At 39.7% G+C, this 57,671-nt stretch carries 42 protein-coding genes (2 of these 42 cut by a window edge); 7 read left to right on the top strand and 35 right to left on the bottom strand.

Going from position 1 to position 57,671, the window contains the following annotated elements; all coding sequences use genetic code 11:
• Positions 1-5,112, bottom strand: partial view of an alpha-2-macroglobulin gene (locus ACYQ28_RS15385; protein ID WP_460051546.1) — the 5' portion only. 636 nt of this gene lie to the left of the window's left edge; 5,112 of the gene's 5,748 nt are visible here — the first part of the coding sequence; its start codon is at positions 5,110-5,112; its stop codon lies off the left edge, out of view.
• 802 nt (positions 5,113-5,914) lie between these two features.
• On the opposite strand from ACYQ28_RS15385, the gene ACYQ28_RS15380 reads away from it, so the two are divergent.
• Positions 5,915-7,270: a diguanylate cyclase domain-containing protein gene (locus ACYQ28_RS15380; RefSeq protein ID WP_460051544.1), complete on the top strand. Its 1,356-nt coding sequence runs from the start codon at positions 5,915-5,917 to the stop codon at positions 7,268-7,270.
• A 302-nt stretch (positions 7,271-7,572) separates the two neighbouring features.
• Here the strand turns inward: ACYQ28_RS15380 and ACYQ28_RS15375 are convergent, their stop codons facing one another.
• Complete coding sequence (locus ACYQ28_RS15375; RefSeq protein ID WP_460051543.1) at positions 7,573-8,574, bottom strand: YhdH/YhfP family quinone oxidoreductase; 1,002 nt, start codon at positions 8,572-8,574, stop codon at positions 7,573-7,575.
• Between the two features lie 276 nt (positions 8,575-8,850).
• Here ACYQ28_RS15375 and ACYQ28_RS15370 point away from each other — a divergent pair, with 276 nt between their 5' ends.
• The gene (locus ACYQ28_RS15370) at positions 8,851-9,219 is read left to right on the top strand and encodes a winged helix-turn-helix transcriptional regulator (RefSeq protein ID WP_460051541.1); all 369 of its coding nucleotides are present in this window, start codon (positions 8,851-8,853) and stop codon (positions 9,217-9,219) included.
• 102 nt (positions 9,220-9,321) lie between these two features.
• Here ACYQ28_RS15370 and ACYQ28_RS15365 read toward each other — a convergent pair whose 3' ends face one another.
• The gene (locus tag ACYQ28_RS15365) at positions 9,322-9,876 is read right to left on the bottom strand and encodes a TetR/AcrR family transcriptional regulator (RefSeq protein WP_460051540.1); all 555 of its coding nucleotides are present in this window, start codon (positions 9,874-9,876) and stop codon (positions 9,322-9,324) included.
• Positions 9,877-10,031: 155 nt separating this feature from the next.
• Between ACYQ28_RS15365 and ACYQ28_RS15360 the strand changes: the two genes are divergently transcribed.
• On the top strand, positions 10,032-10,673 hold the full coding sequence (locus tag ACYQ28_RS15360; protein ID WP_460051538.1) for a glutathione S-transferase family protein: 642 nt from the start codon (positions 10,032-10,034) through the stop codon (positions 10,671-10,673).
• 129 nt (positions 10,674-10,802) lie between these two features.
• Here the strand turns inward: ACYQ28_RS15360 and ACYQ28_RS15355 are convergent, their stop codons facing one another.
• From ACYQ28_RS15355 to ACYQ28_RS15330, 6 genes are all read right to left on the bottom strand, one after another.
• The gene (locus ACYQ28_RS15355; RefSeq protein ID WP_460051537.1) at positions 10,803-13,721 is read right to left on the bottom strand and encodes a leucine-rich repeat domain-containing protein; all 2,919 of its coding nucleotides are present in this window, start codon (positions 13,719-13,721) and stop codon (positions 10,803-10,805) included.
• Positions 13,722-13,964: 243 nt separating this feature from the next.
• Positions 13,965-14,495 carry a hypothetical protein gene (locus ACYQ28_RS15350; RefSeq protein WP_460051536.1) on the bottom strand — a complete coding sequence of 177 codons (531 nt, stop codon included), beginning with the start codon at positions 14,493-14,495 and terminating at the stop codon, positions 13,965-13,967.
• Positions 14,496-14,840: 345 nt separating this feature from the next.
• Positions 14,841-15,014: an entericidin A/B family lipoprotein gene (locus tag ACYQ28_RS15345; RefSeq protein ID WP_460051535.1), complete on the bottom strand. Its 174-nt coding sequence runs from the start codon at positions 15,012-15,014 to the stop codon at positions 14,841-14,843.
• 63 nt (positions 15,015-15,077) lie between these two features.
• Complete coding sequence (locus tag ACYQ28_RS15340) at positions 15,078-15,272, bottom strand: CsbD family protein (protein ID WP_460051533.1); 195 nt, start codon at positions 15,270-15,272, stop codon at positions 15,078-15,080.
• A 528-nt stretch (positions 15,273-15,800) separates the two neighbouring features.
• A complete protein-coding gene (locus ACYQ28_RS15335) occupies positions 15,801-18,647 on the bottom strand; it encodes an FAD-binding and (Fe-S)-binding domain-containing protein (protein WP_460051532.1) in 2,847 nt (948 codons plus the stop codon).
• Between the two features lie 13 nt (positions 18,648-18,660).
• Positions 18,661-20,367 (bottom strand): L-lactate permease, encoded by a 1,707-nt coding sequence (locus ACYQ28_RS15330; protein WP_460051531.1) that lies wholly within the window; start codon positions 20,365-20,367, stop codon positions 18,661-18,663.
• 184 nt (positions 20,368-20,551) lie between these two features.
• Between ACYQ28_RS15330 and ACYQ28_RS15325 the strand changes: the two genes are divergently transcribed.
• Entirely contained in the window at positions 20,552-21,475 is a 924-nt protein-coding gene (locus ACYQ28_RS15325; protein WP_460051529.1) for a LysR family transcriptional regulator, read from the top strand.
• A 370-nt stretch (positions 21,476-21,845) separates the two neighbouring features.
• Here ACYQ28_RS15325 and ACYQ28_RS15320 read toward each other — a convergent pair whose 3' ends face one another.
• Positions 21,846-22,982 carry a DcaP family trimeric outer membrane transporter gene (locus tag ACYQ28_RS15320; protein WP_460051528.1) on the bottom strand — a complete coding sequence of 379 codons (1,137 nt, stop codon included), beginning with the start codon at positions 22,980-22,982 and terminating at the stop codon, positions 21,846-21,848.
• A 732-nt stretch (positions 22,983-23,714) separates the two neighbouring features.
• Positions 23,715-25,769: a sulfatase-like hydrolase/transferase gene (locus tag ACYQ28_RS15315; protein WP_460051526.1), complete on the bottom strand. Its 2,055-nt coding sequence runs from the start codon at positions 25,767-25,769 to the stop codon at positions 23,715-23,717.
• Between the two features lie 944 nt (positions 25,770-26,713).
• Between ACYQ28_RS15315 and ACYQ28_RS15310 the strand changes: the two genes are divergently transcribed.
• A complete protein-coding gene (locus ACYQ28_RS15310) occupies positions 26,714-27,112 on the top strand; it encodes a hypothetical protein (protein WP_460051524.1) in 399 nt (132 codons plus the stop codon).
• A gap of 165 nt (positions 27,113-27,277) precedes the next feature.
• On the opposite strand, the gene rtcR is transcribed toward ACYQ28_RS15310, so the two are convergent.
• The gene (rtcR, locus tag ACYQ28_RS15305; RefSeq protein WP_460051522.1) at positions 27,278-28,885 is read right to left on the bottom strand and encodes an RNA repair transcriptional activator RtcR; all 1,608 of its coding nucleotides are present in this window, start codon (positions 28,883-28,885) and stop codon (positions 27,278-27,280) included.
• Between the two features lie 335 nt (positions 28,886-29,220).
• Between rtcR and ACYQ28_RS15300 the strand changes: the two genes are divergently transcribed.
• Both ACYQ28_RS15300 and rtcA read left to right on the top strand, forming a co-directional pair.
• The gene (locus tag ACYQ28_RS15300; RefSeq protein WP_460051521.1) at positions 29,221-30,450 is read left to right on the top strand and encodes an RtcB family protein; all 1,230 of its coding nucleotides are present in this window, start codon (positions 29,221-29,223) and stop codon (positions 30,448-30,450) included.
• A 97-nt stretch (positions 30,451-30,547) separates the two neighbouring features.
• Positions 30,548-31,585, top strand: a complete 1,038-nt coding sequence (gene rtcA, locus ACYQ28_RS15295; protein ID WP_460051519.1) for an RNA 3'-terminal phosphate cyclase — start codon at positions 30,548-30,550, stop codon at positions 31,583-31,585.
• Positions 31,586-31,810: 225 nt separating this feature from the next.
• On the opposite strand, the gene ACYQ28_RS15290 is transcribed toward rtcA, so the two are convergent.
• The 23 genes from ACYQ28_RS15290 to flgK form a co-directional block, all read right to left on the bottom strand.
• The gene (locus ACYQ28_RS15290; RefSeq protein WP_460051518.1) at positions 31,811-32,395 is read right to left on the bottom strand and encodes a carboxymuconolactone decarboxylase family protein; all 585 of its coding nucleotides are present in this window, start codon (positions 32,393-32,395) and stop codon (positions 31,811-31,813) included.
• 286 nt (positions 32,396-32,681) lie between these two features.
• Positions 32,682-33,176: a GNAT family N-acetyltransferase gene (locus ACYQ28_RS15285; protein WP_460051517.1), complete on the bottom strand. Its 495-nt coding sequence runs from the start codon at positions 33,174-33,176 to the stop codon at positions 32,682-32,684.
• Positions 33,177-33,466: 290 nt separating this feature from the next.
• Positions 33,467-34,144, bottom strand: coding sequence for a glutathione S-transferase family protein (locus ACYQ28_RS15280; protein ID WP_460051515.1), 678 nt, complete (start codon positions 34,142-34,144; stop codon positions 33,467-33,469).
• 221 nt (positions 34,145-34,365) lie between these two features.
• Positions 34,366-35,220, bottom strand: coding sequence for a glutathione-dependent disulfide-bond oxidoreductase (gene yghU, locus ACYQ28_RS15275; RefSeq protein WP_460051513.1), 855 nt, complete (start codon positions 35,218-35,220; stop codon positions 34,366-34,368).
• A gap of 909 nt (positions 35,221-36,129) precedes the next feature.
• Positions 36,130-36,837 carry a hypothetical protein gene (locus tag ACYQ28_RS15270; RefSeq protein ID WP_460051511.1) on the bottom strand — a complete coding sequence of 236 codons (708 nt, stop codon included), beginning with the start codon at positions 36,835-36,837 and terminating at the stop codon, positions 36,130-36,132.
• Positions 36,821-37,615: an FTR1 family protein gene (locus ACYQ28_RS15265; RefSeq protein ID WP_460051510.1), complete on the bottom strand. Its 795-nt coding sequence runs from the start codon at positions 37,613-37,615 to the stop codon at positions 36,821-36,823. The genes ACYQ28_RS15270 and ACYQ28_RS15265 overlap by 17 nt, the downstream gene beginning before the upstream one ends.
• 3 nt (positions 37,616-37,618) lie before the next feature.
• A complete protein-coding gene (locus ACYQ28_RS15260; RefSeq protein ID WP_460051508.1) occupies positions 37,619-37,984 on the bottom strand; it encodes a cupredoxin domain-containing protein in 366 nt (121 codons plus the stop codon).
• The gene (locus ACYQ28_RS15255; RefSeq protein ID WP_460051507.1) at positions 37,977-39,503 is read right to left on the bottom strand and encodes an ATP-binding protein; all 1,527 of its coding nucleotides are present in this window, start codon (positions 39,501-39,503) and stop codon (positions 37,977-37,979) included. Before ACYQ28_RS15255 ends, ACYQ28_RS15260 begins: the two co-directional genes overlap by 8 nt.
• Positions 39,504-39,565: 62 nt before the next feature.
• Positions 39,566-40,234, bottom strand: a complete 669-nt coding sequence (locus ACYQ28_RS15250) for a response regulator (protein ID WP_460051505.1) — start codon at positions 40,232-40,234, stop codon at positions 39,566-39,568.
• 14 nt (positions 40,235-40,248) lie between these two features.
• The gene (locus ACYQ28_RS15245) at positions 40,249-40,941 is read right to left on the bottom strand and encodes a tetratricopeptide repeat protein (RefSeq protein WP_460051503.1); all 693 of its coding nucleotides are present in this window, start codon (positions 40,939-40,941) and stop codon (positions 40,249-40,251) included.
• Positions 40,938-41,750 (bottom strand): SDR family oxidoreductase, encoded by an 813-nt coding sequence (locus tag ACYQ28_RS15240; protein ID WP_460051502.1) that lies wholly within the window; start codon positions 41,748-41,750, stop codon positions 40,938-40,940. Before ACYQ28_RS15240 ends, ACYQ28_RS15245 begins: the two co-directional genes overlap by 4 nt.
• A 22-nt stretch (positions 41,751-41,772) precedes the next feature.
• Complete coding sequence (locus ACYQ28_RS15235; RefSeq protein ID WP_460051500.1) at positions 41,773-42,444, bottom strand: TenA family transcriptional regulator; 672 nt, start codon at positions 42,442-42,444, stop codon at positions 41,773-41,775.
• Positions 42,441-43,958, bottom strand: a complete 1,518-nt coding sequence (locus ACYQ28_RS15230) for an AMP-binding protein (RefSeq protein WP_460051498.1) — start codon at positions 43,956-43,958, stop codon at positions 42,441-42,443. The genes ACYQ28_RS15235 and ACYQ28_RS15230 overlap by 4 nt, the downstream gene beginning before the upstream one ends.
• Positions 43,959-43,963: 5 nt before the next feature.
• Positions 43,964-44,656 (bottom strand): thermostable hemolysin, encoded by a 693-nt coding sequence (locus ACYQ28_RS15225; RefSeq protein ID WP_460051496.1) that lies wholly within the window; start codon positions 44,654-44,656, stop codon positions 43,964-43,966.
• Positions 44,657-45,329: 673 nt separating this feature from the next.
• On the bottom strand, positions 45,330-45,629 hold the full coding sequence (locus tag ACYQ28_RS15220) for a hypothetical protein (protein WP_460051495.1): 300 nt from the start codon (positions 45,627-45,629) through the stop codon (positions 45,330-45,332).
• A gap of 15 nt (positions 45,630-45,644) precedes the next feature.
• A complete protein-coding gene (locus tag ACYQ28_RS15215) occupies positions 45,645-46,832 on the bottom strand; it encodes a Gfo/Idh/MocA family protein (protein WP_460051494.1) in 1,188 nt (395 codons plus the stop codon).
• Between the two features lie 193 nt (positions 46,833-47,025).
• Positions 47,026-48,702: a class I adenylate-forming enzyme family protein gene (locus ACYQ28_RS15210; RefSeq protein WP_460051493.1), complete on the bottom strand. Its 1,677-nt coding sequence runs from the start codon at positions 48,700-48,702 to the stop codon at positions 47,026-47,028.
• Positions 48,703-48,749: 47 nt separating this feature from the next.
• Positions 48,750-49,445: an acetyltransferase gene (locus ACYQ28_RS15205; RefSeq protein ID WP_460051492.1), complete on the bottom strand. Its 696-nt coding sequence runs from the start codon at positions 49,443-49,445 to the stop codon at positions 48,750-48,752.
• A 27-nt stretch (positions 49,446-49,472) separates the two neighbouring features.
• The gene (locus ACYQ28_RS15200; RefSeq protein ID WP_460051491.1) at positions 49,473-50,558 is read right to left on the bottom strand and encodes an FkbM family methyltransferase; all 1,086 of its coding nucleotides are present in this window, start codon (positions 50,556-50,558) and stop codon (positions 49,473-49,475) included.
• Between the two features lie 10 nt (positions 50,559-50,568).
• Complete coding sequence (locus ACYQ28_RS15195) at positions 50,569-52,506, bottom strand: hypothetical protein (RefSeq protein ID WP_460051490.1); 1,938 nt, start codon at positions 52,504-52,506, stop codon at positions 50,569-50,571.
• A 314-nt stretch (positions 52,507-52,820) separates the two neighbouring features.
• The gene (locus tag ACYQ28_RS15190; protein WP_460051488.1) at positions 52,821-53,972 is read right to left on the bottom strand and encodes a DegT/DnrJ/EryC1/StrS family aminotransferase; all 1,152 of its coding nucleotides are present in this window, start codon (positions 53,970-53,972) and stop codon (positions 52,821-52,823) included.
• Positions 53,973-54,664: 692 nt separating this feature from the next.
• Positions 54,665-56,032: a flagellar hook-associated protein FlgL gene (gene flgL / locus ACYQ28_RS15185; RefSeq protein ID WP_460051486.1), complete on the bottom strand. Its 1,368-nt coding sequence runs from the start codon at positions 56,030-56,032 to the stop codon at positions 54,665-54,667.
• Between the two features lie 16 nt (positions 56,033-56,048).
• Positions 56,049-57,671, bottom strand: the 3' portion of a protein-coding gene (gene flgK, locus ACYQ28_RS15180; RefSeq protein ID WP_460051485.1) for a flagellar hook-associated protein FlgK. It continues 375 nt past the right edge of the window; the window shows 1,623 of its 1,998 coding nt (coding positions 376-1,998); the start codon falls outside the window, past its right edge; the stop codon is at positions 56,049-56,051.

Raw genomic sequence — 57,671 nt, 5'->3', positions numbered from 1 at the left:
GCTTGCGTAAGCACTTAACGCCAATACCGAATAAGACGCGGCGATAGTGTTATAGCGGCCTTCAAAAATAGGTTTAATAAATTCCGAAATCACCGAGTAATTTAATGACTTCGCTTGTGATTCAAAATGACGAGCCAGTAAATAAATATATTGTGCATTTTGCGTTAACGCAGAATCAAAATCACCGTAGATATTGTTATTACTCGCGGCCACAACATAGCCATCAATTAACTGCTCGGCTTGATCATTTTGTTTTAACAGCAGATAAGTAGCAGCCATGTAGCTCGCGGTTAAATCTTTTCGCCAAGTTTTGGCGTAATTTTTTTCGAGGTACTCTTGCAGCTCAACCAAGTAATTAGTGGTAACCTTACCCATGCGAGTCAGCAAATAAATCGCATTGGCGCGTACTCGTGCCTGCTCTAAATCACGACTTTGTTGACCAACATAAAACGTTAAATAACTTTCTAGGCGCTCTAAAATATCATTAGGCACCGCAAAACCAAGTTCTTTAGCCTCTAATAAAAAGTGCGCGGCGTAAACCGTTGGGTATTCAGCAACCGAACTATTACCTGGCCAAAAACTAAAACCACCCTCACTTAATTGACGCTGACGCAGTTTTAACAAAACTTGGTCAAAATGCTCCTGCAATTGAGCTTGTTGGTCTTGCCAGCCGATATGGCTCATTAAACCAATTCGCGGAAACACCTGACTAACAACTTGTTCGGTACAGCCGTGTGGATAATTTTCCAAATAATCGTGCAGACCATCAACCAATACCAGCGGACTTGTCGATGCAGAAATATGCTGTGACGCTAAGGGTTCAAACAGTTGGCGAGACAATTCTACAGTAACATCGCCATTTTTATTAAAACCTGCGCTAAAGTCACTGCGATAAGTCGTTACTGGTCGTACACTCAGACTGGCACTGCGCGATGCATCAATTCCATTATGCTCCGCCGAAAAGACAATATTTGCCGCCCCCAATTTAGGCAGTGTTTTAAATTTGAAGCGCAATGCCGCTTCGCCACCTTCATCGATCGCAATGGTTTGAGTGGATTCAGACAGCAGCTCTAGATGTTCAGAAGTTTCTACACTGACTTTCACCTGTGCAGCAACCCCAGAACCTTCAATGATATTGGCAATACCAATAGTTGCCTCAAACTCATCACCCGGTGCGGTTTGTAAAAGTACGTTGGGTGTTAATACAAACGGCCCGCGAACAATGGTACTGCTGCTAGTTGCACCCATGGCTTCGTCGGATACCGCCACGGCCATTACCCGTAATGCACCCGCGAATGTATCGGGAACATTAAACTGTACCGTTTGCACATCACTGGTTGATTCAATAATTCCCGACCAATAAACCGCAGGAGTATCGGTTTTACGTGTAAAAGGATTTAAATTTGCTGCCAGAAGTTCATCAGCATCTGCGAAAGCACCACCACCGGCGGCGGATAAACTTTTCCAGAGATTAAATTCTGGCAAAATTAAATCCATCATTTGCATGGTGGTAACACCCAGCGCACGCTTTTGTAAAAAGTGATTTAACGGCTGAGGCGTTTGATAATTTTCAACCTGCAAAATGCCTTCATCAACGGCAAAGACAACAATTTTGGCGGGTTTTTCGGTTGAATAACGAATGTCCATGGTTTTACCCGGACGAACAATTCGATCTATCTCTAAATTTACCGCCAAGTCACGTTTGGAGCGATCCACACTGAAAGGTTGCACCGCGTAACTTAAAGGACTGGTGTAGATTTCTTCGCTCGAAATATCGCGCACAAACGCCACATTAACGTAAGCTGTGCCTTCTAGATTATCGGGCACGCGAATGGTTTGCAGCGTACTTTGAGTAGTGGTTTTAAACCATTTATAAATATGCACACGATCGGATTCGATAGTAATTAAGCCCGCACCTTGGTACGGAGCCTGAATACTCATCTCAATCGTTTCGCCGGGCTTGTAATCGTTTTTATTAAGCGACAATTGTAGCTCGGCGTTTTTATCAATTTTGCCGGATAAATTACCCACACCGACAACGGTGAAATCGATTCTCGACAAACGATGATTGGCGTTGTCGTAAATCTCGTAAGCGTAACGGCCCGGTTGCGAGCTGTCGATAGCCAATGACGTATTATCGTCAACAACAAACGCTTTATTGGAAAGAATATTTTCTTTGGTAATGGTTTGATATTGATAAGTACCGTTGGGTTGTTTTACCAATGTTGAAACATCTTGTAACTCAATGGTACGCAAGGTTAAATCTTGTTGTTGCACTGTATTTAATTGTGCGTCTAAGGCAATCCATTCGATGCTGCGTTGGCTGTTTTGATTAATATAATCCAAACGACCATTGGTTTTGTAACCTAAGACAAAATCTAATGGCGATAAAAGCACACTACTATTGGTCGTAACACTACGCCCACCGGCTTGATCAAACCCTTCGATGCTTAAATTAACGCGATAGGTACCGCTGCTAAAACGACTCAAATCAATATCGTATAGTGCTTCACCGTCGTTATTAGTTGCAATCGATGGCAGAGTCTCGCTGATATTTAGCGGTTCCTTATCACTGGTTATGGTCGAAAAGGTGTAGTCTTTAAACTGACTGAAATAAAAACTGGCAGGATAAACGTGTAAATACGCTTCCGTTCTGCGGTTTTGTGCAGGTACATCAAACAAGTTCTTAAGCGTTGCTTTTGCGGTAATAGAAGATTGCGTTGTCCAGCGAGCCTTATCCAAACCTTCTAATTCGCTGGTAATCTTCATGGTATCGGGCTGGAATTCTTCAACCGTAAAGGTCACATTACCCAGTTCTTCGCCACGTCGATTATTGTTACGCAACACGTACACTTGTGCGGTATAAAGACCGGTATTAAAGGTTTCTTTGGTATCAAAGTTAAACTCAAAGAAACCGCTTTTGGGTACCGTTATCTTTTGTTTGGTTAACGATCGATATTGCGAATCTAGAATTTGTACTTCTACCGGAATACCTTCAACGTTTTGCAAATTATTGCGTTTAACAATAAAGCCTAAATGCACTGATTCGCCGGGGCGATAAATACCGCGATCGGTAAATACAAAAGCGTTTAGCTGCTCACTTTTTTGATAACGTGGATTAATGCCACCAACGTCAAAACGGGAGTTATTAATTTGTCGTGAATAGCGATCAAAGGGAATAAACGAAGAGTCATTACCGTGGGTTACAAAATACACAACCGATTGTTTTTCGTTACTTAAGCCTTCGGTAGAGGCTAATTGAGTATGACCCGAATCATTGGTGGTGCCTTCTACTACTGGCAATCCGTTTTTACCCAACAATTGTACTTTTGCATTGGCAACGGGTTTGCCATCAACAATAGATTGCACAAAAACATCTTGGGTATTGTTAATATTGGATTTAACAATAATCCCCAAATCAGTGACCAAAATAAGTCGGTGATCTTCTATACCGTAGATTGTATTTTTTCTTCGTTCATCATAACCGTGGACTTTTACGTAAAATAAACCATAGCTCTGACCACTGTCTTTTAAATAGCTGCTTAGGTCTAAAGATGCATAGCTCAAGGTTTTAGGATGAGCATTGTTTAAACGAACAATTTTCTCGTTTATTTTAGCAATGTTATTTTCGTCGAAATACCAATTGTTAAAATCTGGCGAACGTATATCGCCACTGGTTTGGCTGATTAAGTGTGTTAACTGACCATCAATAATTTGCCCAATAGAAAACTTAAGCGCTTGTACACCACGGGCAGAAACCGAAAGTTTATGTTCACCTGAATAGGTTAAAATAGAACCCTCACCAAAGAATTGCACCTCTTGCGGATAACGATTGACCGTGACAACGTGATCGTAAGCAACCGTGGTTTTAAAACCGTTACGCGATATTAGGCCTTTATGAATACGCGCGTAAATCTGGCGATTTTCAGGAACATCAAACACAAAACTGTAAGTTGCAGAATAAGACCGAGGATTTTCTAGCCATTTGGGTGAAAGCTTTTCGCTTTGTTCAAGAATAGCGTCGTTAATTTCGCCACCGTTATTCCAATGGGCGTTGCGATTATTCCAACGATCGGGCAATAAATAAAACTCGAGTTTTTCAGCTAAATTTTCTTGTTCTATATCGTCGGTTAATTCTATAAATACGGCCTGCTCGGGTTCGTCTTGGTCATTACGAACAATATCAAAAAATATTTCTGATATTTTTAAATAGCTCGCAACGTCGGGAATTAACACACGATTATCAACCACAGAATCGGTTGGTGCACCACCCAATTTAGAAACAATGCCCTTGTCCAGATTTAATGTCATGTAGTTAGCAACATCGGGTAAATCAATAGGCTCAGAGACAACATAAGCGGTGCGAAAAGTTTCGCTGTAATTGACCTCAAACGAAAAGGCTTTGGGTTTTACCTCAATTCCGGCACCGGAAGGTCGCATCAGCAATTTTGCATGTTGCTCAAAACTTTTGGGATCAACGGGATGAGTAAAATTAAGATCGGCGGTTACACGGCGAATAGAACTGTTGGTGGGATCTTGATAAAAGCTGATGTCATCAATCGACACCTGCATAGCCGGGGTTGTAAAGCTTATTTGAGTTGTTTTTAGCTGAGTTTCTTCACTAAAAATTGCCGGATCAAGGTCAATAGTGTATTCCGTACCCGGCGCCCAGTCGCCTTCTGGTGAAAAATACAGCACCTGATCTTGCCCCCACTGCCATTGACCTTCTATGACTGGAGCAATCGTCACGCCTTGGGTTAACTCTTCACCGATTAAATCTAACCTTGCAATAGAAGGCGATTGTTCGGGTAGAATTTGCCCTTCTTTAAGCTCTGAATAATCAAACTCAAAATAAACCTGAAGGCCACTGGCAGATGCGCCTTGATAATCTTCTGTTAAGAATGGTGGCTCAACATTGGCTTTAACAAAAACCTGACCTGGAAGCGATTTAAGATAAAAAAAGTAGCCAATAACAGCAACTAGTAAGATCAGCAACAGTGCTAATAACCAAGGTTTAGATCTGGCCTGCCTATTAAAGTACACCAACCAAATTGGCGCCTGCCACTGAATTGATCCAAACACAAACTTAAATAACATCAAAGGCGTTTTCATTCATTCTTCCCAGTCTGAACCTGCGCACTTCATTCGGCCCGTTTTTAGGCTGTAAATGCGGCGCAATAATTGCGGCTAGAGTAACAATAAACCTTGGCAATTTCATATTTTAAATATGACGAATTATGGCAGATACACCGATCATTATTTAATCGATTTCTGATTTTGGCGTATTCTAGAAAAATACAACGATATTTACAGACAATAAATATTAGCCACTATTTGCACAAAAAATACAAGAAACTCTGATTAACAGAGTTTCTTGTGACACAAGGATGTGTCGCCAATTTCAAGAACGGTAAGTAATTGAAATTGCGAAGAAATTGGAAATCGCATTTTCAATTTCTGTCCTCTGATTAAATCATGGATGAGTTAATCAGAGGTTTTTAGAGTTAGATGAACAATTTTGTTACCCCAAAATACTTGGCTCTATTCAAATGAATTCGTCAAAGTCTATTTTATAAAATCCAGTTATCGCAAATTTGTAACAGTTTTCAAAATTCTAATTAATATCGTGATAACGCCAAAAGCTTCTATCAAGGTTAACACCTAAAAACACTCATATAATTATTCACTCATAAATCAACAAAGAAAAACCCCAAGCACACTTACTAGAATAAAAAAATACAATCACTTTCTTTATTAGGAATAGCATATAAACATTCATAGTAAAAACATGAATAACATCTAACCAAACAACATAGCCAAAAAAATAATATTTAAAAACTAGAACAATTACTCGATTTATAAACATGATTTTGTTAAAAATATTAACTTCACCAAAACATCAAAAGAATAAATCGTGAATATAAATACCGCGCTGCTCACCAGTATTCTTGATAAATCACCCTCTCATATCGCTGTTGTTGACTCAACCGGCGAAATAGTTTATGTGAATAAATCGTGGATTAATTTTGGGCGCGAAAACGGCAAAAATAATAATCAGTGGATTGGTTTAAATTATTTAAATATCAGTCAACAGTCGGCACAAATCGGTGATGCATTGGCGGCTAAAGCGCACCTTGGGTTATCACAAGTCATCAGTGGCGAATGCGATGAATTCACCCTCGATTACCCTTGCCACAGTGACACGGTTAAACGCTGGTTTTTAATGAGAGCACAAGCCCATGAGGTTCACGGTCTTCGTTTAGTTATTATTTATCACGATCAACACGTCGCCGGCTCAGAACTTGAAGCCATAAAAGAACGTTTAATGCTGGCGACAGATGTTGCCCAAATGGGCATATGGGAATGGCGACCGAGTGATAACTCCCTTATTTGGGATCACTGGATGTACGAAATCTTTGAAATACAACCCACAGATACAAGCGGTTATTTATGGGATTGGATCAACCAAATAGATACAGACGATAAGGCAAGAGTTAAACTTAGTTTAATAGACGCTTCTAACCGAAAGATAATTTTTAACACCGAATATAAAATACACACAGAATCTGGCGTTAAAATTCTACAAAGCCGAGCCTGCACTATAGAAGATAAAGAAAATCACTCGATAAAAGTCGTTGGCGTCACACAAGATATAACCCACCATCGACTGGCCGAACAAAAAATTCAAATTCTGGCTTATCACGATCAACTCACCCAATTACCCAACAGACGCTTACTCAACGACAGACTCAATCAAGCACTCGCTGCCTATCAACGTAACCATTTAATGGGCGCGTTAGTATTTATCGACTTGGATAACTTTAAAACCATTAATGATAGTTACGGGCATAAAATTGGCGATTTAGCACTGACTAAAATTTCAGAAACTATTCGCCAATATTTACGAAGCAAAGATACTTTGGCTCGATTTGGGGGCGACGAATTTGTACTATTAATTCCTGAGCTTTCTAACAATACCAAAGACGCAAAAATTGCCGTCGAAGCACTTTTAAAACGACTGATTTCACAATTAGAAAAACCCATTTTTCTGGCCGACATTTCGGTTACGGTTACAGCTAGCTTTGGTATTACCTTTTATTATGCAGGCAATCAAGATCATACCGAGCTATTAAAACAAGCCGACGAAGCCATGTACCAAATAAAACGCCAAGGTAAAAGCAGTTACGCCTTTTATCATCAATCGCCACACAATCGCAAACTCATCAACAGCACTAAGATCAAACTATTAAATACGGTCAAGCAAAAATAAATTTTACGTGTAGAAACATCTGATTAACTCATCCATGATTTAATTAGAGGGCAGAAATTGAAAATGTGATTTCCAATTTCTTCACAATTTCAATCACTTACCGTTCATGAAATTGGCGACACATCCTTGTGTCGCGAGAAACTCTGGGTTAATCAGAGTTTCCTATATATTTATAACACTTGTAGAGCCGTCGAATTAGGTATTCCCTTAAGCGGAAAATTAATCATTAATACGTACGATTAATTTACCATTTAATTAAGCTGTTCCAAATTAACCCATCTGTAAGTTAACCTGTCTTTAAATTAATCCGTCTTTAAATTTACGAGGGTTCTACCAACCACTTTACCGGCTAAAATATCGTTAATTTTCTGATCCAATGCATCAAGGCTACATTCGGTCACAAAGTCTTCTAGGTTATCGAGCTTCCATTCGCTCGCCAATTTCGCCCACAGTTTTAATCGTGGTGCCATTGGGCACTCCACCGAATCAATACCCAGTAAAGAAACGCCGCGTAAAATGAACGGAAAAACATTCAGCGATAAATCCGCAGAAGCCGTTAATCCACAGCAGGTTACATTGCCGCCATAACGGGTTGATTTAATTGCCGCTGCCAAATAATCACCGCCAACGCAATCCACCACACCAGCCCAGCGTTCACGCATCATGGGTTTTTCAGCGCCTTCGAGCAGTGATTCGCGGGTAACCACTTCACTGGCACCTAGGGATTTTAAAAATTCGGCCTGCTCCGCTTTGCCGGTTACGGCTACCACTTCAAAGCCACTTTTAGCCAACAAGGCAATCGCCACAGAACCCACACCACCTGTGCTACCGGTCACAAGAATTTGGCCGTGTTCGGGCCTTGTACCGCCATCAAGCAGCGCCTGTACACTCATCGCTGCCGTAAAACCCGCGGTGCCAATAATCATGGCTTCGCGCGTTGTTAGGTTCTCTGGCAGTTTTACCGCCCACGACTTGGGTATGCGAATATACTCACCAAAGCCACCGGCGGTGTTCATACCCAGATCAAAACCGGTAACCAGCACCTTATCGCCAACGGCGAAGTCATCGGAATTACTCTCAACAATGGTACCGGCGGCATCAATACCAGGAGTGTGTGGGAAGTTGCGACTAACCGCCGGGTTACCCATAGCCGATAACGCATCTTTGTAATTGAGCGATGAATAATCCACTTTGATTAAAAGATCACCGGCCGGTAGATTGTCGATAGAACGATGGGTAACAGAACGCGAAAATTGTTTATTTTCAGACTTCTCAACCAATAAACATCGGTATTGTGTGCTCACGCGAGCCTCCTTGATCATTATTGTTATTACGTAAAAGCCCTGAACTTACCGAGCGTGCAGCGATTACCATCAGAACTTACTGATTATCAGCTCAGAACAGACTGCATAAAGACTCAGAGATTTATTAAGGTACAGTTTTGTTGATATACTACTATTAATCAAGTATGCACTTTTTAGTTTGCTAGTTACCAAAAAGATACCAACTAAATAACCCAACACTTTGCGCAGCACCTTAGCGAAATTGAATTAACAGCATCAATTTATTCGAGCACGACAATGACAAAAACGGTAGAGACACTCACCGAAGACAACGAAACCACGTATATTTGTGGTGTATCTGTCACCTTAGATTTAATTGGCGGAAAATGGAAAGGCGTAATTTTATGGCATTTATCCCATAAAACATTGCGTTTTAGTCAGCTAAAAAGACGCTTGCCTAAAGTTACGCAAAAAATGCTAACCCAACAATTGCGCGAACTAGAACGCGATCAATTAATCCATCGCGAAGTGTTTGCGGAAGTACCACCCAAAGTGGAATATTCACTCACAGAATTAGGTGAAAGTTTAAAACCTATTTTAAACGCAATGTGCAACTGGGGTAGCGAATATTATCGAGACAATAGTAATAACAAGTCACAACAATAGTCACAACAAGGCATAAATTAAAATGCATCGTTATGACTTGTTAATTTTCGCTATTAATAGGGATTTTATGTACAACAAACTCTGATTTAGCTCCGTTATAAATTAATCAGAAATACCAGCATTAACACCCTCACGACAGGCTTTTAATAATTTTTCGACCAATTCATCGTCGTTAATGGCCTGCGCAATTGCCATGCCACCCACCATTAATACGGTTTTTTTAATGGCTTCTAGCTCGTCTTCGGTATCGCCAGTAAGCTCTTGTATACGTGTCACGAATTTTTTAAAAACCTCCGTGTAAGTTGAGCGAACCTTGCTTTCGCGTTGACGCATATCGGTTGCCAAAAATGCCAGCGGGCAAGCAAATTCGCCCTCTCTATGTTGTTCGCTTAAGTACAGCTCAATAATATCAGACGGTTTTAAATTAGCGTTTTCTAACGCGTAGTTTTTGGCACGTTGCGCAGCATCTACCACGGCTTCTGCGTACAAATCGCTCTTCGATTGAAAGTGATTGTAAAAGGCACCGCGTGTTAACCCAGCGTGTTCCATTACGTCGTTGATTGTGACATTATCAAACCCGCGTTTGGTAAATAATTCCGCCGCGCTGGCGGTAATTTTTTGGCGGCTTTGGTCTTTGTGCTCTGTTTTCCAACCCATAACTCAGCTCTTTTCAAGGTTTCGGTAATCGTTAATACGCTGCATTAATTCGGCGATGATTTCGTTAATTATTTCATCTTACAAGAATATGATCTTGAACATATTGTTAATTTGAATACATTAACCCCGCAATTAACAATAATCAGGACTGAGCCATGAGCACCCCAATTACTATTTACGGCCCTACTTTCAGCACCTTTGTACGCAGTGTAATGATGGCCTGCGAGCTTAAAGATATTCCCTACCAAGTAACCACCGAAATTAACGGTGAAAAAATCGAGTTCAGAAGCGCGCAGCACAAAGCTTTGCACCCTTACACTAAATTCCCGGTGTTAATGACCGAAAAAGGCCCAATTGGCGAAACCGTAGCCATTTTGCACTACCTAGAAAACACCTTTGGTGGCAAAAAGCTCTACCCAACCGACCCCTTTGAACAAGCGCAGGTTGAGCTGTGGAGCGGCATTAGCGGTATTTACGTAGATACCGATATTGTGCGCAAAGTATTGTTAGAATATATTTTTCCGAAAGGTGAAAACGGCACCGTACGCGCCGATGTGGTAGAAGCCGCAATGCCGGGCGTAGAAAACGCACTGAGCGTAATAGCAGAGAAACTAGGCGATAATACCTATATTTGTGGCGATGAAATTACCGCAGCCGATTTAATTTTAATTCCTATTATCGACTACATTGAACAACTCGAAGTAGGCAAACCTAAAGTTGCCGCCCACAAAAACCTCGTAGAATATATTGAAAACGTGCGCAAACAAGACTTTGCAAAACGTGTATTGACCAGCTAATTCGCTAAATAAATTTGCTGTAAAAGAATTAGTTAAAAAACCAAAAGAACTCCGAGCATTCGGAGTTCTTTTAGATGGGCATTGGGTTAAAAATCTGCGACAACTATTTTTTAGTTAAAAAACACGCCGTTAATCTTTAAAACCGTATTCTACAAAATCTTGCCATTCTCTTGGTTGTACACGGTCAGTAATTTCAGCCAAAACATCACCTACGGTATCGGCAAACTTTTTAATGGCTCGATAACGTTCCATATCTTTTGCACTTAAACTTTGCACGCCGTACTTACTAATAGCACTTTCTAAACTTTCTCGTTTACTGTTCCAAAAAGCGGCGTATTCAAGCCGATTTTCTATTTCCCAAATTTTGGCATCGTCTAAGGTAAATATACGAACAATATCTGATAATTTGTCACCATCTTGCTGTGACCACATCCATATTTGGTGAAGTTCGTACATGCAATTAGGTGATTTTAAATATTTATCGCTTAAAAATATAAATACCCGCTCACCTTTGCCAATGCGTTGCATAAATTTGGTTATGCTATCGCCAAATTGCAGGGTGTTTTTATCGCGGATGATTTTAATACCAAGATTTTCTTCTGCATCATCACATAACTGATCTACTTTTTCTTCACGCTTTTTACCAACATCAGTTTTATCGTCGTTCCAAGCGTAAGAAACAGAGTATTCTTTTTGCTGGGGTTTTTCTTGGGCGTAATCAGGCTCAAATTTCGGTGCTTTCATATCAGAATTATCTACAAATTCGTGTTGGGATTTTGTGTTATCTAAAGAGCTTTCTTTTTGTATTGCGTTAATACCAATTCTTTGCTCAACACGCTCTAACTGTTTAATCAGTGATCTAAGTAATCGTTCCGCGCCCGCTCCTTGGGTTTGTATACAAATCTCTCCTTGCCAACTACCGGTTTTGGTTTGGGTAATTAAGGCCCGGCTTTGGGTGGTGCGTTCGGGCACAAAAAATCCATTGCGCCAGTAATCTCCTGCTAAACCCGCGCTTTTACCAATTTCGGCCATAAAGTTACGGAGTAATACCGACGGCAACAATTCGTAGCTAAATACGGCTTTTTCTATGGGCAAGTTTGGGTTCCATTTTTCCGTTAAACCCTCGGGTGGTAGTTCCGGCAATAAATCCGGGGCGAGATATTCGTATTTTTCCTCTAAAAGTTCTTTTTGCCAGTGTTTTTTCAAGCCAAAACAGATATTGCAAGATTCCATTAAATTTAAAAATAAAACTTGTTCCTGCTCAGAAAACCCCAGCTCATCCCATAAAAGTATCGCTAACAAATCGCGATCAAACTTGCCATGCATTTTTTCTTTTAAAATTTTATAGCAATTATCGCGGTTAAATACCGCGTAAATGGCTTCTAGCGCCCAGGCTTGGTCAAGAATAATTTGGTTATTAAATAAACCTTGTTGATAAAATACATAACCGCAGTTGTGCAAAAAATCTAAAAATAATTCTGTGCTAGAAATACCACCGGTATTTTCGCACAAGGTTACAAAATCATTGTATTGAATGGTTCGGTGTTGGCGCTGCTTAACGGGCCTTTTAGAATCGTCATCGATCCATTGTTGCAGTTGATCAATAACCCGTTGCCTGCCTTCACCAATAAGCGGTTGATCTATTTGTTGATAGGCTTCGGTGAGCGCTTCATCTAAGGCCGCACGGCCGCGATTATTTAACGCGCTGTAATCCAGTGTTTTCCAGTATTTAAACTCCCCAAGCATTGCATAAACTTCACCTGGTAAGGTTTGCGCTTGGCTTGGCTCATCACAATGGGTTTGTACAATAATCACCGAGCAATCGGTACCACCAAACTGTTTAATGTAATTTAGCCAATAGAGTAGCGGATAATTACGAAACTTCATACCACCGTAGGAATGAGTCTCGGACGCTTCCATTTCAGGCATCCAAGCCAATAAAAACACTGCGCGGCTGCGCATAAATAAGGCGTGGGTGCCGTGGTAAATATCTTGTCCACCAAAATCCCACAAATTAAATCGCGCAGTTTTATGGTTAGGCACAGCGGTAGAAGAAATGGTAATACCGTGGGTAGAATCCGAATTTTTCTCAAATTCTAAATCGGATAACTGCCTGCAAATCTGGGTTTTGCCCACCCGACCATTGCCAATAATCATTAACTTAGCATCTTGCTGTTGGTTTTGGCTCTCGGCTAAGTCTGTAAGGTGTGCTCTTAATCTTAGTAGGCAATTCTCATGCTCATGTTTTGACAAAATTTCATTGGGTAATCCAGCAATTTTACTGCCACCTAAACGTAATGATTTTAGCCTTTTAGAAAAAACCAGCTCCAAGGGTATTACTGTAACTGGGCAAGCATAAACGTTTAACCAATCCAACAAACCCAAAGCAATCAACGGGCTTAGGTCAGTGATTTGATTGTCCCAACAAATAAGCCTCTGCAAGTTAATTAAGCCACTCAACGGGCTTAGGTCAGTGACTTGAGTACCCTGACAATCAAGCTCTTGCAGGTTATCTAAGCCACTCAACGGCCTTAGGTCAATGACTTGAGTCTCATGAAAATCAAGCTTTTGCAGGTTACTTAGGCCACTCAACGGGTTTAAGTCAGTGACTTGAGTATTATAGCAACGAAGCACTTGCAGGTTACTTAAGCCACGCAACGGGTTTAGGTCTTTGACTTGAGTACTACCACAATAAAGCTCTTGCAGGTTACATAAGTTACTCAACGGCCTTAGGTCAGTGACTAGAGTAATACTAAAATAAAGTATTTGCAGGTTACTTAGGCCACTCAATGGGCTTAGATTATTGATTTTAGTACTAAAACAATAAAGTTGTTGCAGGTTACTTAAACGACTCAATAGGCTTAAATCGCTAATCTTAGTCTCAGAAATACTAAGAACCTGAAGTTCTTTTAACTTAGCAATACTCTCCGGTATTTCTTCTAACCCTTGCAAATACGATAAATTCAACGCCTTACCCGGTTGCCAATTTTTAATTAGCCGTTCAGCCTCGGCATAATTATCTGCTGGAGTTCTGTTGCGCCAATCCATTTCCGTCCCTTGCTTTCAATCAATAGCATTTAAGTAACTATCGCACGTTGCGGATTTACTGGGAATATGGATTTATTGACATGCTGGCGCCGATAGAACATCTAAACATAAATTAAGTGTTTAACACGTCAAAGCGAGATATTTAAAGAGTTAGAATTAGATTCTAAAAAGAATAGTTGAGGATATTTGTAAAATGGCAGGCAGGTAAATTAAGCAAATAATATTGCGATTATGAATAAATAACTAATCGCTGCTGGTACAAAAAAACCAGTGTTTATTAGTGGTTTTTTCGCATAAGTGATAAAACTCTGCTTTGGTTTTTAAAGCGTCGTTAATAGACTCTACTTGGGTTTCTTCTGTGTAGCCGTTTTCGCTGTATTGGTAATACCAGCTGGCGCCTAGGCTAAAGCTATTTACTATTAACCTTGCTCGCGCAGCACTAGGTTCTGTTACGTACAAAACTCGGCTTAGGTTGTATTGGTTCATTACTGTTAAGATAAATTGTTTACTGTTTAGCTGCGCGTTGTTTTCTAGAAGGTTTTTATCAGAGTCGCTTTGCTTAGCATTCAATTCTTCGGTGAGTTCTTTGCGATAAAACTCAATAAAATTGGCGTTGTTTAAAGTAGCAATGTTATCGAGTTGTTGAATAATTTCTTGCGAGTTTGTATCTAGCGTGCGAGGTATTTGCGTATTGTTTACGTAAAAAAATAACAATGCCGAGCCAAGCATCATTATGCATAGAGCTACGATTGTTTTGGTTTTATTTATAGACATCGGCGCAGTTGTGCGGTATTTTTGAGCCTTCTCTAATGGGGTATGGAACCCCTGCAATGGCTTCCATTAAGGCCGTGGCATCTAAGCTATTTGGGTTTGGGTAAGTTTTAAATAAATTTATGCCTGATGCAACCGATAAGCTGTCGGTGTATTGTCAAATTTACGTAAATCAGCGCAAACCGAGGGTGGCTGATTGTTATACATATAAAATTACGAATATTTTTAATTTTACAGTTGCTTAAAATAAATACACTGCACTTATCATCAAACAAGTATTTATAACCAAGCAAACATTTATAACCAAGCAAGAATTGGTCATTCAAGATTTATGGGTTTAATTTTGAATTAATCTGCCGCACGCTCGATGGATTCACCCGCCGACTGCACGTCTTTACCAAAACCCTCAACGGTTTGACAACCGGCAAACGACACCGCAACTAAACACGCAAAACCTAAAATTAATTGACGTTTGTTACCGTATTGTTTAAAGACATTTTTTATTTTTAACGGATTATTCATTAGGCTCTCCAAGAAGTTTTTGCACAAAAAAAGCAAGTGGTTGTTAACCACTTGCTTTCGCTATTAATGCTTAGTAAGTTTTTCCCACGCTTCGCGAGCTTCTTCTTTTGATTTGCCGTAGTGCTTTTGCATAGAACCTTCAAATTTTTCTTGCGAACCGGCCATTTGCTCTACTTCGTCGTCGGAAATTTTGGCCCAAGTTTTACGAATTTCACCTTTAACTTCTTTCCATTTACCTTCTGCCATATCTTTATTCATAACGAACTCCGATTATTTTTTCTAAATGAATTTTAAATACGCCAGAGATAATGCATAGGCTATTCCAATTTCTGTTAACCTATAAGTATCAACAACTTATAGGTATTTTTTAATTTTGAGGCATTATTTTTAATGAGATTTTGTAAATATTTTAAAAATAATTTCAAAACAATAACGAATGACATTCATTTTTCTAAAATGAATTGATTGTATTTATTTGGATGGTGATATTTTGCACATTTGAAGTGATACAGGCTTATAGATTTAAATACGGTTTACGACTTTACGTTTTAAGGAAACTCTGATTAACCTAGAGTTTCTCGCGACACAAAGATGTGTCGCCAATTTCAAGAACGGTAAGTGATTGAAATTTAACAAATCAGAAAACATGTCGGCTTTTACAATAAAAAAAGCCAGGCTAAAAAGCCTGGCAAAAGGGTTTGCAAAGAGACCATTCACAAGCCCAGAAGAGAGTTTTTAACAATTGGTTATTTGGTCTTAAATAACCTTTGTATAACCAATAAAGACTTAATTTGCATTTTCTTCGGTTTTTTCAGAGGTTACCGAATCTAACAAATACATCAGTGACTTGTAAGGAATACCGGCGTGATGCGATAGACCAATCTCACAAGTACGACTGTTACTGTAGCCTTGTGTGCAGTTTTCTGGCAGTTGCCGTTTTAATGGTTTTAATGCTTGTTGATTTAACTCTGGCACAAACATGCCCTTATCACCGGCAAAACCACAGCATTCAATATGTTCGGGTTCTATTACGTTATTTGAACACGCCTTAGCAATTTTGCGCAGATAATGTTCGCCACCCATCTTTCGGGTACTACAGGTAACGTGCAAGGCAACTGGGTCTGTTGTGGGTTCAAATTGTAGTTCGTCTAATAAAAACTCGGCGATAAATTCAAAGGTTTCGTAAATTTTTAATTTGCCAGCCAATTCTGCAATTTGAAAACGACAAGGACTGGTATCAAATACAATAGGTAATTCACCATCTTGGCTAACGATTTTAAGTTGCTTAATTAACTCATTGGCTTTTTGTTGTGCTAAATCGGGTAAACCTTTGCTGGAAAACGGCGTTCCGCAGCATAAATTGCTCAATTCATCGGGCACAATGAGTTTGTATCCAGCTTTGGCAAATACCGATTTGGCCACCTGAAATTGACTGCGTTGGTCTTTGTCGCTCGCTGCCGGGCCCATGGTTCGGCTGGCACAACTCGGAAAATACACCAGAGTTTTTTCTTCGTCATCGATACGATTCGATGCATAAATGGTCTCGGCTTTGGTTGGCCATTCTGGGTACCAAAGCGGTACTTTACCACTCACACCGTGTAATTTTTTACCAATGTTGTTTGTGGTATCGGCACCTAACAAGCGCGTTGCCGCACCCGAAACAGCAAGACCTACGCCGGTAATTTTGGCTACCGCCGAGAAGTTTTCTGCACTCCATTTAGCAATTAACCGCGAATTTTTACCCAGGTTTTGTGCTCGAATATCACGAATTAAATCGCCGGTATTAATGCCTACTGGGCAACGTTGTGCACAGAGTCCGGTAGCTGCACAGGTATCGACACCGTGGTATTGATAAGCGTGTTTTAATTCAGATAACTCTTGTTGCTCTTGCTCGCTTAACGATGGTTGAGTATTGAGCTTTTGAATTCTACGCCACAAACTAATACGTTGACGCGGTGTTAAGGTTAAGTCTCGCGACGGACAAACCGGTTCACAAAAACCACATTCAATGCATTTATCAACAATATCATTAGCGGCAGGTAGTTCTTTTAAATCGCTAATATGTGCCTGCGGATTTTTATTTAAAATAACGCCGGGGTTTAAAATTAATTCTGGATCAATAATGGTTTTTAGCTTTTGCATCACCAGATAGGCCTTAGCGCCCCACTCTAGCTCTACAAATGGCGCCATGTTGCGGCCTGTACCGTGTTCTGCTTTTAACGAACCTTTTAAATCAATGGCAACCAGTTGCGCTACGTCTTGCATAAATTGGTCGTAGCGTTCGATTTCTGCTTGCGTTTCAAACGATTGCGTAAATACAAAATGCAAATTACCCGCAAGCGCGTGACCAAATATAATGGCTTCGCTGTAACCGTATTTATCAAACAGTTTTTGCAGTTGTGCTAGGCCTTCGTCCATTTTATCAATGGGGAATGCAACGTCTTCAATAATAACCGTGGTGCCGGTTTTACGCACCGCCCCCACGGCGGGGAACGTAGCTTTACGAATGGCCCATAATTTATCGTTTTGAACCGTGTCTGTGCTAAAGGAAATGGTTTGTGTGGGTTTAAAACTGTCGATAACGCTATTTAAACGCTGAATATTGTCTTGCAATAAATTAGCATTGGCAGCGCGAGTTTCTATTAATAATGCCGTCGATGAATCGGGATTATCGCAAAAAGAATCTGGTAAGCCGGGCTTGCCTTTTACGGAATTTAACGCACGTTGGTCTAACAGTTCTACAGCATCAACGGGTAGACGGCTAAGTTCGGCAACTAATTTACAGGCATCTTGGGCGGTGGCGAATAAAAATAAACCACTGGCTTTATGTTCGTGTTCAACAACAGTTTTGTAAACCACGTCGGCCACAAAGCCGAGCGTGCCTTCTGAACCCACCATGAGGTGTTTTAAAATATCTAACGGATCATCAAAATCAACTAATGAATTTATGGCGTATCCGGTGGTATTTTTTAGGCGATATTTATGGCGAATTAAATCGGCTAATTCGGTGTCGGCTTTTACTTCGTCGCCAAGAGCTTTTAATTGCGACAAAAGCTCGGCGTGAGAAGTGGTAAATTCGGCAACACTTTGCGCGTCGCTGGTATCTACACGACTACCATCGGCCAAGATAATGGTCATGTCTTGCATGGTGTAGTAAGTATTTTGACTAACACCACAACACATGCCCGAAGCATTATTGGCAACAATACCGCCAATTTTGCAGGCGTTAATCGATGCTGGATCGGGGCCAATTTTACGCTTAAAAGTTTTTAAATAGCGATTAGCATCGGCACCCACTACACCTGGCTGCAATCGAATTCTTTCACCGTCATCCCGTATTTCGTGGCCGCGCCATTGATCGCTTAATACAATCAATACCGAATCGGTAACGGCCTGCCCCGATAAACTGGTGCCTGCCGCACGAAAGGTAACCGCCACACCGTAGTGATGACACAGGCGTAATACTTGCTGAACCTGTGTTTGAGTGTCGAGCTTTAATACCAGCTCGGGAATGAGCTGGTAAAAACTGGCATCGGTTGCAAGCGCGCGCCGACGCGTAATATCTTCAATGATTTGTTCGGATTTTAAGATTGTTTTTATTTCAGAATAAAATCCGCTATCCAACTGAGTCATGCCTGTGTTCCTGTTAGTTCGCCAACAGTGGGTCTGTAACCCCAAGAATATAGGTTGCAATTAAACCGAGTAAGCCCGCAAAAACTACGTAGTAAACAGTAGGAATGATGGTTTTACGCAGGGTTGCACCTTCTCGACCCACAAGGCCCACGGTTGCAGAAGCTGCAACAACGTTATGAATTGCGATCATATTTCCGGCGGCAGCACCCACCGCTTGGGTAGCGACTAATAATGCGGTTGAAATACCTAAGGTTTGCGCAGCTTCAAACTGGAACTGACTAAACATCATATTAGATACCGTATTCGAACCGGCAATAAAAGCACCCAAAGCACCAATGGTTGGGCTGATAAACGGGAATAGCTGGCCAAAAATATCGGCAAATAATTGCGCACTGGCCACTGGCATACTCGCCAAGTCACCCACGTTAACGCCGGAGTTAATCACAATTCTAACCATGGGTATGGTGAATAATAAAACGAATCCCGCACCTAATAATGTTTTGCTCGACTCTTTGGCAGCATAACCTAAAGATTTAAAAGAATTACTGCCGCGACAATGAAGGAATGCTGCCACCAACGCAGAAATTACCAATAAGCCACCGGGCAGATACAAAGGTGCAATACCCGCGTTAATACCGGCTTCACCTAGAATGCTTTTTGCAGTCCAAGAAATGCTGTTTGATAACGCTTTAATATCTGGGAATACACGAGTTGCCACCAATAAAAGCGCAACCAATAAATAAGGAACCCAAGCAATGACTGCATGCATTTTGGGATTGTAGCCGGTGTCTTCTTCTTTAATGGTTAGGGTACCAAACCACTCTTTTGGCCAAAGATTGGTCGCTTCAAAATCCCATGTATTTTTAGGAATTAAGAATCCATGTTTTGCCGCGGTAACCACAATCGCCATACTTACCATGCCGCCAATCAACGATGGGAATTCTGGTCCAAGTAATAAACCGGTGATCATATATGGAAGTGTAAAGGCTATTCCGGCAAACAACGCGAAAGGGATTATTTCTACAACATGCTTCCAACTTTTATCTTTGCCAAAAAAGCGCGTCAACATAAACACCATAAAAATCGGCATAAAGGTACCGATAATGGCATGAACTATGGCAACTTCGCTGGTGATTACCTGAAGAAACTGCGCCCAACTTGACCCTTGCGATTCAAGCGTAGCACCAATAGCAGCGCTGTCTAATCCATTGGTTACACCAATAACAATCGGTGTACCTACCGCGCCAAACGAAACCGGAGTACTTTGAATCATCATACCCATAAGCACGGCCGCTAATGCCGGAAAACCAATGGCCACCATTAAGGGTGCGGCAATGGCTGCGGGTGTACCAAAGCCAGAAGCACCTTCTATAAAGGTGCCAAAACACCAAGCAATAATAATGGCTTGTACTCGGCGATCGGGTGAAACGTGGGTGAAGCCATGGCGAATAACGCTAATAGCACCGGTACGTTGCAAGGTATTAAGTAAGAAAATAGCCCCAAAAATAATCCAAAGAACAGAAACAGTGACTATCACACCTTGTAATACCGAAGCCATTACCCGGGTTAAAGTCATCTGCCAAATAAATAATGCAATTGCTATGGTTGCCGCCAATGCCACCGGCATCGCTTTTTTGGCAGGCCACTGTAATCCTAAAAGTAATACGCCGCACAATGCGATGGGTGATAAGGCAACCAGCCCATAAATCCAGTCTGACATGGGTACATCTCCGTTTTTTTAATTTATTGTTTTATTGTGGTTATCTGGTTATGGTTTCCGTTACCGAAAGCTTTCACGTATATCAACGTAGAAGGCAAGGTTTAACGAGAAGCAGGACAGTACCAATCTGATCCCTGCTGATATATGATCAAATGGAAACAACATTTTTTCTTTTTTTTATATAATGACAAATCATAAGCACGGTGCCAAAGCCGATGACATATTGCTTTTTGCTTATGTTGTAGAGGCAGGATCATTTTCTCGGGTTGCTGAGCAGCTAGAACTGAGTAATTCAGTGGTTAGTAAGCGAATAGCCCGCCTAGAGCAGGCGCTTAATGCGCAACTGCTGTATCGCAGCACCCGCAAATTGAGTCTTACCGACGCGGGCATTGTGCTTTATCAAAAATCTCGGCTGGCTAAACTTGCCATTCAAGAAGCCGAAGATGCCGTAACCGGCTACGGTAACGAGATTCGCGGTAACATTAAAATCACCATGCCGGTGGTTTCTGCGCGTTTTGTCCTCAATAACGCCATTGCCAAGTTTTGCGCCATCTATCCAGAGATATCGGTAGAAATTACACCAGATAACCGCTGTTTTGATCTTATAAAAGAAGGCTTTGATCTCGCCATTCGTACGGCACACCTCGAAGACTCTAGCCTTATCGCGCGCAGACTTATCGATTCGCAATGGATTATTTGTGCAAGCCCGACCTACATAACGCGCAACGGCAAACCGGAGCAACCCGAAGATTTATCTGACCATAACTGTATGATTTATAAATACGAAGGTGCCGGACTCGATCACTGGGCGTTAAAGCGTGATAACGAAGATATTCAAGTGCATGTGCGCGGTAGCTTAAACGCCAACGACTTAGAAGCGCTAAGACAGGCTGCCTTAACGGGGCTTGGCATTGCGTATTTGCCACGTGTACTGGTGCACGAAGATTTACTGGCGGGAAGATTAGTCTCGATAATGGCCGAACACGTTGGTAAACGTTTGGGTATTTACGCGGTTTACCCAAGAACTCGCCTGCCAGACCTTAGAATTAAACTGCTGGTAGAGCACTTACGGCAAGCTTATTTAGACAAGAAAGAATATTTTTATTAAGAAAGATTTGGAAAATTAGCAAGGATACTGCTCAACGGAACGTGCTCAGGTAAAAATCAGCTGCAAAGCGTTTTTTTTACCAAAAATACCTTCAAGACTAAACAGCAATACTGAGCTTTAACCGATTTTTAGAAGAACTTTTAGAGAGCCTTTAAAGAGTTTTTAGAAGACGGTAGAAGTAACAGAATACAGGCAGGAAAATAATTTAAAAGAATGTTTTATTAAATCAAATATAACCATCAGTTGAAGTAGTCTTAAATGGCTACTATTTAAAAATAGCAACACCTACTCTTAATGAATCTCTGGTTAATCTAAAACACGTCCCTGTGTTTAAGAAACCCGAGCAAAACCGAGTTTTTAACAAGATTTCTTAGAAATCAAACTTAGCAGAAAACTGTAAGTAATCCGAATCGATTCCGTCGATACCTTCATCATCAATAGAATAATTACCCAATTCCGCACCAACACTTAATTTAGGCGTTAAATTAGTAATGTAGTTTACCGCCCAGTGCGCGCGCTCACGACCTAACACATCGGTTTCAGCTTGGCCGTAATAAACGGTTGAACGTGCAATATCGGTCCAAAAATGACGATAAGCAACCGCAAACGCATCGGTAGATTCAACTTCGTTGCGACCAGTATCGGGATCAACAACAACATCCGGCGTTAAACCCGCACCAACATAACGACCTGGATCACCCGTGGTAATTTGGAAACGGAAATCGTCTTTACCAAAGGTTTTAATTTTACCGGCAACGTTTAAGGCAACCGCAAAATCATCTAAACCACCCTGATCAACCTGACGCAACAACGTACTGGCCGAGAAAGTACCCCAAGAATTGTTGTAATTATAACGCGCTACAACATCTGGATTCGCTTCATCTGGATCAGCTTCATCGCCGCTTAAACCAACTGCACTGGCCGGAGTACCAACATCACCGTCGCCATTGGTCTCTGGGTTTTCAATGGCAAACTGCCAAGGGCCTGTGGTATAGCGAACTTGCACCTGACGAACAAACGCTTCACCCACATGCGGACCACCAAAATCTAAAGATTCTGGTAATGCTTGTAAAGGCATAAACGTAGTCCAAGTTTGACCCGCTAACCAATTTTTGTACGTTAAATAAAAATGTCGCAAACGAGGATTTGAAGAGTTGCTCACAACTTCGTTACCGCCGCCACCGTATAAATCGAATTCTACGAATGCAGAGACATCTGGATGTTCTACTTTAAAATTAATGCGTGATTCACGAACGTTAAAACCCGTACGCGAAGTTTCACGAGGTGCACCACCCGGAAAATTGGCAACCCAATAATCTTGATAAGCAATATCACCGTTAACGTGGCGAACATCTACTTTGGTATAGCCACCAAAACTTACTTTTGCAGTACCCGCAGAGGTTTCTACACTCACCAACTCAACAGCAGCTTGGGCAGAATTTAGAACGGCTGAACAACTAAAAAGAATGGCCGGAAGACAAAGCCAAGTACGATTGGAAAAAGACATATCATTCCCTCTGTTTGTTTTTATTGTTTGATTACTGAGAATCCAGAAGGAATATAGAAATAAAGAATAAGTCGATAAACAAAGTTTAATACGAGAACTTTTTCCAAAAATTAGCAAATGGAAAAATTGGCGAAAAAATAAGAAATATTTAAGAGGTGTAGACTAAAGTATAACAGGCAACATTTTTCAATTTAAATACAGAATTAGTCATAATTTTAGAAAAGAACGCAAATTACAATAACGTTCATTCTAGCGCATGTTATTTAACTAGCGTTCTATCAAAAACAACCACGTCACTTAGAGCAAACATGTTTAAAAAGTTCATAAACATAAATACAAATTTTTGTTAGACAATAGAAACTCTAAGAACCACTCATTAACTCTTCCATGATTTAATGAGTGAATAAAAATCAGCGGACAAAATCAAAAAGATACTTACTGAGTTCTTCACAATTACAGTCACCTACCGTTCTTGTAATTGATGACACATCCATGTGTCGCTATAAATTCAAAATTAATCAGAAAATTCAAAGTTATTCAGAATTTCTTACATTTAAACAATAGGAACCTCTGATTAACTCATCCATGATTTAATCAGAGGGCAGAAATTGAAAATGCGATTTCCAATTTCTTCACAATTTCAATCACTTACCGTTCTTGAAATTGGCGACACATCCTTGTGTCGCGAGAAACTCTAGGTTAATCAGAGTTTCCAATAAATTAACCGCCAAATTACGGTAATTTCTCTGTTACGTAAGCTTGTCCTAATTGATTCACTTCTAACGTTTTTAACTGCGCTAACAAACTAATGGCTTTATCGATTATTTCTGCATCAGAATAATTAGCGTTTGCCACCGGCGTTGGAAATACTGCGTTGTACTGCAATAAATTGGTGATTTCGTTGGGATCAGAGTTCAAATCGTATAATTCATACTGAGCCGGTAAATTAATGTCTACACTGTCAAAATAACGTACTAGCTTCCACCCGGTTTCTTCAATAATTGCATGAACATTGTTCGGGTGAGCTACCGGGCCTTCGGTTAACTTTGTCAGTTCACTCGAATTACCGGATGTTTTTGCATCAGTAATTAATTTATGAACCAAGGCATTGAATACACGAAAATTAGTTAGTTCGTGTGAGTCATCCTCAAAAGTTGAAGCCTGAGACCGGCCGGGCGGCGGTAAAGGTTCAGTAATTGTATCGTGGGTTATAAATAAAACACTTTTACGAGCATTATTAACAGATTTTTTATGATTTTGTATTAAATCACTGAGATTTTCACCAACAGGCATCGGAGCAACTTCGTACCCTTCTGCCAGGAGTTTATTTTGCAAATTGGGCATATCCTCTGTGGTAATGCCGGCTAAACCTAAAATTGTCGGTAAAATATCTATGTGGCTGGTAATCTTATCGATTTGTTGCAAACCATTGGGAACCGAATGCATTGATGTTGGATATTTAACAACAACCGGTACATGAATTACCTCTTCATAAGCCGAATGCCATTTTTCCATTAAAGTACCATGTGAAGCACCGTATTCGCCATGATCGGGACAAAATATAATAATGGTATTTTCGGCCTGTCCAGAATCTTCAAGTGCTTTCAAGGTTGCACTGATATGCTCATCGACCTCACTGATTAAATAACCGTAATACTGCATAAATGCACGGCTTGCTAACTCGGGATCTTGCGTAAGAGAAAATGGCAAACCAACATCGTTCGTATTTAAACTGTAGGCTACAGCAGCAGGCAGTTGTTCTTTACGAGTAATTTTACCGTTATCTAGTGCCTGTTGCGAAACCATGCGCCCGCTTTTGGCAACCAAAGATAAACCCATTTTATATTTGTATTCGAACTGACAAAAAGGCTTATTATTGTTTATTAAGTCTTCATTCCAGTTTGGAGCTACCTCAGCGTTATTCTGCGGAAAAGATTTTTTATTTAAAGTAATTGCAGTGGTTCCACCAAGCGGAATATTTGCCTTAGTACCCGCCTTAGGCACTGCTAAAGTATAAGATGCATCCGCTAATGATTGGTCACACACGTATCCGGGCAATCCGGGATAAGATGCAATGTCATGTGGATTAGTAAAAGAAGCAGCCGCAAACCATGGCGTAGGAGTATCGCTGGGCGATGGCGGATTTACGTTTGGCTTACCTTCAGCTTCTGCAACATTTGCCCTCGCATTTGCAATGCTGTAAGGAATACCCAAACCTTGACGTTTTAAAAACGCACACACATTATCTGCAAATTGATAATCACGATAATGTCCCAGATTATTCGGTAAAGCGCCGTGAGGATCAGGATAACTCAACTCCCAATCACTAAAACCGTAATCAACTAAGCTGCTGGTTTCCTCTCCCGAAATGTGCCATTTACCAAAATAATGTGAAGTATAACCGGCGGATTTCATGTACGAACCAATGGTTGGAAAACTTTTTTTAGGCAACCAAGGAAAGTTCTCATCGGCACCATCTTTAAATAAACCATCGGTCTGTAGCACGCCGGTTTTGGTACCATACTGCCCAGTAAATAACGCAGCCCGACTGGGAACACAAGCACTAGATGCAATGCGATGGTTTCTTAATACAACAGAATTCTCCCGCAATTGCCAAAGGCCAGGAAAATACTGTTTATATTCGTTAGCATCATTGTTGTTGCCCTGAAAACCAATGATCTTTTTCATAGGTTCAACAAAGCCGTGATTATCGCCAAATGCAAATCGTGGAAATCGCATTTGATCTACCATAATCATAAGAATATTGGGACGTTTAGAGGAAGTCATAGATCGGAATCCTTTTAAAAGACGGTCATGAAATAATTATTTTTTGTGTCTTATAAATTCAACATTAAGTACGGCATGTAAGAATAATGATTAACCGAGAAATTTCTATCAAAGAAGCTCTTATTTAACAGACTCTCATTAAAAAAGACTCTCACTAAAGCACTAAAGAAACTACTACTAAACAAGACCTCATTAAGTAGAAGACGCCAATTAGCACATGTTCGTTTTTTAAAGAAAATCGGTAAAAATACAATTTTTATTTTTATACAATTTAAATTATTTATAGATATGAGAATTAGTAACGCTTCTATCTGCCATAAAACGTTTTAGGTTAATCAAGGTTTTTTTATTTTGAGCATTGAAACAATCTTTTACGGAAATCATCACGATCACTCATGCTCAATAAATTTAGGTGAAAACAGCTTCTGCAACACCCAGAAAAACATACAAAATAAAAGCAACATTTAAATTGATTAAATCAAACCAAACAATAACTGTCCCAACTTATCAATCCGTAACTTAACATCTCAAACATAAGCAATGAACAAACATTAAAAATCATTTCACAAACAAAAATCAACGACTTTATTAAATTATTAACGACCAATACCCAATTGAGATATCGCAAATTTAAATATCAAAAAATAAATATTTAAAATCATAAATATTCATATCAATCTATTACATTCAATTACACACTAATGACAGACATATAACAGATTACCAATTTAATAGCAGAAAAATTATATCAGCAGAAACTGTAATATCATTTAATAATCCTAAAATTAAATACATATTAAAAAAGTCGCATGACTTTCTATTGTGGCGCCCATTTATATTATCGACTTAGAAAATTTAGTTTAAAGTGTTTTCGGCTTCTAGCAAGCTATAAAACCCCTGTAGAAATTCAGAAAGAAAAAACCCTTTAAATAACTGGAAAAATTATGAAGATCACCAAATATATTTTAGGACTTATTTTTATCACAAGTTTCTCGAACTTATCCCTTGCAGATGTGGTAACCATAGTGGAGTTCGAAAATATAAAAAATAGAGACCAACAATTGATAAACGGAACTAATGTTTCTGGTTCAATATATCCTGCCATTCCATCAGTACTCATATCTAATGATCCTCCGTCAATACATGAATCAAGAACACCAGGAGATTTAGTAGACTCAGGAATTATTACATTTCAATCCTGCAGATTTAATTGGTCAACAATAAGAATGGGTGGTATTTATACATTTTCACGCGGAGCCGAACCATCATCAAGTTGCAGCCTTTTAGTAATTACACAAAATCCTTTTACCGGAGAACATCGATTAAGATTTCAAATAAATTAACTTTTCAAATTGCAAAAAATTTATAAAGTATTTAGGCATCCTTGAAGACTTTTATTCCATTAAAAAGTCTGCCGAAAAAAACAATCTAACCAGTTTTTAAGTTAATATTTAAGATAAAACCTTCGATTACATTATGGATGACTAAATTGAAGGTTTTATAATTTTTCACTTATTTTTTATTTGTGCAAACGTTAAATCATACTTTGCTAGCAACTGCTTAACGCGGTGCGAATCGTTACTCGATGCCTTGGTCTCTCTGCTTTTATTAAACAGTATCCTGCCTGCTTCGGCCATATTGCTGCTGCTTCGGCAGACGTCTACAACAATACACAATTTGGCTTGTTCAAAATAATCCAGCTCTTCAAAGGCAGAATCACCTATAAGTTGTTTAAGATCCTCTAGTTGTGTTTTTTGGTGATTAACCGTATTTGAGTTAGGCTGCCATTTCTTCTGTAGACGAGCAATTTCTTCGGTTACGACCTGTTCGTTAATACGCCCGCCGCTGCTTAAGGTAGCCATGCGAATAATACTGGCGTTAAGGTCACGAAAGTTACCTCGCCAGCTAGCTTGTGGTGATCGTGCAAATTGCAGGTATTTTGATCGAGCGTTAGTATTAAAAGATACTAAACTGTTTTCTTTAGACGAATAGCGCTCTAGTTCGTAATCAATATTAGGTTCTAAGTCTTCTAGTCGCTCTTTTAAAGACGGCAAGTAATAGGTCCATAAATCGATTCGTGCGAGTAAATCTTCTCTAAATTCGCCACTTTCAACATGTAACGTTAAATCTTTATTGGTGCCGGCAATAATTTGAAAATTACTCGTTATTGGTTTATCGGAGCCTAACGGCATGTAGGATTTGGTCTCAATGGCATGTAACAACATCGCTTGCTCGTCTAATCCTAACTCGCCTATTTCGTCCAAAAACAGTAAACCTCCATCGGCTTGTTTTAATAATCCAAGCCTGTCGGTTGTTGCACCGGTATAAGAACCCTTTTTATGACCAAACAACGTTGACATAGCATTATCGCCACGCAGTGTTGCGCAGTTTACTTCTACTAATTCACCGGTAAGGCCGCCGCGTTGTTTACGCAGTTCGTAAACTCGTTTTGCCAGTTGAGATTTACCCGCGCCGGTGGGGCCCATAATTAAAATCGGTTCTTTTGATTTGATAGACACCTTTTCTAATTGCGCAATGGTGGCGTTAAGTTGTTTGTTGCGTGTTTCTATTCCACCTTTTAAATAGTCAGTACCTTCTTGGTGTTCTTTTTTAAATCGTGAGGCAATTTGATCGTATTTAGAAAGATCTAAATCGATAATTTGGTATTTACCTTCTGCTGACCTATCACGCGGAGGCGGCGATGTTTGCAGCAGTTTACCGGGTAAATAATGCGCCTCGTTTAACAGATACAAGCAAATTTGCGCGACGTGAGTGCCGGTGGTGATATGAACAAAATAGTTTTCTCTTTGCGGTTTAAATGTGTAAGAACGTGCGAAATCTAAGAGTGAGCCGTAAACGCTTTCAAAATCCCACGGATTACTAAAATCAATAAAATGAAAATTAACCTTCGTAGAAGGTGACACCACAGCAATGTCTTTCGCAATAAGCTCGGCCAGTCGTGTTGAATTTTTATCCAGCAACAACTCAAAACGATCGATCAATACATCTTCTTGCTGGCAAATAGACACCGTTGGTCGCCAAAGCTCCCAGCGTTTTTTGCCCTGCCCTCGGTTATCCAGAACCGTACCTAAAATACCAATAACAACCGTTTTCATAACCAACTCTTTAACAACTCAACACGAAAAACCGGTAAACCCACGGATATATAATAATATCTTTTTAGATATACGAATAATATATATGATAGGTTTATCACTGCGATGATTAGTAGCGAGAAAATCTTCAGAATCCTTCCAAACAATATATTCTCTATATATTTCAATAACTTACTAATAAAAAACCAAATATATATCACTCAAATTCACTATCTGGCACAGCTATCGCTCTAATAAAAATAAGATCGATGGTAAAAAGTAACGTTTATTATCGGGTCGTATAACAACAGTATTGTGCCAAGCACAAAAACTCCCTGTATATAAATGGAATGATTATGAGCACTAGAAACTACGACATCATGGAAGCTGGTGGAGTACCAATTAAAACCTGGACACGCGGCGTGGCTTTCGAAGAAGAAGCTAAACAACAGTTGGCCAATATCTCTAGAATGCCGTTTGTACATAAATGGGTGGCCGCAATGCCCGATGTACACCTTGGTAAAGGCGCGACCATTGGTAGCGTGGTACCAACGGTAGGCGCGGTAATTCCAGCGGCGGTAGGTGTTGATATCGGTTGTGGCATGATGGCCGTTAAAACCAACATGACCGCCAAACAATTACCCGACAACCTATTTGAAATGCGCTGTGCCATTGAAAAAGCCGTACCCCATGGCAGAAGTTCTGGCCGAGGCAGAAACACTCGCGACGTTGGTGCCTGGCATAATTTACCGGAAGATGTAATTCAAGCTTGGCTGCCTATATCGCAACAATTTGATGTTTTAAAAGAAAAACACCGCATTTTAAAAAATACCAACAATGTAAACCATCTAGGAACACTGGGTACGGGAAACCATTTTATTGAAATGTGTTTAGATGAACACCAAAGCGTATGGTTTATGTTGCATAGCGGCTCGCGCGGTGTAGGTAATCGAATTGGTACGCATTTTATTGAAGTTGCGAAAAAAGAAATGGAACGCTGGATGATTCAATTACCCGATCGTGATCTTGCGTATTTACCCGAGGGCTCTGAACATTTTGACCATTATATTGAAGCGGTTGAATGGGCACAAAATTTTGCAAAAATTAATCGCCAGGTGATGATGCAGCGCGTCATTAATGCTGCGAGATCGGTATTAAACTTTAACTTTGAAGCCAATATAGAAGCCGTAAATTGTCACCACAACTATGTATCACGTGAAAACCACTACGACAAAAACGTTTTAGTTACTCGTAAGGGTGCGGTACGTGCACGTAAAGGTGAGATGGGAATTATTCCCGGCAGCATGGGTGCAAAATCGTTTATTGTGCGCGGCCTAGGTAACGAAGAAAGCTTTTGCAGCTGTAGCCACGGTGCCGGTCGAGTTATGTCCCGTACGCAAGCGAAAAAAGTCGTCAGTTTAGAAGAGCATAAAAAGGCCACTGAAAATGTAGAGTGCCGTAAAGATGCCAGCGTAATTGATGAAACACCTTCTGCCTATAAACCTATCGAAAAAGTCATGGAAGCGCAAAAAGATTTGGTAGAAATTGTTTATACCCTTAAGCAAGTGGTTTGCGTAAAAGGTTAAGGTAATTTTAATTGAACAGGTTTTTTATTAACACAAGGAAGTGTTCTTCTAATTAACGCTAAAAAATTTAAAGCAACAAAAAAATTCGAATATAACTATGGACAAAATACTATTAATTGATGGATCACTCGGTGAAGGTGGCGGCCAAATTTTACGAACCTCATTAACGCTTGCCATGTGTTTAAAAATTCCGATTACCATCAATAATATTCGAGCTGGCAGACCAAAACCGGGTTTAATGCGCCAGCACCTCGCGTGTATAAATGCGGCAAAAGAAGTCTGTTCGGCAAAGGTTGTAAACGCAGAACTAGGCTCACAATCAGTTACGTTTATACCAGGTGATATAACAGCCGGTAAATTCCACTTTTCGGTTGGTAGTGCTGGCAGTACAACACTTATTTTTCAAACAATATTTTTAGCATTAACGCAAACTAACGAAATAAGTGACGTAACATTCGAAGGTGGCACACACAATCCATTTGCCCCAAGCTACGATTACTTAATTGAATGTTTTAAACCCATGGTTGAAAAACTGGGTTATAAATTTGACGCACACTTAGAAAACGCTGGTTATTACCCTGCAGGAGGTGGATTATGGCACTGTAGAATCTACCCTAAAGAATCCGCAAAAGTATTGAGCTTAATAACGAGAGAACAAATTAAAAAAATACATGCAACGGTTAACATTTCAAACCTAAAGCACAATATTTTTGAACGCGAAAAAAATGTGCTTAAAGAACAGCTGGACCTTCGCGACAATCAAATTACAGAAAAACACCTTAACTCAATCAGCTCCGGCAATGCCGTAGGTGTTACCATTGAAAGTGGCAATGTTATTGAGTATGTAGAATCACTGGGCGCAAAAGGCTTAGCCGCTGAAAAGGTCGCACGAGATGTGGCTGGCAAAACCCGTGAATACATCAAAAACAACACCCCGGTGGGCGAATATCTTTCTGATCAACTTATTCTACCGATGCTTTTAGGTAATGGCGGAGAATTTTTTACTAGCAATATCAGTTCTCACTTAAAAACTAATATAGATACCGCAAACAAAAGACTAAAAGAAAATAAAATCTATTCGAAAACATTAAGAATCGAACAAACCAACGCTAAATATAAAATTATCTGCGAATAGTAAATTTTGAGTTAAAATAAACCTACTTTAAGAAAGGTATGTTTTGATTAGCCTAGAGTTTCTCACTGCACAAGGATAACTTGTCAAATTCAAGAACAACAAGTGTTTGAGATAGTGAAGAATTTGGGAGTCGCATTTTCAAAATCAGCCCTCTGATTAAACATGGATAAGTTAATCAGAGGTTCCACTGTATTAACTCGCTAATTTATCGATTTAAATTAGCGATCAATCTTCACCCTCATCAATACGAATATCAGCATAAGGCTTTTTCCACAAATTGTGTTGAGCTTCTTTATCGAGCGGCGTACCAGCAATAGAGTTGGTGTAATTACTGATTAATTTAATCGCCAATGCTAGCACCACTTCTAATGCTTGTTGATCAGAATAACCCGCGTCAAAAAATTCTTGTAACTGCATTTTAGAAACCTTACCGCGCGTTAAAATCATACGGCTGGTAAATTCACTCAAGGCGTTGTGTTTAGGGTTAGACAGTCTACCACCGCCGCGCAAGGCATTAACATCGTCTTTACTAAGACCACTGCTATCGGCCAAAATTGTGTGCCATGGCATACAGTAATGGCAATCATTTTCAAAGTTAGCCGTCATATAAATGACTTGTTTTTCTTGCGCATCAAACGAAGAGGTTTCGAACTCATCCCACATAAACGTGTAGCCCGCTAATAATTGCGGGCTAAGCGCCATAACTTTTTCTACATTAGGAATAAGACCAAAATTTTGCTCAGCCTTTTCTAACCAAGCTACAGAGCCTTCGGGGGCGTTTTCTTTTTCAAATAACGGAAAATGTGACATAATTCTCTTATTAAACCTGCTCTTATAACCATATTTAGTTTGATATTTACCCAACATGACTTTTTAAAATAAAAGCCATAATTATGAGCAAAAACCGTTGTATGGCTGTAAAAGTTACACCACAAAAAGTAACCTGTCAAAATATTTTATAATGGTTATCATGAGTTGATAAACTGTCTTTCGGTTGACCTTAGCCTATATAAAAACCCCTGAATAACTCACCCATGATTTAATCAGAGTTTATCCTATAGTTACTCCGGTTTATTGCAATAAACCGCAACAAATCTTATGTGTTAACCGTAAATCGGAAAAAATGCATTTCTGTTTCAAAGTCAAGCTTATAAGAATGGTTGAACTGCCCATTAGTTATTGCATTAATGGAATTTTGCCAAAATTCAAGTGCCCTTTTATTTTCTTTAAGCACTCTTATTAGCCACTTCCCGGGATATAATTGAACACACAAATTAAATGCACTACGACCAATCCCTTGCCTAGAATAACGTTTTAACACAAAAAATTGATCGATATCGTATCTTTCGTTATCTTCGGGAAATTTTCGAATAAACACAAATCCTGCGATTTCATTATTCACCTCAATAAAATAAGGGATATGATCAGATTCACTCCAATAGGGTTCGATTAAATGTTTATGTTTAAAGTAACGACCGTTTGTGGGTAGATTACTGTTTAACATAGCCGAAAATTCGTAGATATAACAATTAAATAAAGAGATGATAATGTCTTCTTTATCTTTCGTTATCCTTTTAAGTTTTACTTTCATAACCTTTACTTTAATTACAACAGAATTAAGGAGCTTCTGATTAACTCTAAGTATCGTAATTAATTCTAGGAAACTCTGATTAACTTAGAGTTTCTAGCGACACAAGGATGTGTCGCCAATTTCAAGAACGGTAAGTGATTGAAATTGTGAAGAAAAAGGAATCAATCAGAATGGTCTACTAGGAAAATTGAAAATAAAATTCATTTATAAAAAAAGCGAGCAACTTACGTTTACTCGCTTTTTATCTAACTTTCGACAGGAACCTTGATTAACTCAGAGCTTCCTAAACTTTATTTAGCGTAGTTTTGTGGGAACATCGCACGCAGAGCTTCTTCGTCACGTTCTTTTTTGAATTGAATGTCACTGCCTACTTTGCGAGCTTTTTCAACGGCAGGTCGAGCATCAATGCGTGCAAACCAAGTTTTTAGATTTGGATAGTCGTCTAATGCGTTTTCACCCAAAACAAAACCTACACGGTCTAACCAACCCCATGCAGAAATGTCTGCGATGGTATAGGAATCGCCCACTATGTACTCTTTTCCGGCTAATTTAGCGTCGAGCACACCATATAAACGCTGAATCTCTCGACGATAGCGATTAATTGCGTATTCTATTTTTTCGGGCGCAAAATGTTGAAAATGAACAGCCTGACCGGAGAACGGCCCAATACCGGTGCCAATGAACATCATCCAAGATAGTAACTCGCCTCTATTGGCATCGGCGCCGAGCAATTCTTTTCCGTATTTTTCAGCGATGTAAATTAAAATCGCGTTGGAATCAAAAACAATCGTGCCTTCATCATCAATTGCAGGAACTTTTGCATTTGGGTTAATTGCGGTAAAAGCAGGTAAATGTTGTTCACCTTTCATGGTGTCTACGGGGACAACTTCAAAGTCTAAACCCAGCTCTTCAAAAATAAGGGCAACTTTCATTGGGTTTGGTGTAGGGTGGAAATAAAATTTGATCATGTTTCAGTCCTAACAATATTTTTTTATTTAACTAACGTAAATTTATAAAAATCCTGATTTATTCAGAATTCTAAGCAATACAAGAAGCCGTTGCTGACTTAAAGAATGCCAAGCAATTTATGTAGAGAAAATATTAAACGTCGTGTTTTAATATTTTATTCTCTGATTAATTCATACATGAATTAATCAGAGGCTCCTTAAGGCTTAGTTGGTAATAAGTCTTAGTCGGTAATATTGAGACCATCAAAATCACTGGCACTGTGACGTTCTCTTAATTGTTCGTTTTCAGGCCCCCAAGTACGGTTAACAATACGGCCCTTTCTAACACCGGGTCTTTTATAAATTTCGTTTGCCCAGCGCACAACATTTTCATATTCGTGTACTTGCAAAAATTCCTTAGCGTCGTACAAGGCTCCTCTAACCAATAAACCGTACCAACACCAAGTTGCAATATCGGCAATAGTGTATTCACTGCCTGATAAATATTGTCGCTCTCCCAATATTTTATTTAATAAATCGAGTTGACGTTTGGTTTCCATGGTATAGCGGTCAATTGCATACTCGATTTTTATTGGAGCATAATGATAAAAATGACCGAACCCGCCACCAAGATAAGGTGCAGAACCTTGCAACCAGAACAGCCAGTTCATCATCTCCACTTTTTCAGCGGGGTTTTCTGGAATGAATTTGCCAAATTTTTCTGCGAGATATAATAAGATAGCGCCAGACTCGAATACGCGTACCGGTTGTTCACCCGAATAATCCAATAAAGCAGGAATTTTTGAGTTTGGATTAACACCTACAAAACCTGAGGAGAATTGATCACCCTCACCAATATCGATTAAAAAGGCATCGTATTCAGCTTCCTTAACACCCGCCTCTAGCAACTCTTCAAACATAATGGTGGCTTTTTGCCCGTTAGGAGTTCCTAGAGAATAGAGTTGAAATGCATGTTCGCCGCGAGGTAATTCTTTTTCATGGGTGGCTCCAGAAATTGGGCGATTTACCTTGTCCCATTTACCTCGGCCATCGCTGTTTAGAGTCCAGATTTTTGGTGGTTGATATTCATCAGCCATGTTTTTTCTCCAATTAATTTTTAGCTATTCTAATTATTGAAAAACTTAAGAATTAGCATGTTTAAAGTTTTGTTGAGACTAACTGCGCAGCAATTAAGTTCTATACCTAAATACCGCTAAAATAACCTAATTGTATTTTTCATTGGCTATAAAAATAGAATCTCGCCGATGGATTTTGGGAACCGTATTTGTAATTACCAACGAGCCTTTCTTTCTCAGGGACAATACAAACGGAGTGAATCTGATCATCGCTTGATTATCGATTTTCTTGAATCTAACTAATTTCAAGCTACCAATTACCAAAAACGTATTTAAATTAATCAACACAGTAAACAATATGAAACTCTGATTAACCTACAATTTCCAGCAACACAGAACATGTCATCACGGTTTGTCTTTTGATTAAATCATGGCGAAGTTAATCAGAGATACCAATTGCTTAACTACTGAACGAAACTGAAAAAACACCATAGAATGTGCTGGAATTTTCCATTTAAGTCTAACGATCTTGGCTGTGAGCTTAGATAGAAATTAATAAAACTAATGAAGGATATTAACGCGAGGTAATTATTTTAGATAGGATCAAGTTTTAAAGATGGGCATCGAAATTTTTGAACAAGCCTTTCATTTAAACTGTTCGACTGAGTCATGTGCAGCGGGAAGATAACATCAAGATCAATGCATTTAGATGCAATTAATCCATAATCAATTTATTTATGGTTAGAACGGTTTTATAAGGCTGGAGCGAAATGTTATCCATTTAATAGCATTTAAAATTATACCGTTGGTTTAATTTTAAATTCAATCCAAAAAGCGCTCGTGCAAAACCTTCAACATCTATATTTAAAATATAGCTCATCGACAAAGCCGATTACGTTAAATTTCACCTCATTATTAACCGAATAACATTTAAAACTCAAAATCAAAATTAATTTTGTAGGTTTGATTGGCGGTTTCATCATCCAATGGAAATAAAATTCCGGTTTCCCAAGTCAGTCGTTTCCTTCCACCTAATTTAACGACTCCCGAAAATACCGGACCAAACGCAGAGGTAGTTTCACTCTGATAAAGTTCTAGGCCTGGTTCAAAGCTTTGACTCAGTCTGTAGCGAGACTGTCCGGCAAAGGCCGTTTCGAATTCATCGTTAATATCTCCGCCCCATTCAATAATTGCCGATAAATTCCCAGTAAAAATAAAGCGGTTGTATTCTTTTAAACCAATTAAGGTAACCGCAGCTTCAAGAACATCTTGACCAAGTTCATCTTCAAATTCAAACAACAAACCCCAATCGCTACTGTACTCGCCCTGCTCTGTTAATTGCCATTTAAGCTCAATTTCGTAGGAATCTTCTTCAATCGCTTCGCCTTGTTCTTTTTCTCCGACCACATAGAATTCAAGAAACAAACGCTCAGACAAAGATTGACCATACCCAAATCGTGTTTTCCAGACATCGTTACCCGCGAACGGATCGTGTTCGAGCACGTTGCGAAATTCAATTTCGCGCTCCAACGGCTGAACATAAGGGTCGTAAACTCTATCGACTGAGGTAGTACCGGCAAATGCGGCACTTGACGACAGTAAAAGTAATAAGCTTGAGAATTTAATGGGCTGCGACATATGTATTTCTTACAGACTTTTTAAATAGCGAGAGAGCAAATGTTATAAGCATTAACGATAACGCAATACCGTAGGCAATAATTTCTAACCATGTTGGCGTAGATTCGTAACCGAATAATGCATAAGCAATTTGACCTAAAATAGATGATTCCGGCAAGATAAAACTGGAATCCCAAGCCGTACCGATATCAGGTAGCCAATCAGCCTGAATCAATAACTGAACGGCCTGTAAGCTCATACCAGAAGCAATTAAAGTAATAAAAAATATTTGTATTAATTTGAGCACTTTATATTCTGCGGCCATTATTAGACTGTAATACAACAATGCTCCCGCACTAAAACCAATTGCCATACCAATAAATCCACTGGTAGCGGCGTATACAAAATTTTGATCCGTAATGATAAACCCTGAATAAAATACAAACAGTTCACCACCTTCGCGAGAAATAGCAAACGCTACGGTTATCGCCATAACAATAATCAGCAATCGTTTAAAGCTGACCGAAAAGCTTAGCATGACGCACAAACAAAACAGTAAACCAGTAATCAAAAACATGGCAAAAGCGTTGTAAACTTCTTGCCCCATGTACTCGAAGCTTTCAGATAGCGCACTAAGATTTAGTGCGTAAATTACCGCAAAACAAATACCCGATAAAAAACCAACGGCAAGCCAACGATTAGAAACATCATAAATACGGCTGATGGATAACAGAACACTTATTAGTAGGCTTGCCTCTAATGTTTCACGCAACACCAATACAATTACAGGCAACAACATAAATCACTCCGCGATAATCACGCCTTGCGCTGTGGTAATATTAAACTCGCCAAAAAAAGGATAAATTCCAGGCGCTAAAGGACCAATAAAAATAACCGATTTACTGTTACCAAGTATTACTTTTTCTCGGTTGAGCTCGTAACTTTCAAACTCTTCGGGAGTGCTGTCTTCATTGAGCACCAACAACTTGATCTTGACATTAGCGGGAACATGCAGCTCTGAAGGATAAAATAAATGATCTTTAATGCGCAGCTCGAACTCAGGTTTGGCTGCAAAGGTAAAAGACGCGCTCATGCACACAATCAAGGCAACAAACAATTTAGTTAGGCCTAAAAACCTTTGATTGCAAAACTTTCTCACACTATGCATTTGAGGTCTCGTCATTATATTTTTTAGGAAATTTCATACGAACGCAAAAGCCACCTAAATTTGGTGACGGAATGCTTCGAATCTTACCTTGGTGAGAACAAACAATCTCATTAACGATGGATAAGCCTAATCCTGATCCTTGAATATTAGAATTATTTTTATCACCATCGAGCCGATAAAATCGATCAAAAACCTTAGCGGTCTCTGCTTCTGGTACGCCTGGGCCAGAATCTTCAACTAAGATGTCGATAAAGTCGTCGTATTCGCTAATGCTTACCACGATAAAACAGTCGTTCTTGCCGTATTTGCTGGAATTATCCAAAAGGTTTCGAAATAAAATTTCAATAGCGAAAGGTTCGCAATCGAGCAATATATTATCGACTTCTTCATGGGTATTGAGTATATCTGTTTTTTCTAAACTCTGTAGATTATTAAAATTACCTAATTTTAAGGTTTCTTGTTCAAAAAAAGCTTCATCATCGCGAATGCAAATAAGAGGAATATTATCTTCACGATAAAGCCCCGAAACTCGTCGAGCGATGACATTACAGGTTTGATTACGCGATGCTAATACCGGATAAAAATCGGCAACCATTGCACCCAAGTGCTCAACCAGATTAATCGACTTAAAATTATTCGCAAACTGCTCGCCGCCAATTCTGTGTAGCGTTAATAACTGATCGATGGCACCTGACATTCTATCAATGGACTTTTTCATATCGTCGCAAACGGAATCTTGTTTCACGCTTTCTGGCAGGTTGTGGAGTTGTAACTTTAAAATAGCCAGTGGTGTTCTAAGCTCGTGAGCTGCGTCGGCAGAAAAACGTTTTTCACGATCGAAAGATATTTTTACGCGCTCAAATAAGCCGTTTAACGCACTCACAATTGGCGCCATTTCAACGGGGTATTTCTGTAATTCCAGCGCACTTAAATCGCGGGTATTACGATTGGCCAGTAAATTCGCCAATTGCGATAAAGGCGCTAAACCACGACGAATAATCAACCACACCAAAATACCCAACAAAGGTAATACCCAAATGGTGGGTAAAATGGCTTTTAAAATAATTTGCTCGGTTAAGGTCGTATAAGAATTTGATTGAAAACCAATCACAATATAGGGTTGAAACTGGTTAATTCTAAGATTAAATTCGGCGGCATCGTCTGTGACTCTCTCGGATAAGAAATCCGCTTTGGTTCGCCAACGATGAGCATTATAGCTGAAGGTATGAAAGCCAGGCTCATGTAAAAATAAAGGTTCTTTCGGTGCATTATTAGAGGCTATAGATACAACGCCATTGTCGATCACTTGAAAAAAAGTATGCTCGTCAAATAAATCACTCGGAATCGGTAATTTTAAAGCAACGGCTTCGTTTTCAGTTTGAACATAACTGGCATTATGCAGAGTTTTAACCAGAGTTTCGATAACACCAAATCGTTCGGTGACTTGGCTATCCAACAAATCAGCAGCGGATTTAGCACTTTCCTTAAAGCCGTGTAGCGCGGCAATAAAGTTGGTCAAACAAATTACCGAGAGCAGTACAACGGCGAGAAAGGTGCGTACAGAAGACGGAAAAATAGCGATTAACTCCCTACTTTAGGAATTAAATAACCAACACCTCGAATGGTTTTAATAAATCCTTCGGGAAGTTTTTTGCGCAGGTTACTAATGTGCACCTCTATGGCGTTACTGCCAATTTCTTCACCCCAAGAATACAAGTTACTTTCTAGAATTTGTTTGGTTTTTACCTGACCAACACCTTCCATTAATACCTTAAGCGTCATGTATTCTTTTTTGGGAAGCGAGAGTTTAACGCCGTCTACTGCGACTTCGTGTGTGGCGCTATCGAGCACTACGGTTCCAACAACAATTTCGTTACTGGTAGATACTAGGTTCACGCGTCGTGATAGGGCTCGTAATCGAGCCAATAATTCGGGCATTTCAAAAGGTTTTGATAAATAGTCATCGGCGCCTAAATCCAGCGCTTTTACTTTTTCGTCTACCGCATTGCGAGCGGTAAGAATAAGCACCGGCGTGGTGTGCTTTTGATTGCGAAGATGATTTAAAACACCGAAGCCGTCGATCTCTGGCAAACCTAAATCTAAAATCACTAAATCAGGTTCAAGCGAATCAAAATAGCGGAGCGCACTCTGGCCATCGTAGGCGCACTCCACCACAAAGTTTTCACGCACCAGCGCCTGAGACAACGCATTCGACAAATCTTTATTATCTTCTACCAAAAGCACTTTCATGCGTGATTACTTTCCTAACGGCCTGCGCCTTCAATTTCTTTTAGCGCAAGGCGAATTTCTTCTCTTCGACCAGAATCTGCCAAGGGACGATTTGGGCGATCTTTAGCCGCTAAAGCCTTGTTAAAGTACTTACGCGCTTCATCAAACTGTTTTTCTTCAACCAAGTACTGACCGTAAAAATAGTTTGGATCAATACCATCTGGATTTATAGCTAGGGCTTTATCCAAAAATTCTTTCGCCTTTTTGTTACTGCCAAAGGCTACCGGCCATCCGGGAACCCGTAAATGCAAAATACCTAAACTGGTGTAAGCAGAACCTTGAAGCGCAGTTGCGTCGTATTCGAGCGATTCTTCTAGGTCTTTTTTAGCCTGTTTGACTAATTTTAAAGCACCTAGACCACCTTTGGTACCGGCAGCGGTAGATTTGATGATACCACTCCAAGCATACAAGTTTGCATTTTTTGGGTATTGTTTTAGATAACTGTCAACGGTATCAAGGAGCTTATCAAAGCTCTCTTCTTGTTGATCTTCGTCGAGCTCGTAATAGATGTGTGCCCATTGATGCTGAAGATCACTTAAAGCCTCATCCGCTGAGTTAGCCGCCCAAGAAGTTGCAGAGAGAAAACTCGCAACGAACACACAAATTGCCGTTGTCATTTTGAACGGATTAAACCCCAATCGTTGGTAAACAACTGTTATAGAACTCATGATGTAACCCCTTCACGCTTGCAAAATTTAATAATGGTAGACAATTTTTTTTGAATAGATTTATCAACAACATTAGGCAGTAAAGCATTAATGCGAACAAATAAGGACTCGGGAAATCCCAAATACAGATTACTGCGCGCCTTATTTTTTATGGCTTTAATTAACTGCTGGGCAACCCAGCTCGGTTCATCAACGTGATTGCCAAGCTCGGTATTTAAGTCGTCAATTTCCGCTGAATTTAATGCCGTTTTTGTGGCTCTTGGCGCAAAATATAAAACATCAATAGGAGAATTTGCCAATTCACGACGCAGGGATTCTGACAAGCCACGTACACCAAATTTGGTAGCGCAATAAACGCTAGAACCCGGTAAACCAATGCTGCCAAGAATGGAGCCAACGTTGACAATTAACGCTTTGTTGGTACGCTTTTGTTGATTGTAAGCATCAACAAAATCACGGCACAACATGGTAGGAACGGTGAGATTCGTGAACATCATGTTAGCGATATCACTATCGCTCATATCACTAAGTAGGCTTAGGTCGTTCACGCCCAAGCAATTAATAATAATATCTGCTTGATACTGTGACATAACCTGTTTGAAGTTCATGCGATCTGATTTGTTTTTAAAATCAACCACGGTGTAGCTGACATCAACTGATGCCAGCTCGTCTTGCAAAAGTTTTAGCTTTTGTTCACTGCGACCGGCCAGCAACAACTTCGCGCCAGATAGAACAAGTTCTTTCGCAATCTCTTGTCCTATTCCTCCAGAAGCCCCAACCAATAGCACTTTAGAATTTTCGATTTGCATATCAATCCCGATCAATCGAAGATTATTGTTTTAATACCTGCGCCTGAGACTCCGCTAATTCAGAAAAGACATTAGCGTATAATTTATAGAAGTTTTTAGCCGCGTGAATAATTACCGCTTGTTCTGCCGGATCGGTAATTTGATTCATAAGACCTTCGTAAAATTTTACATGCTCTAAATCAAGCTCACCGTGAGAAGTAAGGTAACTAAACGCAGAATTTGGTAAATTTAAAGATGCCTGAATAACACCCGCCGCTTTAGTGGCTAACTGTGTGCTTGTGCCTTCTAAAACCAACACCATGCCAAAAAAAGCTAAGGGTGAAACGCGATCAATGGAATCATACGCATATGAAACCATCATATCAGTCGCAAAATTAGGAACGGATACGCGAGCTTGTTCTTTATTGTAACCACAGGCAGCGATATCGTTAAGCACCCATTCTTGATGTCCAGATTCTTCTTCAATGTATTCTGCAATTGCCACACGCAACCATTCTTGAGATTCCGTTAAACGCGAACCGCAACGCATCAATAAAGGCACTGTATGTTTCACGTGATGAAACGCTTGCTGTAAAAAAGCCACGTACAAATCTAAAGAAATATCACCGTGCAAACTGGCTTGAATAACATCTAACGTAAAAAGATTATTTTTTTCGGCTTCGGTTGCTTTAATTAATGTTTCGTAAAAGCTCATGTTAGCTCCGTTACAGATTCGTTGTACAACGCATCAATCAATGATTCGTTGTTTTGTGTAAAAGAAATTCTATTGATGCGACCGTTATAGGTTAAATACGGCTGCCATTGTTGTTTAGATAAACAGGTAAATTGTTTTACTTGCGCGTAAATAGGCAGATGTTCATTTATAGACAGTAATTGCTGCTGCAAGTGCTCAACAGGAATACCCACATCTACAATTTCTAGCGCTGCACTTAAATAAGGTTTTGCTTCACCTAAAACCAAGGCACGCACCACAAACGGAAATTTTTCCAATTCAGATTCAACCCACTCGGGATTTACATTGCGACCGTTACTTAATACCAAGGTATTTTTCTTACGACCAGAAATGTAGAGATAACCGTCTTTTAATTCGCCAATATCACCGGTGTAAACGGGGTCTGAAAGAGCCGTCCAACTGTTTGGATCACCAACGTAACCCAAGTTTGTTGAATTTCTAACGACAATTTCACCATCCACAATACTCACTTCGCAATGCGGCAAAATGTTACCAACGGAATCGATTGGATCTTGCAAACTGGCGTTAAGGGCTACAACCGAACCGCACTCAGACAATCCATAACCTTGATACACCGGCAAATTTAATTGCCGAGCTTGATTTAATAAATCGGCTGATACCTTGCCGCCGCCCACAGCGACAAAAGAAAAACTTGTTGGCAACGCCATACCTTGATGAACCGCTTGCAACAAGAGCTTTAATAATTGCGGTACTAAGATTGTGGTATTAGGTTGTACTTGATGCAGCTCCTGAAATAATGTCATTAACAACGCTGGTAGTTGTGTACGATCACTGCTTTTAGGCGAAAAAAGTAAATCGTTAACCGTATCGGAAAGATAAACACAACCGCCGCACATAAAACTGGCGTAAATACCGGCAATGTTTTCCAACAAGGTTGAGAATGGCATAAAACTAAAATGTACGGGGCTCTCAACATTAACCGCAGCCACTAAAGAACTCGCCACTTTTAACTGATGTTCAGCACTTAAACAAACACCCTTAGGGCTAGCCGTAGAACCCGAGGTGAAGGTAATTTTTTGCGTGCCTTGCGGTAAAGCATTCTGGCTTTCGGGTTTAAGCTTTAAATAATACAGGTTGGGTAAGCACTTAAGCGTATGAGCACTACCAACATGAGCTATTTTTGATTGTGTTAAAAATTTATCCAAATAAGCTTCTTCAAAAATAATCAAATCGATAGAAGCCTGATTTAGGCTGTGAAAAATTTGTTCGTCACTAAAGAACGTTGGCAACGGTAACGAGGTAATACCGTGATCGAACAGCGCCAAATCTAGCGCGATCCAACCAATGCTGTTTTTCGCAATAAAAGCAACACGCTGGCATTGTAAAGCGCTTAACTCTGTACTGATTTGACGAACTTTTTGATTCAACTCTGCATAAGTTAATGAATCATCGGCGGTGCGTATCGCAACATCGTCGTTACACTGCTGTAGAAAAATTTGAGCTAAATTACCCACCGTCTTTACCTAATTAATTTAGAAATATTATCGATGTCTAAATCTAATGATTTGGTAAACTCGCTATATTCGTAGATGGACTCAAGAATACTTTTTGCGTTTTTCAAAGAAGCCACCAAAACCATAGGCTTGGTGTCGTAATAAGTACCCCAAGATTTACCGCCGTCGGATAAACGACTTGGATCTGCTTCAGCTAGGGTAATTACTTCAAGTCCGGTTTTAGAAATAATGTGTTTAACCTGCGCAGTGGCGGTAAACACCATATGTTCGAAACCCGCTTGGTATAAAATTTTCGCTAGAATTAAAAAAACACTCAATGATGCGCCGGGATGCAAAGAGACCAAATTTCCAATTTCCACCAACTGACTGCGCAACACAGGCTTCATTAATTTACTTGCAACGGCCTGCTCTAAGGTTTCGCCTAAATACTGTTCGAGAAAGACCGCCTCAGCTTTTACCGGATTTACACCCACCAAACAAAGAGAGCGATCATTGCATCGAAAATCTAAAAGATGAGGTAAAAAGTGGCTAACTTGCGCACCGTAACAAGTCTCAAATTCACCTGCTATCTTCTCTTCCATCAATTTGCGAGAACTACGATCATTTGCATGAATGTCAGAATGCGTTATCTCAATCAACGAATGAATATTAGTTCTTTCGAAATAACGACGCAGAGATTTGTGTGATTGAGTTAACAAGAGCTCACCTCATAATTTAAATTCTCAGCAGGTTTTGCTGACAACACTAAAATTACGCTCTGAATCTTAGCGAAACCTTAAGGTGAGATAATTATTTGAGGGCGAGATCACAAAAATTGAAAAGAGACTTAGCAGGGAGTTTTACGTCGTTTTTCGCAATTTTTCGCAATTTTTCGCAATTTTTCGCAATTTTTCGCAATTTTTCGCAATTTTTCGATCAATATGGATCGAATTCGTACCACTATAAGCTTAAATTATAGAAGATGAACCACTAACAGACGGTTATTCGCGTATTTTTGATCAATGATTCGCCACTTTCGAGGAATTGGACCCTTAAGAAATCGTCGGATTCTTAAGAAACCAGCAAAACCTTAAGAAATGATCTGATCCGGTAACTTGTTAACTTGAGAAGCCTCAGATTAACTCATCCGAGATTTAATCCGAGGACAAAAGTTGAAAATGCGATTTCCAATTTCTTCACAATTTCAACCACTTACAGTTCTTGAAATTGGCTACACATCCTTGTCTCGCGGGAAACTCTAGGTTAATCGGAGTTCCCTTAACAAAATTAACCACAGAAGTATTATGGCAATAAGAAGCGCACCTTAAGCAATCGATTGAGTTTATTTGCGGCGTCTCAGGGCTTCTTAACAAGGTTCATTCCACTGAACAATTATCGATCAGAATCGACTTTACGTGCAACGAACTCGGTAAGATTTAACAAGGACGTTAAATTATTTTCTTTAACATCTTGTGGTGAAAAGCGGATATTAAATTCCTTTTGTACCATCATAAAAAAACGCAGCGAGTTTAGGGAATCAAGCAAACCATCTTGCTTAAAATATACATCGTCGTCACGAAAATTAAGATCGCCAAAAGACCGTAATAAATTAGTCAAAATTACTTTAATACGATCAAAATTAGCGTTACGCACCAAAGAGCTGGTTTCGTAAGATCTTGAAGAACTTGTCATAGAATCAACTTCCTTTCAGCCAAACTTTAACTCCAACAATTCGGGTTTTATGGGATTATTCATCGACAAGGTTTTTTTATTAAGCGCAGATTTATGTATCGCCTCCATCAGCTCTAAGCCTTCGTTAGCAATGCCATAGCTGTATGCGCCACTGAATAAATCAAGATCGTGATTTTTTGAGTCTCTGTGGTTTTTACGGTAAATAATGGCGTTGGCAAAATCGGTGTATAAATTGGCAAAGGCTTCAATAAACCCGGACGGATGCCCTGCTTTAAAACGATTATAACGAGGTGCATTGGCCGTGTAGCAAAAACTGCCTCGTTCGATAATTTCACGTCTGCCATCGGCGTAATTAATGGTTAACAGCTCTGGCGAGGTTTGCTCCCAAAATGCAGAGGCATTATCGCCGAAGATACGCAGCGACATGCCATTTTTGTAGCCCAGAGCGGATTTACTTACCCAAAGTCGTGCAAAAAAATCCTGTTCATATTCAATCAGAGCAGAGGCATCATCAACAATATTATCAATTTTACCGTAGGTATTTTCTTGAGCACGAACCGTTACGGGATGTAACTTGGTTAAAAAATAAATTAATTGATGCAAATGGCACGTAAGGTCTAGGTGGATTGTAGGAATGCTTCCGTCATGTGTACGCCAAGATTGTATCGGCGAAACCTTTGCATGCTTTCCGCCGCGAATATAACCTTCTTGTGGCATTTCGATTTGAATTTGCATGAGCTTACCCAACTCTCCTCTTGAAATTCGAGTTCTAAGCTCGCGCACCATTGGATACGCAGAATAGTTATAGGTAACCGATAAAAATCCGTTATTCTTTTTTAATGCCGAATTAATACGTGCAGAAGACGCTAAATCATTGGTTAAAGACTTCTCACAAATCACCGGAATATCTAGACTTAACGCAGAAATAACCATCTCTTCGTGAATGGGTGTTGGTGTTAAAATCACAACAGCGTCGATCTCATTTTTCTCAGCAATTAAAAGATCCTGCCAATTATCATACAACCGATCTTGAGAAATACCGTAGGAGAACGCAGTTTCTTCGTTAACGGGATAATTTGAGCTAAAAGCGCCAGCAACAAGCTTCCATGCATCGTCTAATTGGCTTGCACAGAAATGAGTGTAGCCAACCGCCGAGTTTACACCACCGCCGATAAAAGCCAATTTAAGAGTATTTGCGCTCATAGTAGTATTCCAGAATTAGACATTTATAATAAAACTAAAAAATGGGAACCTTCGATTAACGCAACCGTAATTTAGTCAAAGGTTTCTGCTCACTAAAACAAACCTAGAGAAAACCTAGAGAAAATTACGAATGAGTTAATTAGATGCACCTAAAAAACATTATTGTTGCATGATTTTTTCTTATAATTAGTCGTCAATAATTAAAACAAAAATATCGCCCTATTTTTTCTAAATAATCACGATCATAAGTGGTCACGTATTCTGCGAGTTTTACTCGACGTATCTTACCCAACTCTGTCTTTGGCACTTCGTTTAATACAAAGAAATGTCTGGGTAATTGATAGTTCTCGCACTTATCAAGAAGAAAAAGACAAAAATCGTAAAAATTTACCGTAACTTCTACATTTAAAGATGGTGGCTCTATTACCAGAGCAACAACTTCGCCCAAACGGTCATCAGGAAATGGAATTGCGTATAAGTTATAGTTTTCATTCCAACCAATGTCCTTGTTAGCGGCCAGATATTCCTTAGCGAGATTCTCCACAAATTCTGGATAAACCTTTGTGCCACCAACATTTATACGCTCTTTTTTTCGACCAACAAAATACAAATATCCATTTTCATCACAATAACCCAGATCGCCGGTATGCACATAAGATTTTGAAATAAAATCTGTGTTGTTAAATTCAATATAGCCCATAAATGCTAAGGGTGATTTTATGCAGATCTCGCCCACTTGATTAACATCAACAGTAGTACCAGAATCATCCAGAATATGAATATCTACTTGAGAAATAGGTTTGCCAACAGAGTTAAATGAGTTATCCAATAACATATGCTCGTTAAGCTTCAAAGAGGTCGCTACCGCAACCTCGCTTGCACCATAACATTCGTAAAATTCAAAATTCTTCTTAGCAACGATGTTTACGCGCGTATCATTATCGAGTTTAGCGGACGAAGAAATAAGCTTTTTAAGTGCGCCAAGATTAAATAAACGCTCATCAGAATCGGCTAATAGATTTTTAATCTGTGTTGAAACAAGTACCGCAACAGTCACTTTATAATCTAAAGCACTTTGTAAGAACAAATAATCTGAAAATCGTTCGAGCAAAACACAGTGCTCGCCGTACAATAAACTGGTAAAAAGAATTCGTTGTGCAAGTGAGTGATAAAGAGGCGTTGCAATAATAAATCGGTCATTGGCATCAAGTTCAAAAGTCGAAAAAAATGACTCCGCACGCTTGAGCTTTGTACCCTGCCCTAAACACATCCACTTGGGTGCAGAAGTAGTGCCCGAAGTTGTCGTTAAAATATAAGGCGGCCCAGAGTTATGATTGGATTTATCTAACAAAGCTTGGATATTATCTATAGCCGTAAAAGCGGGTTGCTTGTCCGTTTTTTTACATAAAATAGAACTAAGAAGATTACAACAACCCTCATTTTTAGGTCTCACATACCCTAAATTTTGTAACGTATTTTCTTTATTTCTAGCGTCAGCATTTGAATATATAACCATGTCTGGCCGATAAGAACGCAGTGTTTCGCAAAAATTCTCTTCGCTCACCTCTGGCGACAACGGCATAACAAGCCATTCTAGCTTTGCACACAACAGCAATATGAGCACAAAATCCAAATTATTCGAAAGCGCTGTTACAACCACACGCGGATGTTTTGAATCTGGCACAGCAAAATTATTCGCCAGTACATAACGTTCTAAATCGTCAACCAATTGCATCAGTTCGGTAAACGTATAACGAACACTTTGTTGGGAATTGCTTATTGTTAAAAAAAATGCATCGGTACCGTTTTTTTCTGACTCTCTTTGCGTTGGGTGTTTTGTTCTATTGTGTAAGATTTGTGTGTATAACATAGGTACAACTCAGGAGTGCTAGTGAGAAGCACTAATCACGCATAACATTATTTCAGCCATGCTAAATAAGCTTTACTGTCAAAATCGAAGGTTTCACCCGCCTGTGTAACAACAACATCACCGAGTTGAGTGTTTTTTGTCACCAAGGTATTAGCGCCAATATACGTGTACGGCGCAACAGAAACGCCATGAGCGACACAGGCATTAACGCCCATAAAACAATGCTCACCTATACTCACACCACCTGCCAGGCTAACACCAGAATTAAGCCAACTATAATCGCCTACAACACAGTCATGACCAATATTAACTCCGCTTGCGATAAAAACACTGTCGCCAATACGGGAGTTACAATGGATTGTGGTATTGTTTAAAATAAATCCAAACTCACCAACCGTTACATTTCTGTGCAGTTCAAAACTTTTGTGAATGAATCGAAATAGTTTAAAACCTTGATTCTTAAGCGTATCCGTAATTCGTTTACGAATATCATTCATTTCAGAAAAACCCACCGCAATGGCAATGGTCACGTCTTTGTTGGAAAATTGATGAATAAATTCGGATAACGGAATCAGAGGTAGATGGCAAATGTTGGAAGTTAGGCAATACTCATCTTCGCAAACAAATGCAATCACATTATGATCTTGGACTATGTATGAAAACAGCGTTTCCGCCATTGCACCACTGCCATAAATAACAATGTCTTCACTCGTGGCTGGATTAAAGTGATTATTAGGATTCATGAACGACTCGATTTCCACCTGAGTAATTTAGATGGCAAAAAGTACAGACTCACAGATACCGTTTGAATAATGTCGAAAATAATACTTTCTCGAAATAGACGAGCTCTGTAGCCACGTGAATATATCCGTCAAATCGTGAGGCAAATGATATGCGCTGATAGCAAATCCGACATTTTCATTGTCCCTTGATTGAATGGCGCCTTTTAAAGCCGACATTTCGGCACCTTCAATATCTAATTTGACTAAAACACGCGCATTTATGTCGTTAGTAATCATTTCAGACACTTCCGTGTCGATGGAAGTCGTTTCGATATAGCCAGAAACTTCTTCTGCGCAGTTGCCTTCGTGCCTGGGCGAACTTGGTAACTTATCAAATATTTTGGTTATTTTGGTTTCAGTACCTTCACCTTCTAAAAAAGCATAGCCTAATTTATCGGAAAGACAGGCATTTTTTACTGTAATTTTTCCTGACGACAAGAATTCCGTCATATTTCGTTTTGCAATATTAGACTTTATGAGTTCAATATTTTTTATATTGGGTTCGAACAAATAAACCTGATGTATCGGGTCAAAGAGCTCAATAAAACGAATGCCGTCATGACCATCGTAAGCGCCGCCGTCTATTAAACAATTAAATTTTTTATTCAACACAAAGTTTTCGAAATATTGCTGATCTATTTTTACATCAAAATGCATCAAATGTTGTATGTCGAGAGTATGCCTAAACTGCACAATGGCGGTAAGCTCGTCTCTTGATTGCTGATCGGCAAAATAAGGTAAACAGCGTTCAATAATCGCAAAATCTTCGTTTATTCCCGCTTGCGCCTGTGCCAACATAGTAGCGGCAAATTCTTTGGGATGACGGTTGACAAAATCACCGATAAAAATTGGCTTAAAACCCTGTGACCGCAGCTTAAGATGTGCGTAGGCAGCTCTGGAGTTATAAACGCAGTTAATCATATTATCGGCCTGCGAAACCTCAGATAAGCGAACTATGGGACAATCGTGCGCGGATTTCTCGCTAGAAAATTCATCCACTATGAAATCAACGGGTACGAGTTTGGTTAGAATTTCTGTATATTCGTTATTTCCAAACGCAACTGTTTTAGCCATTTGTGAGTCTCTAAGATATTTGCGCCTGTTTTAGAGAGGTGCTTTGGGGTACAAAACTCTGTCTTTGTGCAACCGTCCAGAGCTTATGATTATCGTGCTTAATTGCTTCGTGATGCTGATAAATCCAGAAACATAATTGGGAAAAATCCTCGCTTACGTCCGATTCTTTATGATTAAAAAGCAATGAGTCGATATTTTTCTCTAATAAACTGTTACTAATTTCAACACGTTCTGAATTATTTCTAATAAGCCGCATAACTGCCGCGTAATAATCACTCACGCTAGTTGTTCTGCAAAATTCCGGTAAGCCTACCCTTAAGCTCAGTTCATAATCGGTATGACTGTGAGCTTCTGGACCATCCAAACAAATCACCGGAATGGCCAAGCGTATGCAGTCGATAAAACCGTTGGTATTACCGAAGGGAAATGGACTCAACGCAATATCACAACCGGCGAGATGACGCATATAGTCTTTATAGTGCATATTTTCATACACAACACATGGCATTATTTCTGATAGCCTGGTTTGAATTGCCGCAAAATTAACCCCAGACATATTGGGAAAGAAATGAAATTCAACCGGTCTTGAGCTGGTTTCTAGTATTTTTTTGCAAACATCCAATACCGAGGGATTGAGCTTGTAGGCAATGCTGGGAATGGCAATTTTTAACACATCGGGATTCACATTAACGTTGGGAAAAATTTCAAACTGTAACGCGCCCATAGACAATGCAAAGGCACCGTTTTTAACGTGCATAGCGGTTTCAAATAAACATTGTGGATCACCCATGGTGCCTTCTTCGGCAACGATATAATCCATATGTTCACAAAAACTGGTTGCTGGATGGCCCATAGTCATTAATTGAATGGGTGCCAAACGATACTGAGTACAGGCAACCACCCACGCCTCCATACCAACACTTGGATAATAAATAACATCGGGTGCTAATTTAATAATTTTGCCAATAGTCGACTTAATGTCTTTAACTGTGTGCGACTTATCGAGTGTGATGACCTGATTAAAGTTTTTTACAGAGTTACGATCAAACCGCTTTTCTACCGAAATAAATACCGTGTAAAAATGCTTATTAAGACTGTCTACCGCGTGGCCGTAACAACGGTACATGGCATGGTCAGAGGTATATCGCTCAGCAATTACCAATAACACCGGTTTTTCTCTGGTGACTCTGTGTTGAGCAATAAAAGGTTGTTTTACACCATTTTTTTGACAATAATTTTTAACAATTTTATTAAGGTGTATTTTTATGTGATGCTTTTGCGGATTATTCATGTAACTGCAAAACATCCAAGTGTTTACCAATCGTATTACCGCAATATCAGAAGGAACGATGGTAACAAATCGAGACGCGTGTTCTAAAATAGTATTTCTGGCATTGTCAGACTTTTCGGTTAAAACCATTTCGTTATCGAGTAAACTCAACCAAAATAAGAACCCAAGATCTTTGGGTAAAGACTGCAATAAACTGCCAATAATTTCTTCGCCCGAATTTGCACTACAAGCCACAATCACCTTATAAAAATCGGAGTCATTTTTATAAACAATTGTATCAGTGCCAGACTTTTCGCCAATTAATGCGAGGATGTGCGACATATCAGAAAAGTCTGTAGCGGCAAATACAGTGTCTAGATATCGCTTAAATAGCAATAAATACTCAAAACCACTGCGACTTAGAGTAAGTTGTGGATCGGATAATAATGCGGTTACGGCTGCGCAAAAGCGTGTGAGTAATATTTTTGACGCGCTCTTGTTGCGATTTCTTACGGCCACTGACTGATTAACGGTAACCAAATCCCAGGTTTTTTGTTCAAAACCTTGCAAAGCACGTAAAAGTATTAACATCGCGTTTTCATAATCACGACGATAAACGCAACGTTCGAGATCTTCTAAATCGTATATCTTTTCTATTTCGGAAGAATTATTTGACATAGTTGCTCTCTGTTCTCTTTTGGTCAGCTGTGCGTCAATTAACTGACTTAATGCCACTTAATTTTTTAATAAAAGAAATGAGCAGTCTTTATGCCAAATAAAAGTGTCTTGCGGAATCGTCTAAAACACGAATAGGCTGATCAGTGATTCACATATAAGAAACTCTGTTCAACTTAGAAATTCGAGCAACATAGAAAATGTCGTCAATTTCAAAGACTGTAAGTAATTGAAATTGTGAAGCAACTGGAAATCGTATTGCCAATTTCTGCTCTCTGATTAAATCTGGGATACGTTAATCAGAGGTTGTTATCATTCTACGCAACCGTAGTCATTGCTCTCGAACTTTGCGAATTCTCAACTAAAGCTTTTGCTAATGAAGAGCACATATAATCTATATCGGTATTTGAGAGAAATGGATGAAATGGCAAACCCAACAGTTGCTCACTCAAGATTTGGCTATTAATAAGGCTACCGTATTTTAAGGATAGATTTTTTACGTAGGATTTAAAGGCTTGATGATTATGCAATGCCGGACAATACCATTGTCTTGTAGTAATACCATAGTCGTGCAGTTTATGCGCAAGATCTTTGGCATTTTGACCGAGTTTAATCACAAACAACGTGGGTAGCTTTGGAATATCAGCATTTTGAAATTGAAATTTATCCGATAAAAATTCTAATTTAGATCTAAACGTAGCATACAACGCTTGTCGTTTTAGCTTAATCTCATTAAATCGGGCAATTTGTGCTAATCCAATTGCTGCATGGTATTCACTCAATTTGGCATTCATACCTGCGGTATGAATAGTTCCGTTGGAAAAACCAAAATTAGTAATATCTCGACAAATATCAAGATACAAGTTATCTACCGAAACAATACCACCGCCCTCACCTATGCCGAGACTTTTTGTCGCATGAAAACTGTAACAAATATCGACTTTTTGTCGCGGTGTCTGACTTGGAAAAGCACCCGCTGCATCAATTAATACGCGGCAATTATTTTTTTCGGCAAATAATTGCCATAGTTCCTCATTAATTTTACAACCGTAAGCGGCAACGGGAATAACTACTTTTGCACCACTTTTTATAAGTGCCTGCTCGGCAATCTCGGGGGTTAAGATCCAGCTATTTGGGTCTACATCCACTAATACTGGAATAAGTCCTGAGCGAATTACTGCGGTAGCTGTGGCGGGAAAAGTCAATGAAGGCAACAACACTTTTGTGCCCGGACGAAATCTGTAAGCACTCAAAGCAACTTCTAAAGCAGTTGTACCCGAGCAGGTAGATACCATGGAAAAACTGTTGACCGAATCGGGATTTTCTCTTTTTAAGAGACCGGTTATTTCGTGTTCAAATTCTTGGCACAATGGACCGTAATTCGAATACCAGCGATTTTCATCAATTTGCTTTAACCATGGCAATATATCGTGAACTGAAGGCAGATCTGGAACAAGCAAAGGTATCATAGTTATTACCTAATTTATGATAAAAATGGCTGAACTTCGATTAACAGGCACATTGGTGTCTATAGGGAACTCTGATTAACTTTGAGTCTCCTGCGGCACAAGGATGTGTCACCAATTTCAAGAACGGTAAGTGATTGAAATTGTGAAGAAATTGGAAATTACATTTTCAATTTCTACTCTCTGATTAGTTCATGGGTGAATTAATCAAAGGTTTCTATAACTTTATTTCGGCAAATAATTGAAGACCTTTAGACTCTTGGCCCTACGAGCAATGTTAATAGAACTAAGAACACGTTTTGCAATTCGTAAGCTTGTTAACAGCAATAAAAACCCAGAAATACCTAGGCCAACATAAATATAACGGTATACAAGGAAAGAATAATAAGCGCCCGGACCTAAATGCTCTAAATACTAAAGAACAGCACTTGAAAATAGAACTTCACACCCAGTTAATACAATTTGGAACTAATGCATACCTAAACAGCAATGAAAACGCCGAACACATTAGAATTTTCTATTATTTTATTCTTATAAATACTCTCTGATTAACTCTGCCATGATTTAATCCGAAAATAGACATTGAAAATAAGATTTTCAATTTTTCACAATTTCAATTATTTACCGCTCTTGAAATTGCCATCACATGTTAGTGTCGTGGCAAACCCTAGATTAATCAAAGTTTTGTAGAGTTACTACAAACGATCAAATAAGCTCAACTGGGTAACCTGCACATAGCTCGTTTGTGCAGCTTCTAAGATAGTTTGTTGTAAACTTAACTGACTTAACGCCGCGGCGTAGTCTAAGCCTTCAATTTGCGATAAGGCATCTTCATTAAAAATTTGAGAATCTTCGTGTAAAAAATCCGTGGACTCTAATATATTAATTCGTGCACCAATACTGGCGGTAACGTTGTCGATGTTTCGGCCAGCATTATTTAAATTAGAAATAATTGCACCTAATCGATCGGACAAATATTGGTTCGCCGAAGGGCTTTCTGCGGGTTGATTTAACAATTGCGTTAATTCGAACGCGGTTGCCAGTAGTCCGCGGGATTCCTGACGTTGGATAGCGAATTGCGTGGTTTCGCCGACTCCAGGCCCGGCACCGTCCGCATCACCAGCACCACGAACAAATCCATCGCTGTCGGTTGGTATATAAATGGAAAATTTTTGCCCAAAATCAGCTGTTAAATCGACTTCTATTTCGAGAAATCCATCGGCATCAACAGTGGTTTGATTCACCAAATTAAAATTTGTCACTGCCACAGGACCGCTGCCATCGGGACGGGTGTATTGCAAGGTGTAATTTAGAGGCACATCCGGGAAATTGGGATCAGTAGCATCGCGATTATCAATTAAGCTGAGATTGGTAATTTGTGGTGCTGGCAAGCCTGCAAACGCATCGTAGTAGTTATCAAATGCGGTTTCGTCGATCAATTCACCCGCGCCAATTTGAGCAAGCGCAGAATTACTGGATGACGTAACGACTCTACTTTCATTACGGATATTTTGAAAAACATTGTAGCCGCTATCCCGAATTGAAATAAAACTGCCACCGGCAATTTCTACGTCTCTGCCGCTTTGGTCGCCTAAATAAAGAACGCTTCCGTCTGGTTGAATACGAAAGGGTTGTTGATCTGCTTGACTACCGGCAAATAGATATTCGCCTCTGGCGTTTTGGCTATTTGCGATCGCAGTTAATTGCTCGTAGATCTCTTGCGTTTCTAGAGCGATGGCGAGTCGATCTTGATTACTTAAAATACCGTCACCCGATTGAATAGCCAGTTCTTCCAGCCGTTGCGTTGCAATGGTGACTGAATTTAATAACGCTTCTTCTTCAGATAAATTGTTAATACCCAATGTAATATTAGATCGATATCGGTCAAGTAAGGCATTATCCTGCTGAATATTTAAAATACGTGTAGCCGCCACGGGGTCATCAGCCGGTGTTAAAACTCGCTTGCCAGTGCTTATTTGTTCTTGCGTACGTAATAGATCCGAATAGACATCTTGAATAGTGTTGATGCCACCGCTAAATGCTAAATTTGTTGAGACACGCATCTGATGATCGCCTCAGTTATATTTGTAGAATTCGATCGAACAATTGTCGAGCGACCGAAATAACTTGTGTAGCGGCGTTATAAGCTTGTTCAAAGCGAATTAGATTTGACGCTTCTTCGTCTAGATTAACACCGGATATTTCTTCACGATTTGTAAATGATTGATCGAAAATACTTTGGTTTGCTTCCACTTCGATGGATTTTTGCGAAGTCACAACACCAATATTTTCGACAAGCTGCCCGTAACTATCGACCAGACTTTGAGAAACAGTGGTACTCGCTGCGGTTCCTCGAATAAGATTGGATGTTTGTAACGCAACCTGCGCTAATGCATTGCGGTTATCGGCAACGCCGTTTTCATTAAAACTGATGGTAAGTGTGTCTGCGTTTTCAGGTCGTCCTGAAATATCAATTTCAAAATCAACAGAATTACCGCCTGCGTCTGTAATATTAAACGTAAGTAAATTGCCAATTCCGCTGACAAAAGGTGCGGCGGCCGGTGTTACGGTAAAACCAGCAGCAACGCCGGTAACATTGAATGTATTTGCAGCTTCATCAAATACAAGAGTTAACGGGAAGGTACCCGATGCCGTAGTTAAGATACTTTGATTTGATGGATCTAAGTCACTGACAATTCTTGGATCACTAATGGTGAATTCACCGCGATTATCTTCAGAAATTGTAGATCTTAAGGGCGCTGCAAATGCCAGTTGTGAGGTTTCGTTAAGTACCCGTTGAATATCATCGGCGGCGCGTCGTGTGGGTGAAATAAAAAATATGTCACCATCACTTACGGCACCTGAATTTAATTGTATATCAAAACCTTCTCCGGCAATGGTCAAGGTACCCGGTAGAGGAGTTGCTCCCGAAGCAACCAGGGTTTCGTCTTCAAGTCGTAATAACTCATAGGTGCCGCCAATTATGCGTAGCTCATAATCACTGGCGGTAAGCTGTCCGGTCTCGGTAATATTAACCTGCAACCGAGCAGTACCTAGATTATCGGCACTGGCAGTCACACGATTTTCTGCTGATCTTTGGGTATTAATATCGTTGAAAATATTCACACCAAAATTGCCGTCTAAATCTAAACCACGGGCCTGTTGTTGATTTAATGCGTCGGCGGTCACTAATGCAAGACGCCCTAATTCATTTAACGATGTAGTAATTAGTCCGCGTTGAAAATCCAGCAAACCACCCAACTCGCCGCCAGTAATAATGCCGGTTAGAACTGTTCCGGACGTTGGTTGTATAACATCTAATTGAAAGTTGGAATCCAATGCCGGTCTTATCGCTAACTCGGTCACCTGTTCGCCAACAACCAAGGGTTGGCCGGTGCCAATAAATAAATTAACGACGCCATTACTCTGCTCTACCACACTTAAGCCAACCAAATTGCTTAAATCTCGAATAGCCTGATCGCGGCTATCTAAAAGATCATTGGGCTGTCTTCCATTGGCGAATGAAGTGGCAACCGCAGCGTTAATTCCCGATATATTATTAGCCAGCTGATTAACCTGCTCTATAATCGCTTCGGTTTGGTTATTTACAAAACTGTTCTGCTCATTGAGCTCTTGATACAAGATATTAAATCGCTCGGCCAAACCACTAGCTTCGCTCAAGACTAACTGACGAGTGGTTGT

The sequence above is a fragment of the Sessilibacter sp. MAH1 genome (assembly GCF_054658315.1).
The sequence above is the reverse complement of the archived record's forward strand: the minus strand, read 5'-3'. Positions and strand labels throughout refer to the sequence as shown.

Coding starts and splice junctions, on each gene's coding strand:
- ACYQ28_RS15370 (WP_460051541.1), top strand. CDS start 8,851: ATGACAAAAACGGTAGAGACACTCACCGAAGACAACGAAACCACGTAT.
- ACYQ28_RS15365 (WP_460051540.1), bottom strand. CDS start 9,876: ATGGGTTGGAAAACAGAGCACAAAGACCAAAGCCGCCAAAAAATTACC.
- ACYQ28_RS15360 (WP_460051538.1), top strand. CDS start 10,032: ATGAGCACCCCAATTACTATTTACGGCCCTACTTTCAGCACCTTTGTA.
- ACYQ28_RS15355 (WP_460051537.1), bottom strand. CDS start 13,721: ATGGATTGGCGCAACAGAACTCCAGCAGATAATTATGCCGAGGCTGAA.
- ACYQ28_RS15350 (WP_460051536.1), bottom strand. CDS start 14,495: ATGTCTATAAATAAAACCAAAACAATCGTAGCTCTATGCATAATGATG.
- ACYQ28_RS15345 (WP_460051535.1), bottom strand. CDS start 15,014: ATGAATAATCCGTTAAAAATAAAAAATGTCTTTAAACAATACGGTAAC.
- ACYQ28_RS15340 (WP_460051533.1), bottom strand. CDS start 15,272: ATGAATAAAGATATGGCAGAAGGTAAATGGAAAGAAGTTAAAGGTGAA.
- ACYQ28_RS15335 (WP_460051532.1), bottom strand. CDS start 18,647: ATGACTCAGTTGGATAGCGGATTTTATTCTGAAATAAAAACAATCTTA.
- ACYQ28_RS15330 (WP_460051531.1), bottom strand. CDS start 20,367: ATGTCAGACTGGATTTATGGGCTGGTTGCCTTATCACCCATCGCATTG.
- ACYQ28_RS15325 (WP_460051529.1), top strand. CDS start 20,552: ATGACAAATCATAAGCACGGTGCCAAAGCCGATGACATATTGCTTTTT.
- ACYQ28_RS15320 (WP_460051528.1), bottom strand. CDS start 22,982: ATGTCTTTTTCCAATCGTACTTGGCTTTGTCTTCCGGCCATTCTTTTT.
- ACYQ28_RS15315 (WP_460051526.1), bottom strand. CDS start 25,769: ATGACTTCCTCTAAACGTCCCAATATTCTTATGATTATGGTAGATCAA.
- ACYQ28_RS15310 (WP_460051524.1), top strand. CDS start 26,714: ATGAAGATCACCAAATATATTTTAGGACTTATTTTTATCACAAGTTTC.
- rtcR (WP_460051522.1), bottom strand. CDS start 28,885: ATGAAAACGGTTGTTATTGGTATTTTAGGTACGGTTCTGGATAACCGA.
- ACYQ28_RS15300 (WP_460051521.1), top strand. CDS start 29,221: ATGAGCACTAGAAACTACGACATCATGGAAGCTGGTGGAGTACCAATT.
- rtcA (WP_460051519.1), top strand. CDS start 30,548: ATGGACAAAATACTATTAATTGATGGATCACTCGGTGAAGGTGGCGGC.
- ACYQ28_RS15290 (WP_460051518.1), bottom strand. CDS start 32,395: ATGTCACATTTTCCGTTATTTGAAAAAGAAAACGCCCCCGAAGGCTCT.
- ACYQ28_RS15285 (WP_460051517.1), bottom strand. CDS start 33,176: ATGAAAGTAAAACTTAAAAGGATAACGAAAGATAAAGAAGACATTATC.
- ACYQ28_RS15280 (WP_460051515.1), bottom strand. CDS start 34,144: ATGATCAAATTTTATTTCCACCCTACACCAAACCCAATGAAAGTTGCC.
- yghU (WP_460051513.1), bottom strand. CDS start 35,220: ATGGCTGATGAATATCAACCACCAAAAATCTGGACTCTAAACAGCGAT.
- ACYQ28_RS15270 (WP_460051511.1), bottom strand. CDS start 36,837: ATGTCGCAGCCCATTAAATTCTCAAGCTTATTACTTTTACTGTCGTCA.
- ACYQ28_RS15265 (WP_460051510.1), bottom strand. CDS start 37,615: ATGTTGTTGCCTGTAATTGTATTGGTGTTGCGTGAAACATTAGAGGCA.
- ACYQ28_RS15260 (WP_460051508.1), bottom strand. CDS start 37,984: ATGCATAGTGTGAGAAAGTTTTGCAATCAAAGGTTTTTAGGCCTAACT.
- ACYQ28_RS15250 (WP_460051505.1), bottom strand. CDS start 40,234: ATGAAAGTGCTTTTGGTAGAAGATAATAAAGATTTGTCGAATGCGTTG.
- ACYQ28_RS15245 (WP_460051503.1), bottom strand. CDS start 40,941: ATGAGTTCTATAACAGTTGTTTACCAACGATTGGGGTTTAATCCGTTC.
- ACYQ28_RS15240 (WP_460051502.1), bottom strand. CDS start 41,750: ATGCAAATCGAAAATTCTAAAGTGCTATTGGTTGGGGCTTCTGGAGGA.
- ACYQ28_RS15235 (WP_460051500.1), bottom strand. CDS start 42,444: ATGAGCTTTTACGAAACATTAATTAAAGCAACCGAAGCCGAAAAAAAT.
- ACYQ28_RS15220 (WP_460051495.1), bottom strand. CDS start 45,629: ATGACAAGTTCTTCAAGATCTTACGAAACCAGCTCTTTGGTGCGTAAC.
- ACYQ28_RS15215 (WP_460051494.1), bottom strand. CDS start 46,832: ATGAGCGCAAATACTCTTAAATTGGCTTTTATCGGCGGTGGTGTAAAC.
- ACYQ28_RS15210 (WP_460051493.1), bottom strand. CDS start 48,702: ATGTTATACACACAAATCTTACACAATAGAACAAAACACCCAACGCAA.
- ACYQ28_RS15205 (WP_460051492.1), bottom strand. CDS start 49,445: ATGAATCCTAATAATCACTTTAATCCAGCCACGAGTGAAGACATTGTT.
- ACYQ28_RS15200 (WP_460051491.1), bottom strand. CDS start 50,558: ATGGCTAAAACAGTTGCGTTTGGAAATAACGAATATACAGAAATTCTA.
- ACYQ28_RS15195 (WP_460051490.1), bottom strand. CDS start 52,506: ATGTCAAATAATTCTTCCGAAATAGAAAAGATATACGATTTAGAAGAT.
- ACYQ28_RS15190 (WP_460051488.1), bottom strand. CDS start 53,972: ATGATACCTTTGCTTGTTCCAGATCTGCCTTCAGTTCACGATATATTG.
- flgL (WP_460051486.1), bottom strand. CDS start 56,032: ATGCGTGTCTCAACAAATTTAGCATTTAGCGGTGGCATCAACACTATT.